This is a genomic window from Streptomyces sp. NPDC020983, assembly GCF_044333485.1.
Taxonomy (GTDB): Bacteria; Actinomycetota; Actinomycetes; order Streptomycetales; family Streptomycetaceae; genus Actinacidiphila.
Genome location: NZ_JBIRRA010000016.1, coordinates 111,593 through 165,371, shown reverse-complemented (window position 1 = coordinate 165,371; position 53,779 = coordinate 111,593). Strand labels below are relative to the sequence as shown.

General features: G+C 73.5%; 58 protein-coding genes and 1 pseudogene (2 of these 59 cut by a window edge). 34 read left to right on the top strand and 25 right to left on the bottom strand.

Annotated elements, in window-relative coordinates; genetic code table 11:
- From ACH4SE_RS30905 to ACH4SE_RS30885, 5 genes are all read right to left on the bottom strand, one after another.
- A protein-coding gene (locus ACH4SE_RS30905; RefSeq protein WP_398546825.1) for a sensor histidine kinase crosses the window boundary here: on the bottom strand, positions 1–100 show its start. Its footprint begins 1,313 nt before the window's first position; only the first 100 of its 1,413 coding nucleotides appear in the window; the start codon lies at positions 98–100; its stop codon lies beyond the left edge, outside the window.
- The gene (locus tag ACH4SE_RS30900) at positions 97–849 is read right to left on the bottom strand and encodes a response regulator transcription factor (protein WP_398546824.1); all 753 of its coding nucleotides are present in this window, start codon (positions 847–849) and stop codon (positions 97–99) included. The genes ACH4SE_RS30905 and ACH4SE_RS30900 overlap by 4 nt, the downstream gene beginning before the upstream one ends.
- Before the next feature lie 105 nt (positions 850–954).
- Positions 955–2,160, bottom strand: a complete 1,206-nt coding sequence (locus tag ACH4SE_RS30895) for a S1C family serine protease (RefSeq protein WP_398546823.1) — start codon at positions 2,158–2,160, stop codon at positions 955–957.
- A gap of 122 nt (positions 2,161–2,282) precedes the next feature.
- On the bottom strand, positions 2,283–3,305 hold the full coding sequence (locus ACH4SE_RS30890) for a LacI family DNA-binding transcriptional regulator (protein WP_398546822.1): 1,023 nt from the start codon (positions 3,303–3,305) through the stop codon (positions 2,283–2,285).
- Positions 3,306–3,348: 43 nt separating this feature from the next.
- Positions 3,349–4,107: a response regulator transcription factor gene (locus ACH4SE_RS30885; RefSeq protein ID WP_398546821.1), complete on the bottom strand. Its 759-nt coding sequence runs from the start codon at positions 4,105–4,107 to the stop codon at positions 3,349–3,351.
- A gap of 92 nt (positions 4,108–4,199) precedes the next feature.
- Here ACH4SE_RS30885 and ACH4SE_RS30880 point away from each other — a divergent pair, with 92 nt between their 5' ends.
- The 8 genes from ACH4SE_RS30880 to ACH4SE_RS30845 all read left to right on the top strand — a co-directional run bounded on the left by ACH4SE_RS30880 (position 4,200) and on the right by ACH4SE_RS30845 (position 9,799).
- The gene (locus ACH4SE_RS30880) at positions 4,200–5,027 is read left to right on the top strand and encodes an alpha/beta hydrolase family protein (RefSeq protein WP_398546820.1); all 828 of its coding nucleotides are present in this window, start codon (positions 4,200–4,202) and stop codon (positions 5,025–5,027) included.
- Between the two features lie 115 nt (positions 5,028–5,142).
- Positions 5,143–5,436 (top strand): MoaD/ThiS family protein, encoded by a 294-nt coding sequence (locus ACH4SE_RS30875; RefSeq protein WP_398546819.1) that lies wholly within the window; start codon positions 5,143–5,145, stop codon positions 5,434–5,436.
- Positions 5,433–6,911 carry a hypothetical protein gene (locus ACH4SE_RS30870; protein WP_398546818.1) on the top strand — a complete coding sequence of 493 codons (1,479 nt, stop codon included), beginning with the start codon at positions 5,433–5,435 and terminating at the stop codon, positions 6,909–6,911. The genes ACH4SE_RS30875 and ACH4SE_RS30870 overlap by 4 nt, the downstream gene beginning before the upstream one ends.
- Before the next feature lie 101 nt (positions 6,912–7,012).
- Positions 7,013–7,726 carry a DUF2993 domain-containing protein gene (locus ACH4SE_RS30865; RefSeq protein WP_398546817.1) on the top strand — a complete coding sequence of 238 codons (714 nt, stop codon included), beginning with the start codon at positions 7,013–7,015 and terminating at the stop codon, positions 7,724–7,726.
- Positions 7,727–7,891: 165 nt separating this feature from the next.
- The gene (locus tag ACH4SE_RS30860; RefSeq protein WP_355342331.1) at positions 7,892–7,972 is read left to right on the top strand and encodes a putative leader peptide; all 81 of its coding nucleotides are present in this window, start codon (positions 7,892–7,894) and stop codon (positions 7,970–7,972) included.
- A gap of 184 nt (positions 7,973–8,156) precedes the next feature.
- Positions 8,157–8,993: a sulfurtransferase gene (locus ACH4SE_RS30855; RefSeq protein WP_398546816.1), complete on the top strand. Its 837-nt coding sequence runs from the start codon at positions 8,157–8,159 to the stop codon at positions 8,991–8,993.
- Between the two features lie 62 nt (positions 8,994–9,055).
- Positions 9,056–9,346: a DUF1416 domain-containing protein gene (locus ACH4SE_RS30850; protein WP_398192027.1), complete on the top strand. Its 291-nt coding sequence runs from the start codon at positions 9,056–9,058 to the stop codon at positions 9,344–9,346.
- A gap of 120 nt (positions 9,347–9,466) precedes the next feature.
- Positions 9,467–9,799 (top strand): DUF3099 domain-containing protein, encoded by a 333-nt coding sequence (locus tag ACH4SE_RS30845; protein ID WP_398546815.1) that lies wholly within the window; start codon positions 9,467–9,469, stop codon positions 9,797–9,799.
- 19 nt (positions 9,800–9,818) lie between these two features.
- Here ACH4SE_RS30845 and ACH4SE_RS30840 read toward each other — a convergent pair whose 3' ends face one another.
- The gene (locus ACH4SE_RS30840; RefSeq protein ID WP_398546814.1) at positions 9,819–10,181 is read right to left on the bottom strand and encodes a DsrE family protein; all 363 of its coding nucleotides are present in this window, start codon (positions 10,179–10,181) and stop codon (positions 9,819–9,821) included.
- 150 nt (positions 10,182–10,331) lie between these two features.
- On the opposite strand from ACH4SE_RS30840, the gene ACH4SE_RS30835 reads away from it, so the two are divergent.
- The 6 genes from ACH4SE_RS30835 (at position 10,332) to ACH4SE_RS30810 (ending at position 15,639) form a co-directional block, all read left to right on the top strand.
- Positions 10,332–11,162 carry a hypothetical protein gene (locus ACH4SE_RS30835; RefSeq protein WP_398546813.1) on the top strand — a complete coding sequence of 277 codons (831 nt, stop codon included), beginning with the start codon at positions 10,332–10,334 and terminating at the stop codon, positions 11,160–11,162.
- Positions 11,159–12,202 carry a hypothetical protein gene (locus ACH4SE_RS30830; RefSeq protein WP_398546812.1) on the top strand — a complete coding sequence of 348 codons (1,044 nt, stop codon included), beginning with the start codon at positions 11,159–11,161 and terminating at the stop codon, positions 12,200–12,202. Before ACH4SE_RS30835 ends, ACH4SE_RS30830 begins: the two co-directional genes overlap by 4 nt.
- Positions 12,202–13,329 (top strand): hypothetical protein, encoded by a 1,128-nt coding sequence (locus ACH4SE_RS30825; RefSeq protein ID WP_398546811.1) that lies wholly within the window; start codon positions 12,202–12,204, stop codon positions 13,327–13,329. The genes ACH4SE_RS30830 and ACH4SE_RS30825 overlap by 1 nt, the downstream gene beginning before the upstream one ends.
- A gap of 221 nt (positions 13,330–13,550) precedes the next feature.
- A complete protein-coding gene (locus tag ACH4SE_RS30820; protein WP_398546810.1) occupies positions 13,551–14,114 on the top strand; it encodes an FABP family protein in 564 nt (187 codons plus the stop codon).
- A gap of 66 nt (positions 14,115–14,180) precedes the next feature.
- Positions 14,181–14,657, top strand: coding sequence for a Fur family transcriptional regulator (locus ACH4SE_RS30815; protein WP_398546809.1), 477 nt, complete (start codon positions 14,181–14,183; stop codon positions 14,655–14,657).
- A gap of 10 nt (positions 14,658–14,667) precedes the next feature.
- Entirely contained in the window at positions 14,668–15,639 is a 972-nt protein-coding gene (locus tag ACH4SE_RS30810) for a YgfZ/GcvT domain-containing protein (protein WP_398546808.1), read from the top strand.
- A 34-nt stretch (positions 15,640–15,673) separates the two neighbouring features.
- On the opposite strand, the gene dtd is transcribed toward ACH4SE_RS30810, so the two are convergent.
- Entirely contained in the window at positions 15,674–16,099 is a 426-nt protein-coding gene (dtd, locus tag ACH4SE_RS30805) for a D-aminoacyl-tRNA deacylase (RefSeq protein WP_398546807.1), read from the bottom strand.
- Between the two features lie 347 nt (positions 16,100–16,446).
- Here dtd and ACH4SE_RS30800 point away from each other — a divergent pair, with 347 nt between their 5' ends.
- From ACH4SE_RS30800 to ACH4SE_RS30785, 4 genes are all read left to right on the top strand, one after another.
- Positions 16,447–17,031, top strand: coding sequence for a hypothetical protein (locus ACH4SE_RS30800; RefSeq protein WP_398546806.1), 585 nt, complete (start codon positions 16,447–16,449; stop codon positions 17,029–17,031).
- Positions 17,032–17,208: 177 nt separating this feature from the next.
- On the top strand, positions 17,209–18,468 hold the full coding sequence (locus tag ACH4SE_RS30795; protein WP_398546805.1) for a GNAT family N-acetyltransferase: 1,260 nt from the start codon (positions 17,209–17,211) through the stop codon (positions 18,466–18,468).
- Between the two features lie 75 nt (positions 18,469–18,543).
- Positions 18,544–19,398: a dihydrodipicolinate synthase family protein gene (locus ACH4SE_RS30790; protein WP_398546804.1), complete on the top strand. Its 855-nt coding sequence runs from the start codon at positions 18,544–18,546 to the stop codon at positions 19,396–19,398.
- Between the two features lie 93 nt (positions 19,399–19,491).
- Complete coding sequence (locus ACH4SE_RS30785) at positions 19,492–20,514, top strand: aspartate-semialdehyde dehydrogenase (RefSeq protein ID WP_398546803.1); 1,023 nt, start codon at positions 19,492–19,494, stop codon at positions 20,512–20,514.
- Positions 20,515–21,416: 902 nt separating this feature from the next.
- Here ACH4SE_RS30785 and ACH4SE_RS30780 read toward each other — a convergent pair.
- From ACH4SE_RS30780 to ACH4SE_RS30770, 3 genes are all read right to left on the bottom strand, one after another.
- Entirely contained in the window at positions 21,417–22,679 is a 1,263-nt protein-coding gene (locus ACH4SE_RS30780; RefSeq protein ID WP_398546802.1) for a M14 family zinc carboxypeptidase, read from the bottom strand.
- Between the two features lie 239 nt (positions 22,680–22,918).
- Positions 22,919–24,199 (bottom strand): M14 family zinc carboxypeptidase, encoded by a 1,281-nt coding sequence (locus ACH4SE_RS30775; RefSeq protein ID WP_398546801.1) that lies wholly within the window; start codon positions 24,197–24,199, stop codon positions 22,919–22,921.
- 186 nt (positions 24,200–24,385) lie between these two features.
- Positions 24,386–25,099 (bottom strand): MBL fold metallo-hydrolase, encoded by a 714-nt coding sequence (locus ACH4SE_RS30770; protein WP_398546800.1) that lies wholly within the window; start codon positions 25,097–25,099, stop codon positions 24,386–24,388.
- A 122-nt stretch (positions 25,100–25,221) separates the two neighbouring features.
- Here ACH4SE_RS30770 and ACH4SE_RS30765 point away from each other — a divergent pair, with 122 nt between their 5' ends.
- Entirely contained in the window at positions 25,222–25,779 is a 558-nt protein-coding gene (locus tag ACH4SE_RS30765; protein WP_398546799.1) for a TetR/AcrR family transcriptional regulator, read from the top strand.
- Here ACH4SE_RS30765 and ACH4SE_RS30760 read toward each other — a convergent pair.
- Positions 25,769–26,491: a flavin reductase family protein gene (locus ACH4SE_RS30760; protein ID WP_398546798.1), complete on the bottom strand. Its 723-nt coding sequence runs from the start codon at positions 26,489–26,491 to the stop codon at positions 25,769–25,771. The genes ACH4SE_RS30765 and ACH4SE_RS30760 overlap by 11 nt on opposite strands.
- A gap of 313 nt (positions 26,492–26,804) precedes the next feature.
- Complete coding sequence (locus ACH4SE_RS30755) at positions 26,805–27,932, bottom strand: alkene reductase (protein ID WP_398546797.1); 1,128 nt, start codon at positions 27,930–27,932, stop codon at positions 26,805–26,807.
- Between the two features lie 67 nt (positions 27,933–27,999).
- On the opposite strand from ACH4SE_RS30755, the gene ACH4SE_RS30750 reads away from it, so the two are divergent.
- Positions 28,000–29,019 carry a sigma-70 family RNA polymerase sigma factor gene (locus ACH4SE_RS30750; protein WP_398546796.1) on the top strand — a complete coding sequence of 340 codons (1,020 nt, stop codon included), beginning with the start codon at positions 28,000–28,002 and terminating at the stop codon, positions 29,017–29,019.
- A gap of 15 nt (positions 29,020–29,034) precedes the next feature.
- Here ACH4SE_RS30750 and ACH4SE_RS30745 read toward each other — a convergent pair whose 3' ends face one another.
- Positions 29,035–29,829, bottom strand: a complete 795-nt coding sequence (locus ACH4SE_RS30745) for an SDR family oxidoreductase (protein ID WP_398546795.1) — start codon at positions 29,827–29,829, stop codon at positions 29,035–29,037.
- Between the two features lie 80 nt (positions 29,830–29,909).
- Here ACH4SE_RS30745 and ACH4SE_RS30740 point away from each other — a divergent pair, with 80 nt between their 5' ends.
- On the top strand, positions 29,910–30,800 hold the full coding sequence (locus ACH4SE_RS30740; protein ID WP_398546794.1) for a sigma-70 family RNA polymerase sigma factor: 891 nt from the start codon (positions 29,910–29,912) through the stop codon (positions 30,798–30,800).
- Positions 30,801–30,847: 47 nt separating this feature from the next.
- On the opposite strand, the gene ACH4SE_RS30735 is transcribed toward ACH4SE_RS30740, so the two are convergent.
- Positions 30,848–31,840 carry a DUF5937 family protein gene (locus ACH4SE_RS30735; protein ID WP_398546793.1) on the bottom strand — a complete coding sequence of 331 codons (993 nt, stop codon included), beginning with the start codon at positions 31,838–31,840 and terminating at the stop codon, positions 30,848–30,850.
- Between the two features lie 247 nt (positions 31,841–32,087).
- Here ACH4SE_RS30735 and ACH4SE_RS30730 point away from each other — a divergent pair, with 247 nt between their 5' ends.
- Together ACH4SE_RS30730 and ACH4SE_RS30725 are read left to right on the top strand one after the other, a co-directional pair.
- The gene (locus ACH4SE_RS30730) at positions 32,088–32,615 is read left to right on the top strand and encodes a tetratricopeptide repeat protein (protein WP_398546792.1); all 528 of its coding nucleotides are present in this window, start codon (positions 32,088–32,090) and stop codon (positions 32,613–32,615) included.
- A gap of 562 nt (positions 32,616–33,177) precedes the next feature.
- A complete protein-coding gene (locus ACH4SE_RS30725; RefSeq protein WP_398546791.1) occupies positions 33,178–34,092 on the top strand; it encodes a sigma-70 family RNA polymerase sigma factor in 915 nt (304 codons plus the stop codon).
- Here the strand turns inward: ACH4SE_RS30725 and ACH4SE_RS30720 are convergent.
- The gene (locus ACH4SE_RS30720) at positions 34,067–34,867 is read right to left on the bottom strand and encodes a methyltransferase domain-containing protein (protein WP_398546790.1); all 801 of its coding nucleotides are present in this window, start codon (positions 34,865–34,867) and stop codon (positions 34,067–34,069) included. The genes ACH4SE_RS30725 and ACH4SE_RS30720 overlap by 26 nt on opposite strands.
- 58 nt (positions 34,868–34,925) lie before the next feature.
- Here ACH4SE_RS30720 and ACH4SE_RS30715 point away from each other — a divergent pair, with 58 nt between their 5' ends.
- Complete coding sequence (locus tag ACH4SE_RS30715; protein ID WP_398546789.1) at positions 34,926–35,300, top strand: VOC family protein; 375 nt, start codon at positions 34,926–34,928, stop codon at positions 35,298–35,300.
- Positions 35,301–35,364: 64 nt separating this feature from the next.
- Here ACH4SE_RS30715 and ACH4SE_RS30710 read toward each other — a convergent pair whose 3' ends face one another.
- Entirely contained in the window at positions 35,365–35,805 is a 441-nt protein-coding gene (locus tag ACH4SE_RS30710) for a GNAT family N-acetyltransferase (RefSeq protein ID WP_398546788.1), read from the bottom strand.
- Between the two features lie 323 nt (positions 35,806–36,128).
- Between ACH4SE_RS30710 and ACH4SE_RS30705 the strand changes: the two genes are divergently transcribed.
- The 3 genes from ACH4SE_RS30705 (at position 36,129) to ACH4SE_RS30695 (ending at position 37,634) form a co-directional block, all read left to right on the top strand.
- Positions 36,129–36,584, top strand: coding sequence for a helix-turn-helix domain-containing protein (locus ACH4SE_RS30705; protein WP_398546787.1), 456 nt, complete (start codon positions 36,129–36,131; stop codon positions 36,582–36,584).
- Complete coding sequence (locus ACH4SE_RS30700) at positions 36,581–37,162, top strand: hypothetical protein (RefSeq protein ID WP_398546786.1); 582 nt, start codon at positions 36,581–36,583, stop codon at positions 37,160–37,162. The genes ACH4SE_RS30705 and ACH4SE_RS30700 overlap by 4 nt, the downstream gene beginning before the upstream one ends.
- A 106-nt stretch (positions 37,163–37,268) precedes the next feature.
- Positions 37,269–37,634, top strand: coding sequence for a DUF2516 family protein (locus tag ACH4SE_RS30695; RefSeq protein ID WP_398546785.1), 366 nt, complete (start codon positions 37,269–37,271; stop codon positions 37,632–37,634).
- A 19-nt stretch (positions 37,635–37,653) separates the two neighbouring features.
- Here ACH4SE_RS30695 and ACH4SE_RS30690 read toward each other — a convergent pair whose 3' ends face one another.
- Together ACH4SE_RS30690 and ACH4SE_RS30685 are read right to left on the bottom strand one after the other, a co-directional pair.
- Entirely contained in the window at positions 37,654–38,982 is a 1,329-nt protein-coding gene (locus ACH4SE_RS30690) for a SpoIIE family protein phosphatase (protein WP_398546784.1), read from the bottom strand.
- Between the two features lie 478 nt (positions 38,983–39,460).
- A complete protein-coding gene (locus tag ACH4SE_RS30685; protein ID WP_398546783.1) occupies positions 39,461–40,291 on the bottom strand; it encodes a class I SAM-dependent methyltransferase in 831 nt (276 codons plus the stop codon).
- Between the two features lie 199 nt (positions 40,292–40,490).
- Here ACH4SE_RS30685 and mshA point away from each other — a divergent pair, with 199 nt between their 5' ends.
- Both mshA and ACH4SE_RS30675 read left to right on the top strand, forming a co-directional pair.
- Positions 40,491–41,855: a D-inositol-3-phosphate glycosyltransferase gene (mshA, locus tag ACH4SE_RS30680; protein ID WP_398546782.1), complete on the top strand. Its 1,365-nt coding sequence runs from the start codon at positions 40,491–40,493 to the stop codon at positions 41,853–41,855.
- Complete coding sequence (locus tag ACH4SE_RS30675) at positions 41,848–42,399, top strand: YbjN domain-containing protein (RefSeq protein WP_398546781.1); 552 nt, start codon at positions 41,848–41,850, stop codon at positions 42,397–42,399. Before mshA ends, ACH4SE_RS30675 begins: the two co-directional genes overlap by 8 nt.
- 28 nt (positions 42,400–42,427) lie before the next feature.
- Here ACH4SE_RS30675 and ACH4SE_RS30670 read toward each other — a convergent pair whose 3' ends face one another.
- Positions 42,428–43,687: an MDR family MFS transporter gene (locus ACH4SE_RS30670; RefSeq protein WP_398546780.1), complete on the bottom strand. Its 1,260-nt coding sequence runs from the start codon at positions 43,685–43,687 to the stop codon at positions 42,428–42,430.
- A gap of 97 nt (positions 43,688–43,784) precedes the next feature.
- Between ACH4SE_RS30670 and ACH4SE_RS30665 the strand changes: the two genes are divergently transcribed.
- Complete coding sequence (locus tag ACH4SE_RS30665) at positions 43,785–44,543, top strand: phosphoglyceromutase (protein WP_398546779.1); 759 nt, start codon at positions 43,785–43,787, stop codon at positions 44,541–44,543.
- A gap of 727 nt (positions 44,544–45,270) precedes the next feature.
- Here the strand turns inward: ACH4SE_RS30665 and ACH4SE_RS30660 are convergent.
- From ACH4SE_RS30660 to ACH4SE_RS30645, 4 genes and pseudogenes are all read right to left on the bottom strand, one after another.
- A pseudogene (locus ACH4SE_RS30660) lies at positions 45,271–45,750 on the bottom strand (tyrosine-type recombinase/integrase); the annotation flags it as partial.
- Entirely contained in the window at positions 45,749–46,132 is a 384-nt protein-coding gene (locus ACH4SE_RS30655) for an ATP-binding protein (protein WP_398546855.1), read from the bottom strand. The pseudogene ACH4SE_RS30660 and the gene ACH4SE_RS30655, both read right to left, overlap by 2 nt.
- A gap of 638 nt (positions 46,133–46,770) precedes the next feature.
- On the bottom strand, positions 46,771–47,025 hold the full coding sequence (locus tag ACH4SE_RS30650; RefSeq protein ID WP_398546778.1) for a hypothetical protein: 255 nt from the start codon (positions 47,023–47,025) through the stop codon (positions 46,771–46,773).
- 112 nt (positions 47,026–47,137) lie between these two features.
- Positions 47,138–47,878 carry a GntR family transcriptional regulator gene (locus ACH4SE_RS30645; RefSeq protein ID WP_398546777.1) on the bottom strand — a complete coding sequence of 247 codons (741 nt, stop codon included), beginning with the start codon at positions 47,876–47,878 and terminating at the stop codon, positions 47,138–47,140.
- 82 nt (positions 47,879–47,960) lie between these two features.
- On the opposite strand from ACH4SE_RS30645, the gene ACH4SE_RS30640 reads away from it, so the two are divergent.
- Together ACH4SE_RS30640 and ACH4SE_RS30635 are read left to right on the top strand one after the other, a co-directional pair.
- Positions 47,961–49,052, top strand: a complete 1,092-nt coding sequence (locus ACH4SE_RS30640; RefSeq protein ID WP_398546776.1) for a DUF1152 domain-containing protein — start codon at positions 47,961–47,963, stop codon at positions 49,050–49,052.
- A complete protein-coding gene (locus ACH4SE_RS30635; protein ID WP_398546775.1) occupies positions 49,042–49,473 on the top strand; it encodes an NUDIX hydrolase in 432 nt (143 codons plus the stop codon). Before ACH4SE_RS30640 ends, ACH4SE_RS30635 begins: the two co-directional genes overlap by 11 nt.
- A gap of 369 nt (positions 49,474–49,842) precedes the next feature.
- Here ACH4SE_RS30635 and ACH4SE_RS30630 read toward each other — a convergent pair whose 3' ends face one another.
- Both ACH4SE_RS30630 and ACH4SE_RS30625 read right to left on the bottom strand, forming a co-directional pair.
- Positions 49,843–51,579 (bottom strand): ATP-dependent nuclease, encoded by a 1,737-nt coding sequence (locus tag ACH4SE_RS30630; RefSeq protein ID WP_398546774.1) that lies wholly within the window; start codon positions 51,577–51,579, stop codon positions 49,843–49,845.
- A 148-nt stretch (positions 51,580–51,727) separates the two neighbouring features.
- Positions 51,728–52,561 (bottom strand): hypothetical protein, encoded by an 834-nt coding sequence (locus tag ACH4SE_RS30625; protein WP_398546773.1) that lies wholly within the window; start codon positions 52,559–52,561, stop codon positions 51,728–51,730.
- Between ACH4SE_RS30625 and ACH4SE_RS30620 the strand changes: the two genes are divergently transcribed.
- Entirely contained in the window at positions 52,528–53,376 is an 849-nt protein-coding gene (locus ACH4SE_RS30620) for a GIY-YIG nuclease family protein (protein WP_398546772.1), read from the top strand. The two genes, ACH4SE_RS30625 and ACH4SE_RS30620, sit on opposite strands and share 34 nt — an antisense overlap.
- Before the next feature lie 382 nt (positions 53,377–53,758).
- Positions 53,759–53,779, top strand: partial view of a hypothetical protein gene (locus tag ACH4SE_RS30615; protein ID WP_398546771.1) — the 5' end (the start) only. It continues 339 nt past the right edge of the window; the window shows 21 of its 360 coding nt (coding positions 1–21); it begins with the start codon at positions 53,759–53,761; its stop codon lies off the right edge, out of view.

The following is a 53,779-nucleotide window of genomic DNA, read 5'->3' as shown; positions in this document are numbered from 1 at the left end:
GCGTGATGAACCAGCACGCGAACGCCGCCGCCGCGACCGCGACCGCCACCGCGGCGGCCGTGAGCAGGGCCAGCCGGGAGCGCAGGGCGAGCCGTCTCACGCGTGCCCGCCCTCCGGTGCGCGCAGCACGTAGCCGACCCCGCGCACGGTGTGGACCAGCCGCGGCATCCCGCCCGCCTCGGTCTTGCGGCGCAGGTACATGACGTAGACGTCCAGGGAGTTCGAGGACGGCTCGAAGTCGAAGCCCCACACGGCCTTGAGGATCTGCTCGCGGGTGAGGACCTGCCGCGGGTGCGTCAGGAACAGCTCCAGCAGGGTGTGTTCGGTGCGGGTCAGCTCGACGGGGGTGCCGCCGCGGGTGACCTCGCGGGTCGTGACGTCCATCCGCAGGTCGGCGAAGGACAGCACCTGCTCGGCGCCGCCGCCCGCGGCGGCCGCGGCCGCGTAGGAGCTGCGGCGCAGCAGGGCGCGCAGCCGGGCGAGCAGCTCGTCGAGTTCGAAGGGCTTGACGAGGTAGTCGTCGGCGCCCGCGTCGAGGCCGGTGACCCGGTCGCCGACCGTGTCGCGCGCGGTGAGCATGAGGATGGGCGTGGTCACGCCGGTCGCCCGCAGCCGCCGGGCGGTGGTCAGGCCGTCCATCCGCGGCATGAGCACGTCCAGCACGATCGCGTCCGGGTGGTACGCGTCGACGGCGTCGAGCGCCGCGAGGCCGTCGGCGGCCAGTTCGGTGTCGTAGCCCTCGAAGGCCAGGCTCCGGCGCAGCGCCTCGCGTACGGCGGGCTCGTCGTCGACGACCAGGACGCGCGCGGTGCTCTCGCCGGCGTCGGCGGAGCCGGGACCAGGGTTCATCTGCATCCTCGCGGGGTGGAGAAGGGGCCGGTTACGGGAGGCGGTGCGGGCGGGGGCCGGCCCGGTGGGGAGCCGGCGTCCCAGCCTCGCACGCCGCCGCCGGTGTCAGCTGGTGCCGTTCGTCCCGGACGTGCTGCCGGTGCCGCCCGCGCGCAGCGTCGCCAGGTCGGCCTTGACCGTGTTGACCGGGATCGCGAAGCCGAGGCCGACGCTGCCGGACGACGACGCGGAGGAGCCGCCGGAGGAGGCGTCGGAGTACATGGCCGAGTTGATCCCGATGATCTGGCCGGACATGTTGATGAGGGCGCCGCCGGAGTTGCCCGGGTTGAGCGAGGCGTCGGTCTGGATCGCCTTGTACGTGGTGGTGGAGTTGCCGGTGTCGCCGTTGTACTGGTTGCCGCCGAAGGAGAAGGGCCACCGGTCGCCGCCCTGGCCGCTGCTGCCGCCCTGGCCGAAGCCCTGGCTGTTCTGGTCCTGGCCGGTCTCGACGGGGACGGTGACCTCGCGGTTGAGCGCGGAGACGATACCGCTGGTCACGGTGTTGCTGAGGCCCTCGGGGGAGCCGATGGCGACGACCTGGTCGCCGATGGCCACCGAGGAGGAGTCGCCGAGCGTCGCGGCGGGAAGGCGGGAGGCGCCCTGGATCTTGATGAGCGCGAGGTCCTTCCCGGCGTCCGTGCCGACGACCTTCGCGGAGGCCGTCCTGCCGGAGGCGAAGGTGACGCTGATCTGCTGGGCGCCGGCGACGACGTGGTTGTTGGTGACGACCTGGCCGTCCGCGGTGATGATGACGCCGGAGCCGGTCGCCTTGCCCTGGCCGGAAGCGGCGGTGATCTCCACGACGCTGGGGTCGACGGCCTTGACGACACCGGCCACGGTGCCGTCCAGCGCGGCCGCGTTGACCGCGGCGGAGCTGGTGGCGCTGACGTGCGTGGCACCGGTCGCGGAGTCGTCGGTGGCGTGCCCGATGAAGGCGCCGACGCCGCCGCCGATCAGGCCGGCCGCGACGGCCGCGGCCGCCATGAGCGCGGCGGGCCGCCGGACGCGCCGCCGCCGGGGGGTCCCGGCGGGTTCGCCGTGGGGGGCCTGGGCCTGCGCGTACGGGTCGTACGGCGGCGGGGGCGGGAAGCCCGCGTAGCCGCCGGAGGGGTGGACGGCGCCGGACGGGGCCGGGGCGTCCGGCGCCTGCGGACCGGGCGCGGCGGCTTCGGACGGGACCGGGGCGTCCGGCGCCTGGGACTCGGAGTAGAGCGGAAGCTGCGGGTCGTACGGGTGCTGGGGGTCGCCGTTGCGGCTGCTCTCGTCGGTCATGCCTACGACTGTGCGGCTCGATTATGAGAGCGGGCTGAGCACACGCTGAGAAGCCCGACAGAACCCCGTATGCCCGATATAAAGACAAGCGCCCGGCCGATCGGGGGCCCCGCGGGCTGCCGTCAGTGGCAGCCGCAGGACTGGCGGACGACCAGCCGGGACGGGAACTGCCGCAGCCGCTCGCGCCGCGCCCCCGGCACCCGCAGCGAGTCGTCGAGCACCGCGTCCACCGCCGCGCGCGCCATGCCCTTCCGGTCGGAGGCGACCGTGGTCAGCGGCGGGTCGGCGAGCGCCGCCTCCTTGACGTCGTCGAAGCCGGCGACGGCGAGCTGCTCGGGCACCTCGATGCGCAGCTCGCGGGCGGCCCGCAGCACGCCGAGCGCCTGGTCGTCGGTGGCGCAGAAGATCGCGGGGGGCCGGTCCGGTCCGGCCAGCAGGCCGAGCGCGACCTCGTAGGCGTCGTAGCGGTTGTACGGGGCCTGGAAGAGCCGGCCCTCGGTGCTGCGCCCGGCCTCCTCCATCGCGCGCCGCCAGCCCTCGACGTGGTCGGTGACCGGGTCGCCCACCATGGGGGTGACCTCGGTGCCGCCGAGGCAGGCGACGTAGTCGTGCCCGTGCTCCAGCAGGTGCCGTACGGCGAGCTGCGCGCCGCCGATGTCGTCGGTGCGCACCGCGATGTCGTCGATCGCCTCGGGCCGCTCGTGCAGCAGCACCACCCGGGCGTCCCACGCGTCGATCTCGGTGGCCGCGTTGTCGCTGAGGCCCTGGCTGATGAGGATCAGGCCGGAGACCCGCATGCCGAGGAAGGCCCGCAGGTAGTGCGTCTCGCGCTCGTCGAGGTAGTCGGAGTTGCCGACCAGCACCATCTTGCCGCGCTCGGAGGCGGCCTGTTCGACGGCGTGCGCCATCTCCGCGAAGAACGGCTGGCGCGCGTCCGGCACGATCAGGCCGATCAGGTCGGTACGGCGGCTGGCCATCGCCTGGGCCACACGGTCCGGGCGGTAGCCGAGCTGCTTGATGGCCGCGAGCACGCGCTCGCGGGTGGCCGGGGCTACCGGCCGGGGTCCGTTGTTGATGACGTAGCTGACGACCGCGGTGGAGGTCCCCGCCAGCCTGGCCACGTCGTCGCGCGTCACCTTGGGCACGACGGGAAGTCTACGCGTGTCTATCCGTTCGTCACACGGATTGTCATACCGTCTGCTCTGCGGACGAACGGCTCCCCGGCCGGCCGGCCGGCTCGGCGGTCCCGCCGCCCTCCTCGGACCCCCGCTCCGCCTTCTCCGGGGTGACGAAGCGGTAGCCGACGTTCCGCACCGTGCCGATCAACGACTCGTGCTCGACGCCGAGTTTCGCCCGCAGCCGCCGCACGTGCACGTCCACCGTGCGGGTGCCGCCGAAGTAGTCGTAGCCCCACACCTCCTGGAGCAGCTGGGCGCGGGTGAAGACCCGGCCGGGGTGCTGGGCGAGGTACTTCAGCAGCTCGAACTCCTTGAAGGTCAGGTCCAGGACCCGGCCCTTGAGCTTGGCGCTGTACGTGGCCTCGTCGACCGACAGGTCGCCGTTGCGGATCTCCATCGGGCTGTCGTCCCCGGCGATCTGCTGGCGCCCCATGGCGAGCCGCAGCCGCGCCTCGACCTCCGCCGGGCCCGCGGTGTCGAGCAGCACGTCGTCGATGCCCCAGTCCGCCGTCACCGCGGCGAGGCCGCCCTCGGTGACGACGAGCACCAGCGGGCAGCCGGGCCCGGTGGAGCGCAGCAGCTGGCACAGGCTGCGGACCTGCGGCAGGTCGCGCCGCCCGTCGATGAGGATCACGTCGGCACCCGGGGTGTCGACGAGCGCGGGGCCCTCGGCGGGGGCGACCCGCACGTTGTGGAGCAGCAGCCCGAGAGCGGGCAGCACCTCGGTGGACGGCTGGAGCGCGTTCGTCAGCAGCAGCAGGGAACTCACACGGATCTCCCGTCGGTCGGACCGGTGCAGAAAGCACGAAAGGACCCGGGGGCGGCATTGCCCAGGTCCTCTTGCACGGAAGAATAGCGGACATGACCACCGCTGCCGAGGCCGGCGACCGGCGTTTGTGCGTTTCCGCGCTCACTTCGGGTGGCCGGCGTGCCGTTCTGTTGACGTCCGACGGCATCCCTGTCGAAGCCGAGCACCGCCCGGCGGCGGGTGGCACACGGGACCTCGCCGTCGTCGTCGCCCACGGTTTCACCGGCGCCCTGGAGCGCCCCGCGGTGCGCCGCGCGGCGGCCGTGCTGGGCGCCGCGGCGGGCGTCGTGACCTTCTCCTTCCGCGGCCACGGCGGCTCGGGCGGCCGCTCCACGGTGGGCGACCGCGAGGTCCTGGACCTGGACGCCGCCGTGGGCTGGGCCCGGCGGCTGGGCTACGCCCGGGTCGCGACGGTCGGCTTCTCGATGGGCGGCTCCGTGGTCCTGCGGCACGCCGGGGCCGGTACGGACGCCGGGCTGCGGCCGGTCGACGCGGTCGTCGCCGTCAGCTCGCCCGCCCGCTGGTACTACCGGGGTACGGCGCCGATGCGGCGGGTGCACTGGGTCATCACCCGGCCCGCGGGGCGGCTGGTGTCCCGGGTGGGCCTCGGCACCCGCATCCACACCCGGGACTGGGACCCGGTGCCGCGCTCGCCCGTCGAGTCCGTGCCGTACATCGCGCCCGTGCCGCTGCTGATCGTGCACGGCGACCGGGACGCGTACTTCCCGCTCGACCACCCGCTCTCGCTGGCCGCCGCCGCGGGCGAGGGCGGCGCCGACCTGTGGATCGAGCCCGGCTTCGGGCACGCCGAGAACGCCGCCGGGGCCGGGCTGCTCGGCCGTGTCGGCGCCTGGATCACCGCCCGCACCGCCGCCGGGTGAGCGGCCGGTGACCCCGCCGGGCGGCGCGAAGGGCCATCATGGACGGCGCCGCACCCCGCGGCAGACCGTACGAGCGACTACTGCACCACGACGCACGACGAGGGACGGAGCCCCGATGGCCGCAACCGAAACGGCCGCTCGCCCGGCAGCGGGCACGATCCGCTACTGGGCCGCCGCCAAGGCCGCCGCGGGCACGGCGGAGGAGGACTACCGCGCGGCGACCCTCGCCGACGCGCTGGACGCCGCCCGGCAGCGCCACGCGGGGCAGCCCGACTTCGCACGCGTGCTGCGCCGCTGCTCCTTCCTCGTCGACGGCAGCCCCGTCGGCACCCGCGACCACGCCGACGTACCGCTCCGGGACGGCGCGACCGTCGAGGTGCTGCCGCCCTTCGCGGGAGGCTCGGTATGAGCGACCACCGCGACGGCGGCGCGTACGGCCACGGCCCCGGCCAGGGCGACGCGCAGGGCCGCGGCCACGACGAGCAGGCGTACGGCGGCCCGGCCGCCTACCCCGCGGACGGCGCCTACGTGCCCGAGCCGCTGCCCCCGGCGCCCTCCCCGCACGCGGGCCAGGGCACCCCCTTCGGCGCCCCGCCGCCCGGCGACGACTGGTCGGCCCACGCCGGCGGCCCGGACGGAGCGGCCTACGGCGTCCCCGCGGCCGGCGACGGCTGGGGCGGCGCCCCGGCGGCCGCCCACCCCTGGAGCGTCCCGCAGCCCCCGTACGCGGAGGCCGCCCCCGGCTACGAGACCCCGCAGCCCCTTTACGACGGCGTTTACGGCACCCCGCAGCCCCCGTACGGCGACGGCGGCTACGGCACCGCGGCCCACGGCGCGGACGGCGGCGGTTACGAGACGCCCCCCGGCCAGGCCCCCGGCGCCCGCTACGAGCCGGGCCCCGGCCACACCTTCGGCCACGGCCCGCTCGGCTACGACGCCACCGGCGTGGACACCGGCGCCCCCTGGCAGCCGCAGGGAGCGCAGCAGCCCGCGCCGCACGCGTACGCCGCCCCCGCGGACACCGAGCCGCACGCGGCCGGGCACACCGCCGTCCTGCCGCCCGTCCCGGCCGCCGAGGGCGTCGCGCCCGGCGGCCGCGCGTCCCGGCGCGGCGCCCCCGTACGGCCCGACGGGCGGACGGGCTCCCCGATCATCGCGCCCGGCATCCAGCCCGCCGCCCTCACCGCGGTGCTCGGCCTGCTGCTCGCGGGCGGCGCGGCCGTCGGCAAGCCGGCGCTGGCGGTCGTCCTGGTGCTGCTCCAGGCGGTCACGGCCGCCGGGTGGTTCCGGCTCAACGGCATGTGGCCCGCCCGGCAGGGCATCGCCCTGGCCTTCCTCGGGGGCGTGACCGCCGACGCCGGCATGCTCGTCGCGGACGGCGGGCAGGCCCCCGCCGTGGTGCTGGGCACGCTCGGCGTGTGGCTGCTGCTCGTCCTCGTCCTGCAACTGCGCCACCACGGCAGCGCCGACGAGCGCCTCTCGTCGCTCACCGCGACCTCCGCCTCGACCCTGATCACCGTGCTGGCCTGCGGTTATCTGGCGACCCAGGTGTCGGACGCGGGCCACGGCCCGGTCGTGGCGGGCGCGGTGGCCGTGGCCGCCGCGGCGCTGGTGCGCGCGCTGCCGCTGCCCGGCGAGCCGGTCTCGCTCGCCGCCGCGCTGCTGGTGGCCGCGGCGACGGGCGCCCTGACCGGCCCGGCGGGCGACCTGGGCGCGGGCGGGGGCGTGCTGCTCGCGGCCGCCGCCGGGGCGTGCGCGCTGGTCGGGCTGCGGGTGGCGAGCTACGACTTCCCGTCGCGGTTCGTGCACTTCACCGCGGGGGTGGCCCTGCCGCTCACCGCCGCCGCTCCCGTCGTCTACGCTCTGGGCCGCGCGCTGACCTGACATAACGGTTCGGGTCCGGAGGGAACCGCGGCCCCCCTGCGGCCCGTCAGGCGTTGCGGGAAGTGTCAGGGGCGGGACCGAGTGGGGAGAGTGGCGGACGCATGGGTTCGTGGCGTGTGTGGCGGACGATCCTGATCATCGTGGTGATACTCGGGGGCCTGTTCTACGCCGCCGACTGGTTCGCGGTGCGCGTGGTGGAGGACCGGGCCGCGGAGAAGGCCCGTACGTCCGAGGGCCTGGAGCACAAGCCGCAGCTCACGATCGACCACTTCCCGCGGCCCTTCCTGACGCAGGTGCTGTTCGGCAAGATCAAGCACGTCTCGATCAAGGCCGAGGACGTCAACGCGGGCGGCGGCCGGCAGGAGGTGCGGATCACGACCTTCACCGCCGACCTCTACGGGGTGAAGCTCACCGACAGCTTCTCGAAGGCGACCGCCGACCGGGCCACGGGTGACGCCTTCGTCAGCTACGACGACCTGTCGAAGTCCGCCCCGGCCGGGATCAGGGTGAGCGCCGCGCCGCCGGCCGCGGACGGCACCGCGCGGGTGAAGCTGTCCACGTCGCTGCCCGGCGCGGGCGACCTCAGCGTCTTCAGCCGGATCGCGGTGAGCGGCCAGAAGATCACCCTGCACGCCGAGAGCCTGCCCAAGGAGGTCACGGCGCTGGGCCTGGAGGGCTCCGTCCGCAAGCAGATCGACTTCGACGCGAACCTGACCCACCTGCCCGCGGGGATCTCCCTCACCAAGGCGGTCGGCACCGCCACCGGGATGGACATCAAGGCCGCGGGCCGGAATGTGGAACTGGTGTCCGGCTGACAGGCCGCCGGAGCGGGTGAACCGGGCGCGAACAGGCCCGGACCACCACCGCGGAGACGGGCGGGACGCTGCGGCGCCCGCCCGTTTTCCACTATATGGACAATCTTGTCTCGTCATATGACACGCCGGTGACACTCGCGGGTCCGCTTCCCTACGATCGGGACCATGAAGCGACAGGCGGATCTCACGAAGCGGCGGGCAGTCGATCTGTGCCGCGTCGCCGCCATGCTCTGTCGCATGCCCTGAGGGGCGGCAGCTCTCCCGTACCGCGCACCCGGCCGCAAGGCTCCAGCGCTGCTGCCTGCCCCGAGCCGCCGGGCGGCGCCGCAGGGCCGCCGGCCCGGACCGCACCCCCTCGCACCGCAACCGCATCGCGCCCCGCGTAACGCGCGGCGACCGCAGCATCCGCACTGCCCCGGAGGAGAACAGCATGAGCCGCAGTGACGTCCTGGTCGACGCCGACTGGGTCGAGGCCCACATCGACGACCCCAAGGTGGTCATCGTCGAGGTGGACGAGGACACCTCGGCGTACGACAAGAACCACATCAGGAACGCCGTCCGCATCGACTGGAAGAAGGACCTCCAGGACCCGGTCCGCCGCGACTTCGTGGACCAGGCCGGCTTCGAGGCGCTGCTGTCGGCCAAGGGCATCGCCAACGACGACACGGTCGTCCTCTACGGCGGCAACAACAACTGGTTCGCTTCCTACGCCTACTGGTACTTCAAGCTCTACGGCCACGAGTCGGTCAAGCTGCTCGACGGCGGCCGCAAGAAGTGGGAGCTGGACTCCCGCGACCTCGTCGCCGCCGTGCCCGAGCGCGCCGCGACCGAGTACAAGGCCAAGGCCCAGAACACCGCGATCCGCGCCTTCCGTGACGACGTCGTCGCCGCGATCGGCACGCTGAACCTGGTCGACGTCCGCTCGCCCGACGAGTTCTCCGGCAAGCTGCTCGCCCCGGCCCACCTGCCGCAGGAGCAGTCGCAGCGCCCCGGCCACGTGCCGAGCGCCCGCAACATCCCGTGGTCGAAGAACGCCAACGACGACGGCACGTTCAAGTCCGACGAGGAGCTGCGGAAGCTCTACGAGGACGAGAACGTCGACCTGGCCAAGGACACCATCGCGTACTGCCGCATCGGCGAGCGCTCCGCGCTCACCTGGTTCGTGCTGCACGAGCTGCTCGACCAGGGCAACGTCAAGAACTACGACGGCTCGTGGACCGAGTACGGCTCGCTGGTCGGCGTGCCGATCGAGCTCGGCGCCAACTGACCCGGGTCCCGGACCCGAGCGACCCCGATCGACCCCCAGCGACAAGGCGAGGACTGAACGTTATGTGTGGAGCGAAGGCCGGCGGCCCGGAACTGGCGGGCATCGACGTGGCCAAGGAGACCATCATCCAGGGCTCCGTCACCCGTGACGGCGAGCCCGTCAGCGGTTACGTGCGCCTCCTGGACGGCGGCGGCGAGTTCACCGCCGAGGTGCCGACCTCGGCGACCGGGCAGTTCCGCTTCTTCGCGGCGCCCGGCACCTGGACGCTGCGCGCGCTCGTCCCCGGCGCGACGGTGGACCGCACGGTCGTGGCCCAGCAGGGCACGCCCTCCGAGGTGGCCATCGCCGTCTGAGACGGTGCGACCGGCACGCGGTCGCTCACGGCGGAGGGCCGCACCCCGCGCGGGGTGCGGCCCTCCGCCGTGCCCGTCCGTTCTGTTTCGGTATCCGCCCGGCGGACGTACCGTTGAGATGTGGACGCACGACGCCGTCACTGGTATTTCGCCATGATGGGCACCTGCGTGGTGCTGTTCGTCATGGCGTGGGCGGTGGTGCGCCTGTGGTCCGTCCCGGCCGCGATCGTGATGTGCCTGGTGGCCATGACCATCCCGCCCTTCGCCGCGATCGTCGCCAACAAGCGCCGCCCGGGGGAGCGGTGGTTCGACGAGCAGGACGGTGAGGACGGTGGGGGCGCCGCCGGGGACGACGGCGGACCGCCCGAACCCGATGTGCACACCGGTGACCCGCAGTCCGACGCCTGGTGGAACGAACTGGAGGGGCGGGGCCGCAAGGACCGCCGCAAATGAGCCCGGGCCGGGCTCGGGTTCAGTAGACGAGGGCCTGCACGCCGTCCGGCATGATCTCGCTGACGAAGACCTGGGCGCCCGCGATGCGGACACCCGGCAGGACGTCCTGCTCGGTGATGTCGCGGCGGGCCGCACACTGGCTGCACAGCGTGACCTGGCCGGCCCCGACGACCGCGTCGAGCAGGTCGGGAAGCGGTGCGGCGTGCGGGAGTTCGAACTCCGCGGCACGTCCCGGCAGCGCGAACCAGGCGGATTCGCCCGTCAGCCACAGCGACACCTGCACCCCGCTCGCCACCGCGACGGCCGCCACCGTGAAAGCCTGCGAGCACCGCTCGGGCGCGTCGGCCCCCGCCGTCACCTTGATCACCAGCTTGTTCGCCATCCGACCAGCGTAGGCGCTGGGTGCATGTGGCACACATCACGTCGGGCCCGTGCATATTCGGTGGGGATCCGGTGTGGCGGCTGGACATAATACGAATCCGCGTGCCATCGGTTCGCACGCGTGTGCGTTCATGAGCCTGGGGGGGCATCCATGGAGGAACTGGGCGGCGACGTGCGCCGCGACGACGGCGGAGCGGACGGGGAACCAGGCCCGTACTTCGCACCGGAACTGACCGGGAGCTCGGCCCCCGGACCCTACCAACCCGCCGCGCCGCCCTACCGGCCCATGCCCCGCCGGAAGCTGACGCTCCTGGTCGCCGCGGCCCTCGTGCTCGGCGTGCTGGCCGGCGGCGGCGCGGGCTACGCCGTGCAGAGCGGCCGCCCGGCCACGCCGCTGCCGCCGCTCGTCGCCGCGGCCCCGACCCAGCCGGCGGGCTCCGCACCCACCCCGCCCGCGCCGCGGGCCGCCGACGACCGCGACGCGGTCTACGAGGGCAATCTGCTCAAGCTGCTGCTGCCCGTCCCCGAGGGGGCCTCGCACGGCGAGCGCGGCTGGGTCACGCAGTCCGAACTGGCCGAACAGCTCGGCACCTACGAGGCCTTCGAGGAGCTCAACGAGCGCGGCTTCCGGCGGGCGGTGCAGGGCTCCTGGGACGCGGGCCGCGACGACGCGGTCCACACCGACGTCGCGCTCACCCAGTACCGCGACGACACCAGCGTCTTCACCGAGCAGGCCCTGCGCGACGCCGTCGCCGCCACGGACTTCGACCACCAGCACCGCGGCGTGCCGCTGCCCGGCACCGTCGACGGCACCGTGATGGCCTCGACCTCGCCCTACGACGAGGACGACGTCCGCGTCTACGTCGGCCAGGCCTACGCGCGGGTCGGCAACATCTTCGTCGAGGTCTACATCTCCTCGCTCTCCCCGGTGACCGCGAAAGACCTACGGTCCGTGATCACGAAGCAACTGGAGCGGCTGTGAGCGACGAGACCCCGCACCCCGCCCAGCCGGACCCGGCGACCGCGCCGGACGCGCCCGAGGTGCCCGCGCCCGCGGTCGCGGAAGGCGCCTCGACCGCGCCGGACGCGCCCGAGGTGTCCGCGCCCGCGGTCGCGGAAGGCGCCGTGCTCCCCGCGCAGCCCGCGCCCGCGGCCGTACCCCCGCCGCCGTCCGCGTACGGCTACCCGGGAGGACCCGCCACGGCGTACCCGGCGTGGGGGACACCCCCGCCGCCCGCGCCCCCGCGGAGGCGGCGGCGGACCGCGCTGCTCGTCGCCGGCGCGCTCGTGGCGGTCGCCGCGGCCGGCGGGGGCTACGCGCTCACCCGGGACGGCGACGGCGGCACGCCCGCGGCCAGGCCCACGGCGACGGCCACACCGACGCCGGGCCGCACCTACGCCGTGACGGCGGGCGGCACGCACGTCGGCGACCTCGGGCGGATGCTGCTGCCGATGCCGGAGGGCATGCGCCCAGGCCCGGACGTCGAGCAGTTCGGCAACGACACCGTCCTCGACGCCCCGCGTGCCACGTCGCTGCTCATGGGCGGCGACAGCAACTCCCGCTTCTCGGCGGCGCAGCGCCGCACACTCAAGGCGCAGATCGACGCGATGCACGTCAAGGGCGCCGCCCTGCGGACCTTCCGTACCGCGGACAACAAGCAGACGTACCAGATCGAGCTGATCCAGGTCGGCAACAAGAAGGCCGCCGCCGCCGAACCCGAGGCCTTCCGGAAGCTCGCCGAGGGCGCGGGCGGCCTCACGGCCGGGCCGGGGGTGCCCGGCTACCCGCACGCGGTGTGCGTGGAGCCCGACGCGTCCGACGGCTCGGACGACTACGGCGACTCCGATGACTACGACGACTACTACCGCTCGTCCGTCGACACGATGTTCTGCCAGGCCACGGAGGGCGATCTGATGGTGGAGTTCCAGGCGGTCGGGGAGGCCCCGCTGGACGAGGCGGAGATCCCGGCGCTGCTGCGCGGCCAGCTCGACCGCGTCAAGGCGCCGGAAGAGGGCGTCTGATGTCCGACACCATCGAGCCCCCCGCCGCGCAGCCGACGCCCGCGGCGCCTGCGGCGGAGTCGGGCTCCGCGACTGAGCGCGCACTCGGGGTGCCCGCGGCGGAGTCGGCCTCCGCGACTGAGTCGGCACTCGGGGTGCCCTCGGAGCCCGAGGCCTTTGCAGCCGGGCCGGCGCCCGAGGCCCAGCCGGTCTCTCCGCCCGCCGCGGTGGCCGAAACGCCCGCCGCCGTGGCCGGGGCGCCTGCCGCCGTACCCGTGGCCGGGGCCTCCGCCGCCGTACCCGGGCCCGTTCCGCCGGTCGCGGTGCTGCCGCCCGCGCCCGCCTACCCTCCGCCCGCGTACCCGCCGGGTGCGCAGGCCGTCGCGGCGGCTCCCCGGCGGATGGGGCCGCGGGTGCGGGTGCGGCTGCGCTGGACCGCCGTCGTGCTGGTCTTCGCCGTCTTCGGCGCCGCCACGGCCTACGCCGTGGCGCGCCCGGAGCGGACGAGGATCCCCGGCCTGCGGACGCCCGACGACGGCCGCTGGACCTACCCCGCGCTCGCGCTGCCGCAGCTGCCCGGCAGCAGGCCCCGCCCCTTCGACGCCACCGGCAACCCCGCCGCCGTGCACTACGCCGACCTGCGGGCCCTGCTCCTCCCCGAGCCGCGGGGCGCGGTGGACGACACCGCGCTCCCCGGCACGAAGGGCTGGCTGCCGCCGGCGACGTACCTGGCGACGCGCCCGGACGGCGACGGCCCGCAGCAGGAGGCCGCGCTCAAGGACGGCGGCCTGCGGCACATCGCGGCCCGCGGCTGGACCATGCCGGACGGCACCCGCGGGCAGGTGTACCTGCTCCAGTTCATCTCCCGGGCCTACGCCGGGCGCTACCTGCAGGGCCAGGGGTCGACGCCTCCCAAGGGCGTCTCCGCGGGCGAGAAGGACACGGCGCCGGGCGACCTCGCCCACCCCGAGGGGACGGCCGTGCACGCGTTCGGCGAGAAGGCCCCGTACGGCACCGAGATGACGCGGTACGCCGCCGTCGGCGCGGGGGACACCGTCGCGGTCGTGGTGCTGACGCGCAAGGGCGGCGCCGTACCGGAGCAGGCCTTCACCCAGACGGTCGTCCTCCAGGCGCAGATGCTCGGCTGAGCCCCGCCCCCGGGGGCCGCCTCGCAGGCCGGACGGCCTGCCCGCGCGGGGCCCGGGGGCCGCGCACTAGACTTGGGCGCGGCCCTGCCCGCTGCCCTCGCGAGGAGCACGTCCCGTGCACATTGAGTACTACTTCGACGCCCTGCTGGTGCTGGTGTGCGTCGCCGTCGCCGCGTTCGCGCTCTACGCGGTCAAGAAGCTCTACCAGGGCCAGCGCTGACATGATCGAGATCCCGTCCGACCTGCACCCCGACCTCGTGCCGCTGGCCTTCCTGCTCGGCCGCTGGGAGGGCGCGGGCGTCTTCGACTTCCCGGGCGCCGATAAGTGCAACTTCGGGCAGGAGGTCGTCTTCACGCACGACGGCCGGCCGTTCCTGGAATACGCCTCGCGTACCTGGGTGCTGGACGCCGAGGGGAAGAAGACGCGCCCGCTGGAGAGCGAGACGGGCTACTGGCGGATCGGCGCCGACCGCAAGGTCGACGTCACCACCACCCGCGACGAGGGCGTCGTCGAGATCTGGACCGGCGAGCTGGCCGAGGGCAAGCCGCAGATCGACCTGGTCACGGACGCCGTCGCCCGGCTGCCCTTCGCCCCCGAGTACAGCGGCGGCAAGCGGCTGTACGGCTACGTGAAGAGCGATCTGATGTGGGTCGGCGAGAAGGCCACCCCCGCCGTGCCGCTGCGCCCGTACATGTCCGCGCACCTGAAGAAGGTCGTGGACCCGCGCGAGTGGATCGGTGACCTCAAGGACCTCCCGGACGACGGGATCGCCTTCTTCAAGTAGGGGTTCCGACCCCTGCCGCCGGTCGGGACCCGGGGTGCGCGGCCGCCGCCGTCCTACACTGGGGCCGTGGTCACCACCGACTGGAAGAGCGACCTGCGCCGCCGCGGTTACCGGCTCACACCGCAGCGGCAGCTGGTGCTGGAAGCGGTCGACAGCCTGGAGCACGCCACCCCGGACGGCATCCTGTGCGAGGTGCGCAGGACCGCCTCGGGGATCAACATCTCCACCGTCTACCGCACCCTGGAGCTGCTGGAGGAGCTGGGCCTGGTCAGCCACGCCCACCTCGGGCACGGCGCGCCCACGTACCACCTCGCGGACCGGCACGACCACATGCACCTGGTGTGCCGCGACTGCGACCAGGTCACCGAGGCCGACGTCTCGCTCGCCGCGCCGCTCGGCGACGGCCTGCGCGAGCACTTCGGCTTCGAGACGGACATGAAGCACTTCGCCATCTTCGGCCGCTGCCGCGACTGCGCGGCCAGGGCGGCGGCCCGGGAGGAACCGGGCGGGGACGCGGGGGAGTCCGTGCCGGGCGGGTCGTAGTCTTGACGGCATGACGACGAAGAGCCCTTTGCTGGCGCTGCCCGGCGCCGTGGCGGCCGAAGGCCCCGACGAAGGAGTGGCCGCGCACTACGGCGACCTCTTCCGCGAGCAGCGCGTGCTGGCCGACGGCCGCGGATTCGTGGACCTCTCGCACCGCGGCGTCGTCACCGTGACCGGCGCCGACCGCCTGTCGTGGCTGCACCTGCTGCTCACCCAGCACGTCGAGCAACTGCCGCCCGGGCAGGCCACCGAGGCGCTCATCCTCTCCCCGCACGGCCACATCGAGCACGCGCTCTACCTCGTCGACGACGGGGTGACGACCTGGATGCACGTCGAGCCCGGCACCCAGGGCGACCTGCTGGCCTACCTGGAGAGCATGAAGTTCTTCTACCGGGTCGAGACCGCCGACGCCACCGGCGGCTTCGCCCTCGTCCACCTCCCGGCGGGCTCCATCGTGACGCTCCCGGACGGCTGGGCGGTGCGCGAGACGCCGTACGGGCGCGACGTGTTCGTGCCGCGTGAGGACCTGGAGGCCTTCGCCGCCCAGGCCGGACCGCCCGTGGGCGTGCTCGCGTACGAGGCGCTGCGTATCGAGGCGCACCGGCCGCGGCTCGGCCTGGAGACGGACCACCGCACCATCCCGCACGAGCTGGGCTGGCTGGAGACCGCCGTCCACCTGCACAAGGGCTGCTACCGCGGCCAGGAGACGGTGGCCCGCGTGCACAACCTCGGCCGCCCGCCGCGCCGGCTGGTCTTCCTGCACCTGGACGGCAGCGAGGTGCGCCTGCCCGGCCACGGCACCCCGCTGCGGATCGCCGGGGAGGGCGCGGAGGGCCGCGTCGTCGGCACGGTCACCTCGTCCGCGCGGCACTGGGAGCTGGGGCCGATCGCGCTCGCCGTCGTCAAGCGCAACACCCCCGAGGAGGCGACGCTCGTCGCCGGGGACACCGCCGCGACGCAGGAGACCGTCGTCGCGCCCTGAGTGCCCCTGGGCGCCCGGTCCGGGGCCCGGGCGCTCACATCTCCAGGACGACGGTGAAGGGTCCGTCGTTGGTGAGCGACACCTTCATGTCCGCGCCGAAGACACCCGTCTCGACGGTCGCGCCCAGCGCGCGCAGCTCGGCCACCACCGCGTCGACGAGCGGCTCGGCGACGGGCCCCGGCGCGGCGGCGTTCCACGTCGGGCGGCGGCCCTTGCGCGCGTCGCCGTACAGCGTGAACTGGCTGATCACCAGCAGCGGCGCGCCGATGTCCGAGCAGGACTTCTCGTCCGGCAGGACGCGCAGCGTCCACAGCTTGCGCGCGAGCTGGGCGGCCTTCTCCTTCGTGTCGTCGTGCGTCACCCCGACCAGCACGCACAGCCCGGGCCCCGTGACGGCCCCGACCGTCCGCCCGTCGACCACGACCTTCGCCTCGCTCACCCGCTGGGCCACCGCACGCATGCGGCCATTGTGGCGTGCGCGCCGGGGGGCGCCGGGCCGGGGGTGGGGCGTACGCGAGGGGGCGCGCGGCGCGCGCTCCTTGCGCCGGGGCAGCGGCTTCGCACAACTGTTGCGAGGTCCGTTCGGGTGCAGAGTCGCTGCGGGGTGTCGGGGCCAGGTGGCAGCATCGACGTCAGGATTTCCGGCCCGCGGCAGCCCGCCGCGTACCGGGAGCGCCCGCACCCCCGTGTGCTGCGTGCGGGGGACGGCACGCATGACCGCAACCGACGCCGGACAGACTCCCGGCACCGCCGAGCACACCGGCCGGCGGCGCCGCAGAAGCCCACGCCCATCAGGAAGGGCCACCCATGCTCAAGGCCGACGCCCCCGGGCCGTCCCGCCCGCCCGCACCCCGCGGCCCGCTCGCCGACACCGCCGAGCCCGACCTGGGCGCCCTCGACCTGCCCGCGCTGCGCGCGCTGCGCCGCGAAGCCCAGCGCGAGGAGGCGGACCTGTCGTACCTGCGCCGCCTGCTGCACGGGCGGATCGACATCCTGCGGGCCGAACTCCGGCGCCGCGCCCCCGTGGGGGCCCCCGGGGAGGAGCCGGGACCGGACGCACCCGTGCCCCTTCTCGACCGTCTCCCGGAGATCCTCGCGGACGGCCCGGCCCGCGTCCGCTCCTCCGCCCGCCACGTCACCCTCGGCACACCGCTCACCGCCCGCGTCCAGCGGCTCGCCGAGGAGATACTCGCCGAGGTGGAGCTCTCCGACCTCGAAGCGCGCACCGACGCCGAGCTCGACGAGGCGATGGCGCGCCTGGCGCGCCACGAGCAGGAGGTGTCCGGCCGGCGGCAGCGGCTGCAGCACACCGTCGACGGCTGCACCGCCGAGATCACCCGCCGCTACCGGGACGGCGAGGCCCGCATCGACGATCTGCTCTGCGACGACTGAGCGGGCGGTCCCCGCGGGTGGGGACAAAGCGGTCGCCGCGCACGCGGGGAGCCGCGTGCGCAACCGCCGCCGGCGGGTGGTCCGGGTACGGCGGGGACGCTCCCTTCGTGCACCGGCGGGTCCGCCGGGCGCGTTAAACGGATGCGCCCGCCCGCACCGCGTGCATACCGTGCCCCGATGGGGACACAGATTCGCACGCTGGGCGACGACGACGTCGCGGAGTGGCTGCACGCGCTGAACACCGGCTTCCACCGGGCGGCGGCCGTCCCGCCGGAAGAAATTCCGCTGCGCCGCGCCACGATGGAACTGGACCGCACGCGCGGGGCCTTCGAGAAGGACCGGTGCGTCGCGACGTTCCGGAGCATGCCGCGGGAGCTCACCGTGCCGGGCGGCGGAACGGTCGCCGCGGACGCGATCACCAACGTGTCGGTCACGGCGACGCACCGCCGGCGCGGGCTGGCCAGCGCGATGATGGCCGCCGACCTCGCGGCGGCGAAGGAGCGCGGGGACGCGGTGGCCATCCTGGTCGCCGCCGAGTACCCGATCTACGGGCGCTTCGGCTTCGGCCCGGCGACGTGGGTCACCGACTGGGAGATCGACGTACCGCGGGCGGGGCTGGACCGGCGGTACGCCGGGCCGGACGCGGCGGAGGGCGCGGTCGAGCTGGTCGGCGGTGACGAGGTCAGGGTGTTTGGGCCCGCACTGCACGAGCGGGTGCGCCGCGCGACGCCCGGCGCGATCAGCCGCACCGAGGAATGGTGGGACCGGAACACCGGCGCGGTGGTCTACCCGTCGTCCGGTTACAGCGCCCCCTTCTTCGCCGCCTACCGCGACGCGGCGACCGGCGAGGTCGACGGCCTGGTGGCGTACCGCGTCGACGACCCGCACTGGCCCAACAAGCTGCCGCACGCCGAGGTGGCGGTGGTGAGCCTGACCGCCGCCACGCCCGCCGCGGAGGCGGCCCTGTGGCGGCACGTGCTGTCCCTCGACTGGGTCAGGAAGCTCACGACGGACCACCGCCCGCCGGACGACGTGCTGCCGCTGCTGCTGGGCGACCCGCGCGCCGCACGCGTCGAGACGCACGCCGACTTCATGTGGCTGCGGGTGCTTGACGTCCCCGCGGCCCTCGGCGCCCGCGGCTACGCTCCGCTCGCCGCGGAGCTCGTGCTGGAGGTGCGGGACGCGGCGGGCCTGTCCGGCGGCACCTTCCGGCTGGAGACCGCGCCGGGTGCCGCCCCGCGCTGCACGCCCGCGCCGGGGGCGGCGCCCGATCTGGGCCTGGACGTCTCCACTCTCGGGCGGCTCTACCTCGGGGACGAGTCCGCGGTGCGGCTCGCCGCGCTGGGGCTGCTGGCCGAGCACCGCCCGGGCGCCGCCGCGACCGCGGAGGTGCTCTTCCGCACCGCGCGCCGCCCATGGTGCCCCGAGGTGTTCTGACTTCACTTCTGCTTAACGGTGACCGCCAAAATCTTTCACTGGACCTACGGTTTCGCCCCGGGTGAGACTCGGCTCATGACGACAGCCCCACCCGTGTACGTACCGCTCGTGACCCCCTTCACGGCCTCCGGCGCCGTCGCCCTCGACGCGCTGGAGGCCCTGGCCCGCGGACTGCTCGCGGACGGGGCGGCCGGTCTCCTCGCGCTCGGGACCACGGGCGAGCCGGAGAGCCTGGAGCCGGACGAGCGCGCGGCCGTCGCCGGGGTGGTCGGGCGGGTCTGCCGGGAAGCGGGCGCGTACTTCGCCCTCGGTGTCGGCTCCGGGCGCGATCTCGGGCCGTGGCCCGTCGAGCCGGACGCGCTGCTCGCGACCGTACCGGCGTTCGTCCGGCCCGGCGAGGCGGGCGTCGTCGCGCACTTCACCGCGCTCGCCGCCCGCAGCCGCCTGCCGCTGATCGTCTACCACGTGCCCTACCGCACGGGACAGCCGCTCTCCGCCCGCGCACTGCGCACCCTCGCCGCGATCCCGGGCGTGACCGGCGTGAAGTACGCGGCCGGCGGCATCGACGCCGAGACCGTCGACCTGCTCGGCGACCACCCCGCCGGATTCGCCGTCCTCGCCGGGGACGACGTCTTCGCGCCCGCGCTGCTCGCCCTCGGCGCCACCGGCGTCATCGCCGCCTCCGCCCACCTGGACACCGCCGCCTGGGTGAGCCTCGCCGCCACCGGCGACCGCGCCCTCGGCCACCGGCTCGCCGCCCGCGCCGCCGGGCTCTTCCGCGAGCCCAACCCCACCGTCATCAAGGCCGCCCTGCACGCGGAGGGCCGCATCCCCACCGCCGGTGTGAGGCCGCCGCTGCTGCCCGCGAGCCCGGAGTCGCTGGCGGCGCTGCCGCCCGCCGTGCGCCCCGCCGCACGTCTCGGCACCTGAAACCATTCGCCGCCCGCCGCCGCCTGCGGTGATACTCGAACGGCGGGCACCCCCACAGACCACGAGAGCCCACGAGAGCGAGAGTAGGCGGCCATGAGGATCGGAATCGTCGGAGCGACCGGACAGGTCGGCGGAGTCGTACGCCAGGTGCTGGCCGAGCGGAAGTTCCCGGTGGACGAGCTGCGGCTGTTCGCGTCCGCGCGGTCCGCGGGCCGCACGCTGCCCTGGAACGGCACCGAGATCACCGTCGAGGACGCCGGCACCGCCGACTACACCGGCCTGGACATCGCCATCTTCTCCGCCGGCGGCGCCACCAGCCGCGCCATCGCCGAGAAGGTCGCCGCGCAGGGCGTCGTCGTCATCGACAACTCCTCCGCCTGGCGCCACGACCCCGAGGTCCCGCTCGTCGTCTCCGAGGTCAACGCGCACGCCCTCGCCGACCGCCCCAAGGGCATCATCGCCAACCCCAACTGCACCACGATGGCCGCCATGCCGGTGCTCAAGCCGCTGCACCTGGAGGCCGGGCTCACCTCGCTGGTCGCCACGACCTACCAGGCCGTCTCCGGCTCCGGGCTCTCCGGTGTCGCCGAGCTGCACCAGCAGGCCCGCGCCGTCGTCGAGACCGCGGACAAGCTCACCTTCGACGGCGGCGCCGTCACCTTCCCCGAGCCGGCCCTCTACGCCCGGCCCATCGCCTTCAACGTCCTCCCCTTCGCCGGGAACCTCGTCGACGACGGCAGCTTCGAGACCGACGAGGAGCAGAAGCTGCGGAAGGAGTCCCGCAAGATCCTGGAGATCCCCGGCCTCAAGGTCTCCGGCACGTGCGTGCGGGTGCCGGTCTTCTCCGGCCACTCCCTCCAGCTCAACGCGCGCTTCGAGCGGCCGCTCAGCGTGGAGCGGGCGTACGAGCTGCTGGCGGGGGCGCCGGGCGTGGAGATCTCGGAGATCCCCACGCCGCTGCAGGCCGCCGGGGGTGACGTGTCGTACGTCGGCCGGATCCGTGTCGACGAGACCGTCGAGAACGGTCTCGCGCTCTTCGTCTCCGGTGACAACCTGCGCAAGGGCGCTGCGCTCAACGCGGTGCAGCTCGCGGAGCTGGTTGCTGCGGAGCTCTGAGGGTTCGCCTCCGGCGCGGTGTACTGAGGGGGCGCCGCCCCTTTGCGCCGGGCGGTTCGCCGTTCGCCCGGCGGGGGCTGGCCGCGCCGTTCCCCGCGCCCCTGAGGGGGTGCGGCTTGCGGTGGCGGTTCGCGGTTCGCTTGGTGGGGGCTGGTCGCGCCGTTCCTCGCGCCCCTGGGGGGGTGCGGCTTGCGGTGGGCGGTTCGCTGTTCCGCCGGTGGTGGGTTGCTCGCGCCGTTCCTCGCGCCCCTGAGGGGGTGCGGCTTGCGGTGGGCGGTTCGCTGTTCGCCCGGTGGGGGCTGGTCGCGCAGTTCCTCGCGCCCCTGGGTTGCCCGGCGGGGCATCGCGCTTGCGCTCGGGGGTGGGGTCGGGTGCCACTCCGGGGGTACCTCCTCGGAATGCGCGTCTGACGTCTTCCGGGGTTGGTTGGGCGGTGGGGTGCGCATTCCTGCGGGGGCACCCCCGGATCGTCCCCCTCCCGGGCCCGGTGTGGCGGCTGCCTGCCGTGGGGGTGAGGTTGTCCGGGGACTGCGGTTCGCCCCCGACGGCGGCGCACCCCCACGAGAAGGCCGTCAGCCGACGTCGTATCTGCACGGGTGGTGGGGGTGGGAACACCCCGCGCCGCCAGGCGCGGGCACCCCCGCGGCGGGCAAGCCGCCCACGCACCCCGGGCGGCCACCGCCCGAAGCAGCGCCGCCAGGCGCGGGCACCCCCGCGGCGGGGCAGCAGCCCATGCACCTCCAGGCGGGCACCGCCTGACGCGTCCCCCGCGGCGGGGCAGCCGCAAGCCCCACCCCACGCGGGCACCGCCCGAGCGCGGCGCCGCCAGGCGCGGGCACCCCCGTGGCGGGCAAGTCGCAAGCCCCACCCCGGGCGGGTACGACCGGGGTGGGGGGCCGGGGTTACGACAGGAGGAGGCGGGCCGTCGCCAGGACGGATTCGGACTGGACGTCGACCTGCGTGGGGACGGGCAGCCACCGCGTGGCGTGCGCGGTGGTGAGGTCGGCGGACCAGGCGCGGAGAAGGCGGTCCGCCTCCTCCGCGAGCGCCCCCCGCGCGGGGACGAGGCGGCGGAGGGTGCCGGCGGCCCGCAGCGGCATGCGGCGCGCGGCGATGTCGAGCGCGGCGACGTGTGCGCGGGTCAGGGGCACGGGCGGGGCCGCGTCGAGGGCTTCCCATTCCTCGGCGACCTGCGGGGCCATCGCGATGAGGCCCTCGGTGATGCGGAGGAGTTGCGGGTCGCCCGCGTACGGGCGGGCGCGGTCGAGGAGCGCGGCGGTGGTGCGGGTCTGGTCGCGCAGGCGGGCGGCCGCGGTGGCGAGGGCGCGTCCGGGGTCGGGGTGCGGGGCGGGGTCGGCGATGCCGGCGCTCGCCCACATGGGCACTTCGAAGAGCGCGGTCATACCGCCGTACGCGTGCGGCCGTATCCACGTGGAGCCGGCGACGTCCTCGGGCAGGCTGTCGAACTGGCTGCGCTCGCCGGGCGCGGGCATCGCGTAGACGCCGGGTCCGGTCGCCCGCCAGTACAGGGCGTCGTAGGTGCCGGTCTGCACGGGCACGTCGCGTTCGGCGCAGACTGTGCCGAGGGTTTCGGCGAGGCCGGGGAGTTCGCGGGTGACCTGGGCCCAGGCGCCGCCGATGTCGTTGCCGTGCAGGGAGCACTGGAGGACGGGGCGGAGCTCGTCGATGAGGGTGAGGAGCGCCTCGGATTCGGGGAGCGGGTCGTGGGCGGGGCGGATGGAGGGGGCCCATTCGGGCTGTTCGTCGGCGGGTGGCCGGTAGGCGTGCCGGAAGTGGGCGGCGGGGGTGCGGCGGACGGCGGGGCCGTCCTCGGTGCGCAGGGCGCCGTCGGGGTCGAGGCAGAGGACGAAGTGCCAGGCGGCGCCGGCTCCGGCGTGGAGGTGGGGGTCGCGGGCGACGCGTTCGGCGATGCGCATGGCGCTCGCGCCGCCGATGCGTTCGTCGGCGTGGGCGCCGGCGACGACGAGGATGTTGCGGACCCGGGGCCGGTCGTGGCCGACGGTGAGGACGTAGAGGGGGCGGCCCTCGCGGGAGCGGCCCGCGACGCGCAGCGTGCACAGTCCGGGCCGGAAGCGGACGAACGCGGAGGCCGCCGCGACGATTCCCGCGACGTCCGGGTACGCGTCGACCGTGGGTTGGCTCACGTTCCGTCGGAGGTGCGGGCGCCGGTGGTCTCCTTCGTACTCAGCCGTCGTACGACGCGTGTCGTCATGGTGGCTCCCCCTTTGCTCGTCCGCACGGTTCCTAGCGGACGGGAGTCGGTCACTCACCCCGGGTGACTCCCGCGTCCTGTCAGATTCCGGCGGACCCGGCGGGCTGTCAAGGCGCCCGGCAGCAGCGGATCGCGGTGGGTGTCCGGGGGCGGATTCCGGTTGGTGCGGTGTCACAGGAGCCGGTCCACCGTGGCGAGCACGGTGCGGGCCTGGAGTTCGACCTGCTCGTAGACGGGCACCCAGCGCGCGTCCGTTCCCATGACCAGCTCGCGGGCGCCCGCGTCGAGGCGGCGTTCGAGGCGGGCGCGCAGCCGGCCGGGCTCGGCGGCGGGGTCGGGGTCGGTGAGGGGCTGCGCGTCCAGCAGTCGGAGCAGCATTCCGGCGGCGCGCAGCGGTATGCGGCGGGCGGTGATGTCGAGGGCGGCGAGGTGCGCCATGGTGAGCGGGACGGGGGAGTCGGCGGCGAGCGCGTCGTAGTCCGCGGCGAGGGCCGCGAAGGCGCCGACGGCCTGTTCGACGCCGCGGAGCAGCAGTGCGGTGCAGCCGTCCGGGGGGCCGGGGTCGCCGAGCAGCGGCAGCGCGCGGTCCAGGCTGCCGGTGAGGGCGGTGCCGTCCTTGCGCAGCCGGGCGGCGAGGGCGTGCAGGGCGGTCGCGGGCTCGGGGTGCGGTGCCGGGTCGGAGACGCGGCGGGTCGCCCACATGGGGACCTCGACGATCGCGGTGAGGCCGCCGTGGCGGTGCGGGCGGCACCAGGTGGAGCCGTCGAGCCGCTGCCGTCCGGCGCCGGGCGGCAGCACGTAGACGCCGGGGCCCGCGCAGTCCCAGAAGAGCGCGTCGTAGGTGCCGGTCTGCACGGGCACGTCCAGCTCTGCGGCGTATTTCCCGAACGGCTCGGCCAGGCCCGGGACGTCGCCGGTGAGCTGCACCCGGCCGCCTCCGACGTCTGTGCCGTGCAGCGTGCACTGGACGAAGGGCCGCAGTTCGTCGATGAGGGCGAGCAGGGCGTACGTCTCGGGCAGCTCGTCACCGGGGGCGCGGAAGGGGGTGGCCCATTCGGGCTGATCGCGGGCGGCGGGGCGGTAGGTGTGCCGGAAGTGGACGGCCGGGGGGCGCCGGCCGGCCGGTCCGGTCTGGTTGAGCACGGTGCCGTCCGGGTCGAGGCAGAGCAGGAAGTCCCAGGTCAGGTCGAGGTCGGCGAGCCGCCGGCGATCGGTGACGGCCTGTTCGGCGAGCCACAGCGCGGTGCCGCCGCCGGCCTGTTCGTCCGCGTGCGGCCCGGCCACGACGAGCGCGTGCCGCCGTCCGTGCCCGACCGACAGCAGCCACAGCGGGCGGCCCGTCCGCGATTCCCCGGCCAGCCGCATCCGGACCAGGTCGGGGTGCCGCGCGCTCAGCAGCCTTGCCGCGGCGGCGACACCGGACACGGTCGGGTACGCGTCTGGCCCGCGCATGACGGCTCCTCCTCGGCTGCCCGCCCGCGCGCAGTGCGGCTCCGCGCGGCCCTTCCCCCCTGGGCGTCGCCCGAACCCCCGTGCGGCCCCACGGGACTGACGCCGCGCCGGCCTTCGCGCCGGGGCGCGCCCTGCTCAGACTCTGCGGCCGTCCGCCACGTGTCAAGGCCGCCCCCGGCCGTGCCGTCAGTGTCCCGCGGCCCGCACCTGGCGTACCGCTTCGGCCGTGCCGCCGTTCCAGGGGGTGCCGTGCCCGGGGAGGACCCAGGTCGCCTCCAGGCCGGCGAGCCGGTCGAGGGAGGTGAGCGCCTGCTCCGGCGCGTCCGTGAAGGGGGCGGGCTGCGGGCCGTGCTGCCCGGTGAGGACGTGCCGGGTGGTGAGGCCGTCGCCGACGAACACCGCGTCGGCGAGGGGCACGTGGACGGCGATGCTGCCCGGCGAGTGGCCGGGCATGCCCACGATCCGGGGCGTGCCGGGCAGGTCGAGCACGTCGCCGTCGGCCACCTCCGTGACCTCGGTCAGGTAGGTGGTGCGCAGGCCGCCCTTGCGGGCCGCGTACCAGAGGAAGCCCGCCGTGGCGCCGACCTTGGCGTGCCCCCACTCCGGCTTCGTCTTGACCTCGCCGCGGGCGCGGGCGGCGTCCGCGGCGTGCACGTACACGGGGACGCCGTGGTCGCGGCGGAGCCGCTCGGCGAAACCGATGTGGTCGGTGTCGCCGTGGGTGAGGACCAGGCCGCGGATGTCGTCGGGGGTGCGGCCCAGGGTGGCCAGTTCGGCGGTCAGCTCCCCCCAGTGGCCGGCCAGCCCGGCGTCCACGACGGTGACGCCCTCGTCGGTGACGACCAGGTAGACCGCCACGATGTCGTTGCCTATGCGGTGCAGGTGCTGACCGAGCTTCATGTTCGTCTCCTCGCGTGCCGTTCTTGATAGCTACGATACATAGCCATCATGGCTACTGTCCATAGCTATGATGGGGACGGCAAGCAGGGCCGCACCGGCGCGGCCCGCCGGAGGGAGTACCTGTGCCGACACCCGAACGCACCTCGCTCGACGCCATCGTCGGGGCCGCCCGCGACATCCTGGAGACCCGCGGCCTCGACGGGCTCACCATGCAGGCCGTCGCCGAACGCGTCGGCGTCCGCGCGCCCTCGCTCTACAAGCGCGTCCGCAACCGCGACGCCCTCGTCCGGCTCGTCACCGAGGCCACGCTCGCCGACCTGGAGGCCGCGCTCCAGGCCGTGCCGCCCGCCGCCGACCCCCGCGAGACCCTGGCCGCGCTGCTGCGCGCCTTCCGGGCCTTCGCCCACGCCCGGCCGGCCGCCTACCGGCTGGTCTTCGCCGACACCCCGCGGCCGGCCCGCCCCGACGTCGCCCTGCTCGCCCGCGCCGCCGCCCCCGTCCTGGAGGTCACCGCCGCCCTGGCGGGCCCCGACCACTCCCTGGAGGCCGCCCGCACCGTCACCGCCTGGGCGCACGGCTTCATCAGCATGGAGCTGGCCGACGCCTTCAACCTCGGCGGCGACGTCGACAGCTCCTTCGTCTACGGCATGACCCGCCTGGCCGACGCCTTCACCCCCTGACGGCGCCGGTCCCGGCCGAGCCCGCGAGCCGGGAACGCTCGATGTCGGGGCCGCGGTACATCCGCTCCGGGATGCGTGCGAGCGTGGACTCGCGCAGCCGCGGCCCCAGCCCGTACAGCTGCTGGAAGCTCATGATCAGCGGGCGCCAGCGGTCCGGGTCGACGTGGTCGTCCGTGCCGGGGACGCGGATCGCGTCGTGCACCAGGACGCGCTGGATCCGCACCTCGAAGACCAGGATGCCGCCGCGCTGCGCCGGATCGTCCTCGGCGAGCGGGTGCACGCCCTCCACGACGGCCTCCATCGCCACCGGGCACTGCGCCGCACGCGGCGCCGCGACCGTCTCCGAGGCCACCTCCGTCAGCCCCGCCAGCCCGAACTTGTCGCCCTCGTGCCGGTACCCGCGCTCCGCCTTGCCCACCGGCACCGGATCCCGCCCGGTGGTCAGCGCGAGCCGGTCCACCGCGTCCGCGAGCGAGTCGTCCGGCAGGTTCAGCACGCACTCCCGCTCCCGCAGCAGGTTCAGTGCCGTCTGCGACCGGGCTCCGAGCCCCAGCATCGCCCGCCACCCGAGCCAGAACGCCGACGACATCGGCGCGAGGTTCGCCGTCCCGTCCTCGTTCCGCGTCGAGAGCAGCACGACCGGCGTGCCGAAGTAGAGGATGCCGGGCTCGATGCGCCCGTGCAGGTCGGTAGGTGTGTCAGAAGTGCTCATGCGCTCCACCCTGCCGCCGCCGCGCCGCGCTTTCCGGCGGGTTTCGGACACGGCGCTCGGGACCGGACGGCGCGCCCGACGGGGGAGTGGGGAAACGCGCCGCCCGGCCGATCCGGGGGGCACGGCCCTCCGCCGGCAGCCGGAGGCCCGGGCTGTCGGCGGCGGAAGGCCATGATCGGATCGTAGGAGCGCGTGTGACGAATATGCCAGCGGCATGAGCGATGACCACTCATGCGAGTGGTTCCGGGGCACTCGTGGTCGAACGGGGGCGCGCGCCGATGTGCCGCGCGCCCTGGTGGAACGGGCAGCCGCCTCAGGTCGCCTGCGGGTAGTCCGTGTAGCCCTTCGGGCCGGGGGTGTAGTACGTGTCCTCGTCCGGCGCGCTCAGCGGCAGGCCGAGGGCGATGCGGGTGACGAGGTCGGGGTTGGCGATGAAGTGGGCGGCGAAGGACACGGCGTCGGCGTGGCCCCCGGCGAGGGCGGCGGCCGCGGTGGACGGGGTGAAGCCGAGGTTGGCGATCAGCGGGCCCCGGTAGAGGGCGCGGTAGCGGGCGAAGAAGGCGAGGTCGGGAGCGCCCGCCTCGGGGCCGCGCAGGTGCAGGTAGGCCAGCGGGGCGTCGTTGAGGGCGGCCACCAGCTCCGCGTACTCCGCGTCCGTCGACGCGTCCGCGGGGAAGCGGTCGCTGCTCGCCCAGCGCGGGGAGAGGCGGACGCCGACGCGCCGGCCGTCCCAGGCGCCGGCGACCGCCTCGACGACCTCCAGCAGGAAGCGGCGGCGGCCGGCCGGGGTGCCACCGTAGCCGTCCGTGCGGAGGTTCAGCCGCGGGTTGAGGAACTGCGGGATCAGGTACGGGCCGAGCGCGTGCACCTCCACGCCGTCGAAGCCGGCGCGCCGCGCGTTCGCCGAGGCGGCGGCGTAGTCCGCGAGCGTGCGCGCGATGTCGGACGGGGTCATCGCGCGGGGCACGGGCGCGGGCCGGAAGCCGCCCGGCGTGAAGGCGCGCTCGTGCGGGTCGACCGCCGAGGGCCCGAGCGGCGGTGCGCCGCCGAGCAGGTCCGGGTGCGAGACGGCGCCGCAGTGCCACAGCTGGAGGACGATACGGCCGCCGAGCGCGTGCACCAGCGACGTCACCCGCCGCCAGCCCGCGACCTGCTCGTCGCTGTAGACACCGGGCACGTTCGCGAAGCCGACCGCTTCCCGGCTGATCCACGTCCCCTCGGTGATGAGCAGCCCCGCCCCCGCCCGCTGGGCGTAGTACGCGGCGTGCAGCTCGGTCGGCGCGAGCCCGGGAGCTGTGGCCCGGGCGCGGGTGGCGGGCGCCATGAGCACCCGGTTCGGCAGCCGCAGCTCACCGAGGACGGCCGGCCGCAGCAGCGGGGGGACACCGTGGGCGTCCGGGACGGGGGAGGGGGCGGGGGCGGGCGCGGTGGGTGTGCGCATCGGGAGGTCACCTTCGCTGTCGGCGGTACGTCATACGGTCGACGGGGCGACGCGAGCGAAGGTGACCATGCGAGGACGCGACGGGCTGCGGGACGGGCCGGACGTACGGGGTGCCGGCGCCGGGGAGGCCGGGCGGGCTGGGCGCGGCGCCGGGGCGCAGGCGCGGGGCCCGCGGGACGAGGGCGGCGCACCCGCCCCGGCCCGGGGGCACGACGCGCTCGCCCGGCGGTTCGAGACGGAGCGGCCGCGGCTCGGTGCGCTCGCGTACCGCATGCTCGGGTCGGGCGCGGAGGCCGAGGACGCCGTGCAGGAGGCGTGGCTGCGGCTCGCGCGGGCGGACGCCGACCGGATCGCGAACCTGGGGGCGTGGCTGACCACCGTCGTGTCGCGGCTGTGCCTGGACGTGCTGCGGGCCCGCGCGGCGCGGCGCGAGGAACCGGTCGGGGAGCAGCCGCCCGATCCCGTGCTGGACGCGGCGGGGCCCGAGCAGGAGGCCGAGCTCGTCGAGTCGGTGGGGCGCGCGCTGCTGGTCGTCCTCGACACGCTCGGTCCGGACGAGCGGGTCGCTTTCGTGCTGCACGACACCTTCGCCGTGCCCTTCGACCGGATCGCCCCGGTCGTCGGGCGCAGCGCCGCGGCCGCGAAGAAGCTCGCCAGCCGCGCCCGGCAGAAGGTGCACGGCGCCGCCGTGCCCCCGGCCGCCCGGACGGCCGACCAGCGCCGCGTCGTCGAGGCCTTCCTCGCCGCGGCCCGCGGCGGCGACCTCGGCGCGCTGCTCGCGGTGCTGGCGCCCGACGTCGTTCGCCGGGCGGATCCGGAGGTGCTGCCGCCGGGCGCCGCGGCACTGCTGCGCGGGGCCCGTGCGGTCGCCGGGGAGACCGCGGTGCTGGGCCGCCGCTCCCGCCACGCCGCCCTCGTGCTCGTCGACGGGGAGGTCGGGGCGGTCGTCGCCCCGCGGGGGCGGCTGGTGCTGGCGCTGCGCTTCCAGGTCGCGGCGGGCCGCGTCACGGCGTACGAGGTCGTGGCCGCGCCCTGGCGGCTGCGGGCGCTGCGGCTGACCCTGCTCCCCGTGGCCGCGGCCCGGTGACCGGACCGCGCGGCCTCAGCGGGTGAGTTCCGCCAGGAAGTCCTCCCAGGTGCGGGTGCCGAGGTCGGCGCCCTCCAGGGTGAGGTTGACGCCGTCGCGGTAGGCGCGGCCCGCCTTGCCGGGGAGCGGGGCGGGGAGGACGAGGCGGCGCTTGCCCGTCGCCCTGAGGTAGTCCCGCAGCAGGTCGTTCAGCGGGTGCACGGCCGGGCCGGCCAGGTCGGGGGCGCGGCCCGCGGGCTCGCCCAGGGCGAGGGCGGCGACGCGCTCGGCGCAGTCCCGTACGTCGACCGTCTGCGCGCGCATGACGCCCGGCAGCGGGATCACGGGCGACTTGGCGAGCGTTTTGAACATGTTCGTCGCGAAGTCGTGGAACTGCGCGGCCCGCAGGATCGTGTACGGCAGCCCCGAGTCGAGGACGGCCTGCTCCGCCGCGATCTTGCTGCGGAAGTAGCCGAACGGGACCTCGCCCGCGCCGATGACCGACATGTACAGGAAGTGCCGCACGCTCCCGGCCGCGACCGCGGCCCGCAGCAGGTGACCGGTCGTCACCTCGTCGCCCTTGGGGGCGCCCGCGAGGTGCACGACGGTCTCGACCCCCTTCAGGGCCTCCGCCGTACCCGGGTCGCCGTCCTGCGACAGGTCGCCGGTCACGTACGTGACCCCCTCGTCGTCCGACGTGCGTGCCGACCGGGTCAGGACCCGCACGTCGCGCCCCGCCGCGCGCAGCAGCGGCAGCACGTGACCGCCGAGATTGCCGGTGCCGCCGGTCAGCAGGATCGGTGCTGCGGGGGTGTTTTCGGTGTTCGACATGTGTGGACGTCACTCCTCTTCGGTGGGCCGCCGTGCGGCAGGCTACCGTGGTGACCCGCCGCGGAAGGGGAATGTGACCGATGGACCAAAGCGCGGCCCTGGCCGAGCAGTTCGAGGCCGAGCGGCCCCGGCTGCGGGGCGTCGCCTACCGCATGCTCGGCTCCGCCGCGGAGGCCGACGACGCCGTGCAGGAGGCGTGGCTGCGGCTCAGCCGCGCGGGCGCGGAAGGCATCGACAGCCTGCCCGCCTGGCTGACCACCGTCGTCGGCCGGGTCTGCCTCAACATGCTGCGGTCGCGTGCCGCGCACCGCGAGGACCCGCTCGACGACGCGCTGCGGCACGAGCCGGCCGCCGGCGACGAGGTGCGCGACCCCGAGGAGGAGGCGGTCCTCGCCGACTCCGTCGGCCTGGCCATGATGGTGGTCCTCGGCACGCTCGCGCCGCCGGAGCGGGTCGCTTTCGTGCTGCACGACATGTTCGCCGTGCCCTTCGACGAGATCGGCGCACTGACGGAGCGCACACCGGCCGCCGCGCGGCAGCTCGCGAGCCGCGCCCGGCGCCGGGTCCGCGGCGCCGACGCCCCGCCGGCCGCGTCCGCGGGGCAGCAGCGGCTCGTCGAGGCCTTCCTCGCCGCCTCCCGCGGCGGCGACCTCGAGGGCCTCGTCGCCGTCCTCGACCCCGACGTCGTCCTCCACGCCGACCGCGCCGCCGGCCCCACCCCCGAGCCGGTCCGCATCCTCGGGCGCGACCGGGTGGCCCATGGCGCCTCCGCGGCCGCCGCGCGCGTGGCCTTCACGGAGACCGCCCTCGTCAACGGCCGTCCCGGCCTCGTCATGGCCCCCGCCGGGCGGCTGCGCCTGGTGCTCGCCTTCACCTTCGCCGACGATCCCGCGGGCGCGTCCCGGATCACGGCGATCGACGTGATCGCCGACCCGGACCGCCTCCGCGGGGTGACGATCACCGTCCCCTGAGCCGGGCGGTCCGCGCCGGGCGATGCCCGCGGGGGCGTGGTGCCGGGTCATCCCCCGGCGAGGGCGTCGCCCAGGTCCGTGCGGTGGTAGCGCACCTCGTGGCGGTGGCGGGTGGAGGCCACGAGGCCCGTCGCGCGGAGGACGGCGAGGTGTTCGGAGACCGTCGCGGGGGCGAGCCCGTGGTGGTGGGCGAGCCAGGCCGTGGAGGCGGGCTCGGCCAGGGCGGTCAGGAGGCGCGCGCGGGTGCGGCCGACGAGGCGGCCCAGGGCGGCGGTGGCTTCCGCCGACGCGCCCGGCGGCTGCCAGAGGGTGCCGACGCCGCGGGCCGGGTAGACGAGGGTGGGCTGCCAGGGCGGGTCGAGGACGATCACGACCTGGTCCCACTTGAAGGCGCTGGGCATGAGGACGAGGCCCTCGCCCGCGAGGTCGCGGTGGTCGCGCCCGCCGTGCTCGCGGGTGAGCACGCCGTCGTGCCAGCGCACCGAGGGGTGCAGCTCGGCGAAGAGCCGGTCCAGGCCCCCGGCGGCGAGCCGTCCGCTCTGGTACGTGATGTCCGCCTGGAGCAGCGCCCGCGTCCTGGCCCAGTACGGTGCGACGAGGGCCTCCCACGCGGCCCGGACGAGCGCGGCGAGGTCGCGTACGACGTCGGCGGGATCGGCGGCGAGCAGCGCCCGGCCGGTGGCGGTGCGGGCGGCGCCGGGGGTGTCGGCGAGGGAGCGGGCGATCTCGGCGCGGGCCCGGTCGGGCGGGGTCGCGGCGATACGGGCGAGGTCGGCGGCGAAGGAGTCGACGGGGGCGTCGGGCGGCGGGGCGAGGAAGTCGGGGGTGTAGCCGCGGCGCGGCTGGAGGAGGGTGAGCGGCCGCAGGTCGAGCCCCGCGAGCCGGGGCGCGGCCTCGGCGAGCCAGCGCGCGTGGTGCCCGGGCGGCTGCGGCCCGGTCGCGACGCGTACGGCGGCGAGCGTCTCGAAGGCGGGCGAGTACGCGAACCGGCAGCGCAGCAGGTCGTCGGGCCCGAAGCGGAGCGTGGTGACGGCGGGCACCTCCCTCGGTGGCGGCGGGGCGCGGGCGGCCCCGCAGGGGCCTGCCCCCGGGTCGGGCGGGATGCCCGCGGGCCCCGCGCGCGGGCGGAAGGGGCGGCCGCGGACGGTGCTCTTACCGTACCCCGCGGTCATTCGGCGACGGCCGAATGAGTGGTACGCCGTCCGGGCCCCCTCGCAGGATGGCGGACGCCGGACCCGGCAAGGGGCGACGGCGGCGCAGACACCGTGAACTGGAGCGTGACCAGCGATGAACGACTACCCCAGCAGCCCCGCCCCCGCGCCCGCCGCGGAATGGGAGCGGAGGGACGTCGAGCTGTGGGCGGCCATCGACACCTACGCGGCGGAGGAGGACTTCCGGGCGGCCGTCGGCAGACTCGTCGGCGAGCTGCCGGACGGGGACCCCACCGGGCTCTTCGAGCGGGCAGCCGCCTGGGACTCCACCGGCCACCCCGACGAGGCCGTCCCCCTCTACCGGGCCGCCCTCGAGGGCGGCGTGCCCGGCGAACGGCGGCGGCGGGCGGTCATCCAGCTCGCCAGCTCGCTGCGCAACCTCGGCCGCCCCGAGGAGGGCGCCGCCCTGCTCACGGCGGAGCGCGAGCGCACGAGCGACCACCTGGACGACGCCCTCGTGTGCGTCCTCGCCCTCTGCCTCACGGAACTGGGCCGCGCCCGCGAGGCCGTGTCCCTCACGGTCGCGGCCCTGGCGCCCCATCTGCCGCGCTACCAGCGCTCGATGGGCAACTACGCGCGCCTGCTCCTCGCGGACGGCAGCTGACGGTCCGGCTTCCGGTCGCCCATCCGGGGCCTCTGCCGCGCTGCCGACGGGTTCGATGGGCACCTGTGCGCGGCTGTATGTCGGGGGCGGGGGCTGACGGTCCCGCTTCCGGTCGCCTATCCGGGGCTTCTGCCGCGCTGCCAGCGTGCTTGATGGGCACCTGCGCGCGGCTGCTCCTCGGGGGCGGGGGCTGGCGGTCCGTCCCGGGCCGCCCAGCCGGGGCCTCTGCCGCGCTGCCGGCGTGCTTGATGGGCACCTGTGCGCGGCTGCTCCTCGGGGGCGGGGGCTGGCGGGGTCCGCGCCCCGAGCCGCCCATCCGGGGCCTCTGCCGCGCTAGCAGCGTGCTTGATGGGCGCCTGCGCGCGGGCTGCTCCACGGGGGCGGGGGCTGGCGGGGTCCGCCCCGGGCCGCCCATCCGGGGCCGCCGGTGGCCCCGCCCCCGGGTCGGCCGCCGCGGGCGGTGGCCCCGCCCGCGGCGGGCGCGCGGGGGGCCCTGTTACGTTTCCCTCCTCCCGCCCGTCGCAGAGGTGACGGCTGCCGGCGGAAGGCGAGGGATGAGGCCATGACGGGACCAGGCCCGGGGACCGACGAGCTGGCCCGGCTCTTCGAGGCGGAGCGGCCGAGGCTCACCGCGGTGGCCCACCGCGTCCTCGGCTCGCGCGCGGACGCCGAGGACGCCGTCCAGGAGGCCTGGCTGCGTCTCGCCCGCCAGCCCGACCCGCAGGGCATCGGCAACCTCGGCGCGTGGCTGACCACCGTGGTCGGCCGCGTGAGCGTGGACATGCTGCGCGCCCGCAAGGTCCGGCCCGAGGAGCCGTACGACGCGCACGTGCTGGAGATCGAGGTCACCGACGACGAGGCCGCGGCGGAGCCGGAGGCCGATGCGGTGCTCGCCGAGTCGGTCGGGGTCGCGCTGCTGGTGGTGCTGGACACCCTCGGCCCCGCGGAGCGCCTCGCGTTCGTGCTGCACGACATGTTCGCGGTGCCGTTCGACGAGGTGGGGCAGATCCTGGGCCGGTCGACGGACGCGGCGAAGATGCTCGCGAGCCGCGCCCGCCGCAAGGTGCAGGGCCCGCACGGTGCGGCGGAGGGGCGGGGGCGGCGGCGGGCGGTGGTGGACGCCTTCCTGGCGGCCGCGCGGGCCGGCGACTTCGCGGGCCTGCTGAAGCTGCTCGATCCGGAGGTGGCGTGGCGCTCCTACTCCTCCCACGGCCTCAGCGCGGCCCGGGTGGCGGCCGAGGAGCTGGCCGTCCGCGCGCAGCGCGGCGCCCGTGCGGTGGCGGCGACCCGTGCGGTGCAGGTCAACGGCGATCCCGGCCTCGTGGTGTGGGGTCCGCACGGCAGGCTGCTGGGCCTGGTCGCCTTCACGGTCACGGACGCCGGTCGTGTCACCGAGGTGCTGGCCGTACGGGACCCCGCGCGGCTGGCGGCGCTCGGCCTGCCGCCGATGCCTACGGGCGGCGCCCCCACGCCGTGATCATCGGCGAGGTGGCGAGGTCCATCGTGCCGGTCGCGACGTTCGCGAGGTGCCGGTCGATCTCCTGGTCGGTGGCGAGTCCCCCGGCGACGAGGCGGCCGCGGATCTGCCGTACGGTCGCGGCCTCCAGGGCGGTGCAGGCGGGCGAAGCGACGGGGAAGTACGCGTCGGCCTGGACGTCGTCGAGCCCGGCCTCGCGCAGGCGCCGGGGGAGCGTGCGGCCGTAGGCGAGGTCGGCGCCGCGCGCGGCCATCAGGGTGCGGAAGCCGGTGCGCAGCCGGTTCGCGAGCTGCTGCGCGGGGCCGTACTCGTCGGGGCACAGCAGCGGCTGGAGGCCCGGGTCGGCGTCCTCCAGCAGCAGCCACCCGCCGGGGCGCAGCGCGCCGGCCATGCTGCGCAGCGCCGCCGCGCGGTCGGCGACGTGGACGAGGACGAGGCGGGCGTGCACGAGGTCGAAGTCCCCGCCGGGCGCCGGGTCGGCGGCGACGTCGTGCCGCAGCACCTCGACGGGCCCGCCCGCGGCGCCCGCGGTCCACGACACGTCGATGTCGGTCGCGACGACCCTGCCCCGCGGCCCGACCCGCTCGGCGAGCCCCATCGGCACGGACGGCCCGCCCGCCCCGACCTCCCAGCAGCGCATCCCGGCCCCGATGCCGAGCCGGTCGACGTGCCGGAAGGTCACCGGGTCGAAGAGCTCCGCCAGCGCGGCGAACCGCTCGCCGGCCTCGGCCTGCCGGTTGTCCAGCAGGTACCCGTCCCCGGCGTCCTCGCTCATGCGCGGATTGTCGCAGGGATACGGTGTCCGGACGGGCCCGGACACGTACGGAGGCGCCATGACACCGCAGCTGCGGATGACCGCGATCACCCTCGACTGCCCCGACCCGCTCGCCCTCATGGCCTTCTACCAGGCGGCCACGGGCCTGCCCCCGCACCCGAAGTCGGACGCCGCGTTCGCCGGCCTCGGCGGTACGGACGGCGAACTCCTCCTCGGCTTCCAGCGCGTCGCCGGCTACCGCCCCCCGCGGTGGCCCGGCCAGGACTCCCCGCAGCAGCTGCACATCTGCTTCACCGTCACCACCGACCTCCCCGCCGCCGAGGCCCACCTGCGTTCCCTCGGCGCCGGCCTCCCCGACCACCAGCCCCACGGCGACAGGGCCCGCGTCCTCACCGACCCGGCGGGGCACCCCTTCTGCATCGTCAGGGCCTGACCACCCCTCCGGCGGCCGGGCCGTACGCCTCGTCCGGCCGCCCGCGCCCCCTGCGGGGGCTCCGTCAGCGCGGGCCGATCGTGAAGCGGAGCACGCGGGAATCGCGCTCTCGGAAGCCCAGGCGCTCGTAGAGGCGGTTGGCGGCCCTGCGGGAGGGGCGGGACGTCAGGTCGACCGTGCGGGCGCCCGCCTGTTCCGCCAGGCGCAGGGCGTGCTCGGTGAGGGCCGCGCCGACGCCCGCGCCGCGGGCGGCGCCGTCCACGACGACGTCCTCGATCCGCGCCCGCAGGCCCGTGGGCAGCGGGAACATCACCAGGGTCAGCGTTCCGACGATCTCTCCGCCGAGCCGGGCGATCAGCACGGTGTTGGCGTCGCTGCCGAGGACCCGCGCGACCCCGTCGGCGTCCAGGACGACCGCGCTGCTCGACAGTTGCGGCAGCAGCCGTGCGAGCGCCGCCACGACGTCGGCGCCCGCCTCCCGCACCACCTCGGTCTCCACGCCCATGCTCCCGACCCTAGCGCGGGCCCCGCCGGGGCGGCCTGCCGGAAGCGGCGAGGGGCGGCGAGGGGCGGCGAGGGGGCGGTCGGGCCGGACGACGGCCCCAGGCCGAGGCCGGGGACCCCGCGCGCCCGGGGCGGGCCGTGGCGGGAGGGTGGGGACCCCGCGGGCTCGGGGCGGGCCGTGGCGGGAGGCAGGGGAAGCGGGCGGCCGGCTGCCGCCGTCGGGCCCGCTGTTCCCGCGGTGTGCCCCGGCGTCGCCGGAGGAGGTGTTAGCCGCCCGCTAGCGGCTGCTTGCAAAAGTTAGCGCGAGGGTGCACTCTCGTACGTATGGCGTCACTGAGAGTCGGCAACGTCGGTGAGTATCTGCGGGAGCAGCGGCGCAGCGCGCAGCTCAGCCTGCGGCAACTGGCGGAGGCGGCCGGTGTGTCGAATCCGTACCTGAGCCAGATCGAGCGAGGGCTGCGGAAGCCTAGTGCGGAGATCCTGCAGCAGCTCGCGAAGGCGCTGCGGATCTCCGCGGAGACGCTGTACGTGCAGGCCGGGATGCTCGACGCGCGGGAGCGGGGCGAGCTGGAGGTGCCGGCGGCGATCCTCGCCGATCCGGCGATCAACGAGCGGCAGAAGCAGGTGCTGATCCAGATCTACGAGTCCTTCCGGAAGGAGAACGCCGCCGCGGGGGAGTCGCGGGCGGCTGCTGGGGGGCAGGAGGTCGGCACGGAAGAGCGAGGAGCGGCGGGTGGCCCAGGGGCCTCCGCCGCCGTACGGGAGGAAGACGGGACATGACCATCACCGACGACATCGTGAAGAGCCTGCGCAACCCGACGCCGCTGTACGCGGTGGCCGGGACCGCGGATCTCGCCGCGGAGAAGCTGCGCGAGGTGCCGGCGCTCATCGAGCGGATCCGGGAGCAGGCACCCGGGCACATCGAGCGGATCCGGGAGCAGGCACCCGCGCACATCGAGCGGATCAAGGGCACCGACCCGAAGGCCGTGCAGGAGCGGGTCGCCGCAGGTGCCAGGGACGCGCAGACGCGCCTGTCGGAGGCCTACCGCGACCTGGACCTGAAGTCCTTCCGCGAGCTGCCGGACCTCAAGAAGCTCGGCGAGTCCGTGCAGGACCTGGCCCTCCAGGGCGTCGGCCGCGCGACCGGTTACGCGGTCAGGGCGCGCGAGACGTACGACGAGCTGGCCGAGCGCGGCAAGGGCGCCGTCGCCCAGTGGCGCGGCGAGGACGGCGAGAAGGACGCCGGCGCGGACGTGCGGCAGATCGCCGACGCCACGCCCCGGAAGGACGCCCCCGCCGCCCGCAGGCCCGCGGCGAAGAAGGCCCCCGCCGCGAAGAAGGCGCAGAGCAAGGACTGACGCCGATCGGGCCGGGCACGCAGCGCGTGCCCGGCCCGTTGTCGAGGTGCGGCCGGTACCGTGGAGGGGCCGACGGCGACCGACGGACAAGGGATGGGTGGACAGCGTGCTGATCACAGGGTTCTTCGGGGTGGTCGCCCTGATCTCGTGGGCGCTCCTGATCTTCGCGGTCTTCGCGTTCGTCGACGCCGCCACCTACCGCGAGGACGCGTACCGCGCCGCGGGCAAGAACAACAAGGGCTTCTGGCTCATCATCCTGGGCCTGGCCGGCCTGGTGATGAAGTTCTTCTCGATCATCTCGTTCCTGCCGATCATCGGCCTGATCGCGGTGATCGTGTACATGGTCGACGTCCGCCCCGCCCTGCGCGAGGTCAGCGGCCGGGGCCAGGGCCGCCGCCGGGGTGCGGCGCGCCGCGGCCGGAGCGGCAGCAGCAGCGACGGGCCCTACGGCCCGTACAACGGCCGCCGCTGAGCCACCGCGGCGGGGAGGGCTACACCCCCCGGCAGTGCTCCAGCAGCACCACGGCCACGTCGTCCGTCAGCTCGCCCCCGTTGAGCTCGCGCACCTCCGTCACCGCGGCGTCGAGCAGCGCGTCGCCGTGGAGGCCGTCCGCGAGCAGCCGGGAGACCAGGCGCAGCATGCCGTCCTGCTCCAGGCGCTGCGTTCCGCCGTCGACGTGCCCCTCGATCAGGCCGTCGGTGTAGAGCATGAGCCGCCACTCGCCGTCGAGCGCCACGGGCACGCGCTGCCATTCGGCCAGTTCGTCGGGGAGCAGGCCGAGCGCGGGGCCGCCGTCCTCGTACGGGAGCAGCCGCGGGGGGCCGCCGGTGCCGGACAGCAGCGGGGCCGGGTGGCCGGCGAGGTAGAGGCCGGCGCTGCGGCCGTCCGGGGCGATGTCGAGCGTGCAGAGGGTCGCGAAGATCTCGTCGTCGGCCCGCTCGTGGACCAGCACCTGCTGGAGGGTGCGCAGCAGTGTCTCGCCGCCGAGCCCGGCGAGGGTGAGCGCGCGCCAGGCGATGCGCAGTTCGACGCCGAGGGCGGCCGCGTCGGGGCCGTGGCCGCAGACGTCGCCGATCATGGCGTGCACGACGCCGTCGGAGGTGCGGACGGTGTCGTAGAAGTCGCCGCCGAGCAGCGCGCGGCTGCGGCCGGGCCGGTAGTGGGCGGCGAAGCGCAGCCCGGCGCCCTCCAGCAGCGGGGTGGGGAGCAGGCCGCGTTCGAGGCGGCGGTTCTCCTGGGCGCGCAGCCGGGTCTCGGTGAGCTTGCGCAGCGCGAGGTCGGCGCGTTTGCGCTCGACGGCGTAGCGGACCGCGCGCGTCACCCCGGCGGCGTCGATGTCCCCGCGCGGCAGGTGGTCCTGGGCGCCGATGCGCACGGCCTCCGCGGCGGTGCCGTCGTCGGCCTCCTCGGTGAGGACGAGCACGGCGGTGCCGGGCGCGACGCGCAGCACGTGCCGGACGCCCTCCAGGACGTCGGGCAGGTCCAGCAGGATGCAGTGGACGTCGTCGGTGAGCAGCCGGCCCGCGGCGGTGAGGTTGCCGGCGCGCAGGACGCGGATCCGGGGGCCGCCGCCGTCCTGGAAGTAGGGGGCGGTGAAGGCGCCCGCCGGGTCGTCGCCGACGACCAGCAGGTTGAACGTGACGGGCGCCTCGGCGGTGTCCTTGCGCTGACGCGGCAGGCTGACCGCGGCGGGCGCGCCGGGTTCGGGTGCGCCGGTTTCGGGCACGCCGGACTCGGGGACGGCGGGGGCGGGTGCGGGGCGGCCGGCCCCGGGCTCGGCGGCCGTGGGCCGTTCGGTGCCGCGTTTGGAAGCGGACATCAAGCGACTCCTTTCCGGTCCCCTGAACGATTGACGGTCTTTCCTTTGCCTTGCTTTGCCATCCCCGGCCCCAGGAACCCTAGTGGCTGAACCGGACGTCACGGGAGGGGCAGTTGTAAACCGTCAGCGTCATATGCGGTGGCCAGGGCAGGATTTCGCCGTCGATGTGGGGATCCACACATGACGTACGTCACGCGCTTCCACTGCAACCATGCTCCGTTTCCGGCCCACCGCCGGAGCCCTTCCCGGCCGAATGGCGGCGCAATACGGGGCTTTGTGCGTCTCCGCGCAATAAGTGCCGGAAATCCGCCCCCGCGGGCTGTTTGTGCGAGCGGTGCGCTGCCCGCGGAGAGCCGGGCGCCGGGTGTACGCCCGCGGACGCCGCTGTCCGGGTTCTGCCCCTCACCGCGCCCGTCCATGCGCGCCCGTCCGCACCCGCCCGCCGCGCCGGGTCACCCGCGGGCCGCCCCCGGGGTCCTCAGCGCGGCGCCAGCGCCTCCCACGCGACCGTGACCTCGCCCTGCCGCCAGCGCGCCGGTCCGTCCGTCACGGGCCAGCCGTCCGCCCGCAGGGCGCGCACGGACGCGATCCAGCGCTGCCGCGCCCCCAGCGCCGACAACGGCGCCGCCGCGGCCCACGCCCGGTCGAAGCCGGTGAGGAACGCGTGCACCCCCTCGCCCGGCACGTTGCGGTGGATCAGCGCCTTCGGCAGCCTCTCCGCGAGGTCGGAGGGCCGGTCCAGGGAGCCCAGCCGGGTGGCGAAGGTCACCGTCCGCGGGCCCTCGGGTCCGAGCGCGACCCAGACGTGCCGCCGCCCGATCTCGTCGCACGTGCCCTCGACGAGCAGCCCGCCCGGCGCGAGCCGCCCGGCGAGCCGGGCCCACACCGCGGGCACCTCGTCCTCGGCGTACTGCCGCAGGACGTTCGCGGCGCGGATGAGCGTCGGCCGCCGCCCGTCCGGCAGCGGCACCTCGAAGCCGCCGCGCACGAAACCCAGGCCCTCGCGGGCGTACGGGAGCGCGGCGGCGACCCGTGCCGGGTCGATCTCGACGCCGACCACCTCCGCGTCCGCCCGCACCCGCCGCAGCCGCCCGAGCAGTTCGACGGCGGTCCAGGGTGCGGCCCCGTAGCCCAGGTCGACGGCGAGCGGGTCGGCGGTGCGGCGCAGCTGCGGGCCGTGGGCGGCGGCGATCCAGCGGTCCATGCGGCGCAGCCGGTTGGGGTTGGTGGTGCCGCGGGTCACGACGCCGACCGCGGCCCCCGCGCCGCTCGCCCCGCGCGCCGCCCGCGCCCGTCCCGTACCGCCCATGCCCGCGAGCGTAACCGCCCCCCGGCGGGGTAGGCGCCGCGCACGGAAAGCCCGGCCCCGGGGCGGCGGGGCGGTGGGGAGCCCGTGCGCCGCACCGTCAAGCGGATTTATCACGCTTCGGCAAAGGCGGAAATGGAATCCCTCCTTCCGGTGTTGGCCATGGTTGACCGCGGGGGTACGGCTGCCGGAAGGATGAAGGGTGACGACCCAGTACACGTCCCGGTTCGGCGGGCTGCGCAGCGCGGCCGGTGCGGCTGCCGCGGCGTACCGCCCGCACCGCAGGGGGAGCCGCCGGGTCCGCAGGATCGCCATGCTGAGCGTCCACACCTCGCCACTGCACCAGCCGGGCACGGGCGACGCCGGCGGCATGAACGTGTACATCGTCGAGCTGGCCCGCCGGCTGGCCGAGCGGGACATCGAGGTGGAGATCTTCACCCGCTCCACCACCGGTGCCCGCCGCCCGCACGTGGAGCTCGCGCCCGGCGTGCTGGTGCGGCACGTCGACGCGGGACCCTACGAGGGCCTGGCCAAGGAGGAGCTGCCCGCGCAGCTGTGCGCCTTCACGCACGGCCTGATGCGCGCGTGGGCCGGGCAGCGCCCCGGTCACTACGACCTCGTCCACTCCCACTACTGGCTGTCCGGCCACGTCGGCTGGCTCGCCGCCGAGCGCTGGGGCGTGCCGCTCGTGCACGCCATGCACACCATGGCCAAGGTCAAGAACGCCGCCCTCGCCGAGCACGACACGCCCGAACCCGTCGCCCGGGTGATCGGCGAGACCCAGGTCGTCGCGGCCGCCGACCGGCTCATAGCCAACACCGACGAGGAGGCCGGCGAGCTGGTCCGCCACTACGCCGCCCCGCCCGGCAAGGTCGCCGTCGTCCACCCCGGCGTCAACCTGGACCGCTTCCGCCCCGACCCCGGCGGCCGCGCCGCCGCCCGCGCCCGCCTCGGCCTGCCGCCCGACGCGCTCATACCCCTCTTCGCCGGCCGCATCCAGCCCCTCAAGGCCCCCGACGTGCTGGTCCGCGCGGTCGCGGTGCTGCTCGCCGAGCGGCCCGACCTGCGCGACCGGCTGCTCGTGCCGATCGTCGGCGGCCCGAGCGGCACGGGCCTGGCCAAGCCGGAGGCGCTGCACAAACTCGCCGCCCGCCTCGGCGTCTCCGACGTCGTCCGCTTCCAGCCGCCCGTGCCGCAGGAGCAGCTGGCCGACTGGTACCGGGCGGCCACCGTGCTGGTGATGCCCTCGCACAGCGAGTCCTTCGGCCTCGTCGCCATCGAGGCGCAGGCGTGCGGCACGCCCGTCGTCGCGGCCGCGGTCGGCGGGCTGCCGGTCGCCGTGGCCGACGGGCGCACCGGCTTCCTCGTCGCCGGCCACGACCCGTACGACTACGCCCGCGTGCTGCGCCGCTTCGCCGACCACCCGTCGCTCGCCGGCACCCTCGGCGCCGCGGCCGCCCGGCACGCCCGCGCCTTCGGATGGGAGGCCTCCGCGGAGGACACGGCCGAGGTGTACGCGGCAGCGCAGTGGGAGCACCGCCGTCGCCTACGATCGCCCCATGGCTGAGCCTGAGCAGGGCCGCGCCGCCGAGGGCGGCAGGCGTACGGACGACGGGCCCGCCGCCGAGGCCGCGCGGCGGGTGGTCGAGCAGGTGCTGCGCGAGTCGGAGCTGCCGTGGGAGTCACCGCGCCCCGGCACGTACGTCACGCAGCTGCCGGGCACGCGCAAGCTGTCCACCACCTGCCAGCTGATCGTGGGGCGGCACACCCTGTCGCTCAACGCCTTCGTGATCCGCCGCCCCGACGAGAACCACGAGGCCTTCCACCGCTGGCTGCTGGAGCGCAACCTCAAGCTGTACGGCGTCGCGTACGCCGTCGACCACCTCGGCGACGTCTACCTCACCGGGCGCTTCCCGCTCGCGGCCGTCACACCCGAGGAGACCGACCGGCTGCTGGGCGCTGTCGTCGAGAACGCGGACGGGTCGTTCAACACGCTGCTGGAGCTGGGTTTCGCGTCCGCGATCCGCAAGGAGTACGCGTGGCGCGTCTCCCGCGGTGAGTCGACCCGCAATCTCGACGCCTTCAGCCGCCTGACGAGCGAGGACGGGTAGGCCCTGCGCGGCTGCGCCCCGCGTGGGGCTACGCGGGCGCCTCGGCGGTCTCCGCGGTCACGTCCTCCGTGCCCGCCACCACCCGCTTCCCGGCCGCACCCGGCTTGAGCAGCACGTAGTAGCCGACCGACGCGACCGTACCGACCACCGCGCAGCCCAGCCACACCGTCGCCCGCCCGAGGTACTCGAGGGTGAGGCCGCCGACGAGCGGCCCGGCGAAGGCCGCGGCCGCCCACGCGAGCGTCGAGACGCCCTGGTAGCGGCCGCGCGCGTGCTGCGGGGCGAGCTCGGCGACCGCCGACATGGAGGCGGGCGCGTGGATGATCTCGCCCACCGTCCAGATCGCGACGGTGAGGGAGTAGAGCGCCACCGTCGTGGCGAAGACCGTGAGCCCGATGCCCCAGGACAGCACGAGGCAGCCGGTGGCCAGCAGCATCGCGTTGCTGCGGGCGCGCAGCATGCGGGTGACGGGGATCTGGAGCAGCACGATGACGACGCCGTTGATGCTCGCTATCAGGCCGAACTGCTGCGAAGTGAGCCCGTGCTCGCCCATGTCGACGGCGAGCGTGGAGTTGGCCTGCTGCATCACGGCGGCGAAGACGAAGATCAGCCCGGTGAGGATCATGAAGCGCCGGTCGCGCAGGACGTCGAAGATCGTGACCCGGGCCTCGGCCTCCCGCACCCCGCCCCGCGGGACGTCCGGCCTGGTCTCCGGCACCTTCGCGTAGACGACGACCGCGCACAGCACGGTGGTCAGCGCGTCGCCGAGGAAGAGCCACAGATAACCCTCGGCGGCGATGAAGCCGGCCGCGGCGGCCGAGACACCGAAGCCGATGTTGATCGCCCAGTAGTTGAGGGAGTACGCGCGCACCCGGTCGGCGGCCGGGACGAGGTCGGAGATCATCGCGGAGAGCGCCGGCCGCGAGGCGTTGCCGGTCAGGCCGACGAGCGTGGCCACGGCGGCGATCGCGACCGGCCCGTCCGCGAAGCCCAGCACCGCGGTCGTCACGGCGGCGCCGATCTGCGCGGCCAGCAGCGTCACGCGCCGCCCGAGCCGGTCGGCCAGCACCCCGCCCAGCACCGCCCCCACCGCGCCGCCGAGCCCGAAGAGGGCGGCCACCAGACCGGCGTACGCGGCCGAGTAGCCGCGGTCAACGGTGAGGTAGAGCGCGAGGAAGGTCACGACGAAGCCGCCGAGCCGGTTGACGAGCGTGCTCGTCCACAACCACCAGAACTGCCCCGGCAGTCCGCCCGCCGTCTCTCGTACCGCTCGGCTGATGGCCGCCACGGGTCACTCCCAGGTCTCTTGTAAGAGGCGCAATCGCTGCGCGTATCTTACGTAGCCCGGTCGCGAGGGTCGACGGCATTTCTCTTAGACTCGGGGCATGGCTGCTGCTGCGTACAAGCTGATCCTGCTCCGCCACGGCGAGAGCGAATGGAACGCGAAGAACCTGTTCACCGGCTGGGTGGACGTCAACCTCAACGACAAGGGCGAGAAGGAGGCCGTCCGCGGCGGCGAGCTGCTCAAGGACGCCGGACTGCTCCCCGACGTGGTGCACACCTCGCTCCAGAAGCGTGCCATCCGCACCGCCCAGCTCGCCCTCGAAGCGGCCGACCGCCACTGGATCCCGGTCCGGCGCAGCTGGCGCCTCAACGAGCGCCACTACGGCGCCCTCCAGGGCAAGGACAAGGCCCAGACCCTCGCCGAATTCGGCGAGGAGCAGTTCATGCTGTGGCGCCGCTCCTACGACACCCCGCCGCCCCCGCTGGAGGACGGCACCGAGTTCTCCCAGAGCGACGACCCGCGCTACGCCACCATCCCCCCGGAGCTGCGCCCGCGCACGGAGTGCCTCAAGGACGTCGTCCACCGGATGCTCCCCTACTGGTACGACGCGATCGTCCCCGACCTCCTCACCGGCCGCACCGTCCTCGTCGCCGCCCACGGCAACTCCCTGCGCGCCCTGGTCAAGCACCTCGACGGCATCTCCGACGCGGACATCGCCGCCCTCAACATCCCCACGGGCATCCCCCTCGCCTACGACCTGGACACCGACTTCCACCCGGTGACCCCCGGCGGCCGCTACCTCGACCCCGACGCCGCCGCCGCAGCGATCGAGGCGGTCAAGAACCAGGGCAAGAAGTAATCTCGCGACGCGATCATGCCCCCTACCTGCGGGTTCTCCCGCGGGACGGGGCATGACTGCGTCCTGGGCCGTGTGTGGGCCGTGGGCCCGTGGCTCTTGCCCTGGCTCGGGTTGGGGCACGGGCTCCGGCGTGGCCGCTGGCCCCAGGGGCTGGAGAAGCGGTGGTCCCAGAACCAGCCCGCCTACCGTTATGCTTTTGCGCGCTTCACCTTCTCTTCCCCTGAACTCCGTTCGGGGTGACGCGAGTTCGCAGGCCCCGGCCCGCGGCGAGCGGGTCGGTCGGAAGAGAAGGGAGGCGGTGCGATGGGTGAGAAGCCCAAGCCCCGAAGGCCGTGGACAGGCGCCGAGAGGTGGCAGGTCTGGTTAGCGGGCGCTGGCCTGATCGTGACCATCGTCACCAGCGTGGCACAGATGGTGAGGTGACCATGCTGCGCGAGAGCACGGGAGCGACCGGAAGCCGCAAATGCGGCGAGCCCGGTCTCTGGAGAGGCGACCGGGCTCGATGATGCGCAACGGGCCTGGTTCTGGTTGCCGCCGGAGCCAGGCCCACTCTTAGTGGGTGCCCACTAAGACTGTCACGTCTCCCCGGGCGCGTTCAACCGTGACCGTCAGAAAGTAGACGTGCCACCCTCAGAAACTGAGCCTGCGGCCCCAGAATCTGACGCTCGGACCGTCATTCTCTGAGGGTTCGGCCCTCAGCCTCACAGTTTGAGATGCACTGGCGGGATCACTCGCTCTCCAGCTTGGACGGACCGTAGTTGTAGATCTCAGCTACTGCTCTGCGGGTGCGCTCCTGGCTGCTCGGCATGAGGTGCGCATACACCCGCAGCGTCAGGCCCGGGTCGGAGTGGCCCAGGTACTCGGCCAGCGCCTTGACGCTCTCGCCAGCGTCCAGCAGCACGGAGGCGTAGAAGTGGCGCAGCGCGTGCATGCCGTGCTCCCGTGCAGAGGCGTACTCCGCGCCCTTCTGCCGGGCCGGGATCACCCCAGCCGCAGCAAGCGCCCGCTTCCACGTGTCCGGGTTGAACGAGCTGCGCCACACGTGCCCACCCATGGGTCCCGTGAAGACGAGCTTCCTCGTCACCAGCGGCCCACTCGCCACCTTCCACGGCAGCGTGATGTCCACCGGCGGGAACCGCTTCATGTGCGCGCGTAAGGCGTCCGCCACGGGCCCGGGCAGCGGCAGGTCCCGGAGCGTGCCGCCCTCACGCCGGCCAGGCGTTGGCCATGACGAAGGACACGACCGTCCCGCCGAAGGGGCTGGGCCCCACGTTCCAGGAATCCGTCAGCGCTTCCACGAGCCACAGGCCCCGGCCGTTCTCCGAGTCCTCGGTGTACGGAAGCGCCCGCACCTTTGCCGGAGCTCCCGGGCTGTGCACGTCGACACGGAGGTCGGTTCCCTCGCGCTGCCACTCGACGCGGACGCGCCACTCCTCCTCCGCCTCCGCGTAGCGGACCGCGTTGGTGACCAACTCCGAGATCACGCACACGCAGTCGTCCATGGAGCAAACGGGTTTGTGCGGCTCCACGAAGTGCCGGAACCAGCGCCTCGCCCGCCCGACGGATTCCGGGACGGGGTAGAGGGTCATCGCACCGTTGGGTTCGCCGGATCCGCCACCCACGGTCGGGCCGCCGATGAACCCGAAGTCGCCGAACTCTTCGATCTCATCCATCTGAACTACTCCTTACCTGTGCTGTTGCAGTCCAGGCAGCGCCGCTTGCGCGGGTTGCGGGAAACGGTCGGCTACGACGGAGAGCACCAACGCGGCACGGGAGCCGATCAGTTTCCCCCGACCCCGTCAGATCGGGCGCGTCGGTCACGCGCCTCCGCGGCGCTGCTCACGGCTCACAACCGCACTCCTCGGGTGGCCTTGGCCGCTTTGTGGATAGTGGCTTAGTCCACTTGTGGCGAGGAAAGGCCCTTTCTGCCGCGGGCAGCTTCATCTCAGGCCCGCTGGCCGACTGGGCCGGGGGCCTGCTTGCGCCTCAGGGAGACCGCCGAGCAGTTGGGGGCGTCAGTGATCTCCGCCAGGCTGGCGGGAGTGGCACGGCGCCAACAGGCTCGATCGGACTCGCCGGCACTTCGGGGGTGCCGACCCGCTGAGCGAGCGCCCGTTTCGTCGGGCCCGCCTGCTCGCGGCTCCACGTCACTGCCTCCGGTGCGCGGTGGAACGCGCGTGGACGCCTGCGCCGACTCTTCATCGCGGGTCGGATTCGACGGGGGTCGTCACAACCGCCCCTCGGCCAACCGCTCCGGTGCGGTGACCGTTTCGGAGGCGGACGACCGAGCGGCATGGGCCTCGATCGTCGCCGCGACTCGTCGCCAGGCCGTGAACACGTTCATGACCTCCGGCTCGGGCGCGTGCGCCAGGTCGAGAAGGAACCGACGGACCAGGACCGGGCTTGTCAGCACATCCTGAATGCGGGCGATCGTCCACAGACTGTGGGTGGCCGCGATGGGCGCGGCAGCGTCAGAGGGCATGGCCTGTCCTTGCGGTGTTTGCTGATGCAGTGTCAGGTGGCCTTAGCCACTAGTGGATAGTGGCATTGGCCACTCGCGTTGCGCAAGCTGTTCAGCACGGAAAGTTGCCACATCAGGTCAGCGGGTAACCCTGCTCGAAGGCCCAGCGCTCTGGCGGATACGTCGCCTCGGCGAACTCCAGGGGACGGTCCTGCAGGTCGTAGACGACGTGGTGCACGATCAGCACGGGAGAGCCCGGAGGCAGGCCGAGATCTGCGGCTTGCTCCTCCGTGGCGGCCCGGGCGCACATGCGGTCCTCGGCGTAGCTGCCCTGCCGCCCGGTCATCTGCTCCACATACATGAGCGTTCCCTCCTGGATACGCTCGGGGTCCAGGAGCCTGGGCGCCCGGCGGCCCACGTCGGCGGTGAACCACGAGGTGGACAAGGTGATCGGCCCGGTGGCGTCATTCGTCACACGACGGCGGTGAACTGCCCTGGGGCTCTTGGTCAGTTGCAGGGCCTCGGCGACATGGTCGGGTGCGTCCAGCCATCCCGCGGAGGTGATGACGGCGTACTCCCCGGGCGTGTAGATCTTCCCGGTCTGCTTCGCCCGGCCGTACAGCTCCCGTGCCCGCCGGTTGACTTCGAGGCTCCGCACGTACGTCCCGGAGCCCTGCCGCTTCTCGACCAGGCCCTGATTGCTCAGGGCTTCCAACGAGCGCGCGGCCGTGGGCCGCGAGACGTTCCAGTCCGTGGCGAGCTGCCGCTCCGAGGGCACCTCGTCGCCGGGGCGAAGGTCACCGCGCAGGATCTGATCGCGGATGTAGTGCGCGATCTGGAGGTACTTCGGCTGAGCCTCCTCGATCTGCGGCATCACGCCTCCTCTGGTCCAAGTGGCTATTACCACCAGCCACTATAGGGTGAGTGGCTCATCGCGGAAGCCATACGCTGACCGCATGACGCGGTTGATCGTGGCAGCCGGAGGAGGGGGCGACGCGGCCGCCGCCGCGATGCTGGACGCCGCTCTGCACGGCGACCGGGACCCGGCGGTGATCCTCACCTACGCGTGGGACCGCCTGATCATCGACCCCGTCCCGGGCCCCCGAGGACCGGCCAACTTCACCGGTCTGCGACAGCTCACACCACACGTCCACATCGTCCCCGCCGATGCCCAGCCGATCCCGCCGGCCGGCTCGACACTGCCCCGACTGGCCGCCGAACTGCCGCAAGCCTTCGCCCTCATCGACCCCCACCACGGGGCAGAGGGCGTAGCCCGCCAACTCGAAGAGCTGATCGCGGAGCTGTCACCGCAGTCCATCGACGTCCTGGACGTCGGCGGCGACATCCTCGCCCGCGGCGACGAGCCCACCCTCAAGAGCCCGCTCGGCGACGCCCTCACACTGGCGGCATGCGCCCGGGTCACCGCGGAAATGCGCCTGCTGGTCGCAGGGCCGGGTCTGGACGGCGAGATCCCGGCCGAGGACCTGCGCGAACGCCTCGGCTCGCGAATCCACACGCTGACAGCTGAGGAAGTCGAGCCGATCAGCTCCGTCCTGGAGTGGCACCCCTCCGAGACGACGGCGATGCTCGCGGCCGCCGCCCGAGGCGCCCGCGGCCTGTGCGAAGTCCGGGACGCAGGTCTTCTGATCCCGCTCACCGACGAGAGCCCCACCGTCCACGAAGCCGACCTGGACGAAGCCCTCCAGCGCAACGAGTTGGCCCGCCGCCTGCTGTCGACCACGAGCCTGAAGGAAGCCGAGGCCCGCAGCCGCGAAGTCTGTGGCTACTCGGAGATCGACTACGAACGCAACAAGGCCCTCTGGCTCACGGACCAGGCAACCAAGCCCTTGGACGCGGACACCGCCCTGTCCCACCTGGCCGAGTTCGAGGCAGACGCCCGCGCCCGCGGCATCACCCACACGACCTTCCGCCGCCTGACGGAAGCCCTGCGCTTCGACGGCGCCCAACGCGCAGACCTTCGAGCCCTCCTCATCACCTCTCACCCTGACCAGTACACGGCCCCCCTCTGGCGCTTCCGTGGAGCCTGAGCGCCAGCACTCGGTCAGCGTCGCCGGCGTCATCGTCGACGATCAGGGCCGCGCGCTTCTCATTCAGCGCCGGGACAACGGCCACTGGGAGCCGCCCGGCGGAGTGCTCGAAGCCGATGAATCGATCCCGGAAGCCCTCTACCGCGAAGTCCTCGAAGAAACCGGCCTCACCATCGCGCTCCCAGCCACGCTAACCGGCGTGTACAAGAACATGACGGCCCTGGTCGTCTCCCTGGTCTTCCGCTGCGAGGCGACAGGAGGAGCCCTCACCACCGGCCCGGAGACAAAGGCCCTCCGATGGGCAACCCGCGACGAGGTCAACCAACTCGCCACCGAGGCCTTCGCCATCCGCATCACAGACGCCCTCGATCAGCCACTCCAGCCAGCCATCCGGACCCACGACGGCACATACCTGCTCTGACGCACTGCACGCCTACTGAGTTACAACCTTCTTCACGGGTTCAAGGCGGCTCGCTGGCGCTCGCCGCGCGCTCCCCGGCTCACCGCCGGGGACGCCGCTCCTGTCTCCGCCCCGCTCCGTCCCCGGCTCCGCCGGTCGCGCGCCAGCAGCGAGCCGAATGACCAGGTTCAAACGGGGCCGGCTGTGGCTGGGGCGGTCGACTCCGCGGCTTTAGGCAGCCACCATGGGGCGAGCCTCGAAGATCGGGCCCACTTCGGGCTATTGCGGGCAGGTCCACAGCCTGCCCGAGTCGCCGCAAGCTTATGGGCCCCGATCTCTCGCCCCATGGCAGCTCCCGCCCAAACCCGCTCCACCGACCCGTCCGGATTCCTAACCGGCGCTACTGTCCAACTGCTTCAAGATTGTCACGATGTCCTCACATACCTCATCTGCCGTGAAGTGGGAGGCTACTTCGGCAGACGAAACATCGAATGCACGGAGGATCTCTTTCGCGCGCATGTCAAGGATGGCTGAAGGTGCTTCTGATTGTTTGAAGCTTTCCCCGATCGCAATCCCAAAATCATCGCGAAGGCGAGATACAATCCCTTCCTCGGTCTCGCCAGCAGCTTTCGACAGTGCGCGAGGGAGGATCAAGTACCCCTCGATATACCGCCGACGCCATTTCCTAACATGGAAGTTAGGAGTGGGCTTGTAACCTTTTTCTTCCAAATCTGGCCCGACAGTCTCGAATGTCTCGTCGTCGCGGTCTCGAAGACTAAAGGCCACCAAGTTCGGCACCTCGTCTGATATAGCGCGGAAAACATGCCCCCTCTCTTTATGGGGGGCAGTTGTCTGCCACGGAACCCAGCTCTCATGCCATTCGATTCCGGTGATTTCGGCAAACTTCTTTAGAATGGCGATATCCGACGAGCCTTCGATGAAGAGGAGTCGTTTTGTATTCCTGATGCGATCCAATTTCGGAGCGTAGTCGGAACCGATGCCTGCGAGAAGTCCGACTTTCTGCCGATCGTCCCTGAGGTAGCCCGATCCTTGCCTTCGGACCTGGAATATCTTCTCGTGAGCGACTGTCTTTAGGATTTCACTGGAGTGCGTTGCTAGCAGGACTTGCTTATTTTTGCGAGTAGCCAAAGACTCCAACTGTTCGACCATCTGGGATTGTAGCGTCGGGTGCAAATGAGCGTCGGGCTCATCCAGCAGCAAGACGTCAACATCGTCAGCAGTGGCTAGCGTGAAGACGCTCAGCCATTGCAAAAATCCGCTCCCTTCCACCATAAGGTCCTTTGGGTTGTACTTTGACCATCGAGTGAGTTTGTATCCCTCCACTTCGCCCTTAGAGACCTGCACATTGATATAGGAGTGGTATTCTTCGCGAAAGTCGCCGATTATGAGCTCGGCTGAGAATGTTCGGCGTAGTGCCTCTTGTAGGAGTTCCCAAGGATCGTTCTCGCGGAGGCGCTTCAAGTCGTTGTCAGAGATTTTCGATTTGCCTGCCCGGAGCCTCTCGCGCTCACGTAGGTTCGCCTGATACATATCTAGAAGAAGATTACGTAGAACGGCGCCGGCCAAGCCCTCGCCGATACGCCTACGCCGAAGAGCTCCCACGATACGTGCCTCGCGCGCTGATATCCCTGCAAAGGGAGGGAGTAGCGCCGCCGTTGGAACAGGGTCCCCAGCCTGCAAATTGCTCGAAGTAGGTTTGATGAAAAGCCTATCGTTTGCGAGAGACAGTGCAAATTCTAGATGCTTCTCTTCGTTGGTCCCGTCCCACTCGCAGCGGATCTTCAGCGTGTATCCATCCGGATCGGCTTCTCCCTTGGCCGTCTTTAGGTTTGTCCACAGGTGTTTGAGCGACGGGAGATTGATCGGAGAGAATTCGTCGTCGCCCAAGCCAAAACCTTGACGACCTTCAGCTACTGCAAGGAAGGCATCCTCGCCGCGTTCCATGAGCGATGCAATCTTGCAGAATTCCCACACGGCTAGCCCATGCAGGATTGAAGACTTCCCTGAGTTGTTTCCGCCGGCGAGAAAGGTGACATTCGATGGGCGGAAGTCGAAGGTTGCCTGATTGAACTGCTTGAACTTGACGAATTGGACTCGTTTAATCAAGGCTTGCGCTCCGCGATTCAGTATCTGGAGTCTGTTGGTGGAGGTCCGGCTTGTTAATCCAGTCTTATCTTGCCGTACCACTTTGAGGGCCGAGGGCCGTTTTGCTGTCGGTGACCGCAGTGAAGAGATTAAGAGGGGCCCGTGATAGTCACGGGCACTCCCTCAAGCGGCGGAGGAATCGCTTGAGGGAAGTCAAAAGCTCTTGAGGGTCGTCTATAACTTCGACGGGAATACGGTCAACGAAGGCAATTCCAGCGTCTCGGAGCAGGTGATCGCGGGAGGTATCAACTGCCCGCCGTGCACGGTGATTTGGTCCGTCGATCTCGATGACTCCAGCGCGCCCCCTATATGTCACAAGCAGGTCTGGTTCCCAGGTGTGGTTTGGAACGCGACCATTCGGCAGGGGGAAGATAGAGATGGTCTCCTCGGCCGGAAGATCCTTCTCCTGTAGGTGTTTCAATGCTTGGTAGACGCGCCTCTCGCCGAAGTTCGTGAATGCTAGCCCGTCCACCAAGAACTGAGGCTTTTCGGGCATCGTGCGTCGAGCCTGATTTGTTGGCCGATCTGAACTCATCATATCCCGGAGTCGTTCGCGCCAATCAGGTCCAACCTGAGGCAGAGTTTCCCGAAAACCGAGCCAATCGACGCCGTAATCGAGGCGGCCACTCACCTGGTGAAACACCGAGATTAGATGCGTCTTTACTTCATCCGTGAAAGCCGCCTGATTAACTGAGTCAATCTCCAGCCATAGGTCTTCTGTGCGCGACTCGCCGTCGTGTTCTATTCGAGTGTCACGAACTAGCATTAGCAAATTTACGTGCGCGACGTCTCCTCGCTGGAACAAAAGAGCCGCCATATGCCCCAACAGAGAGTCTGCTTTGGCGCGATCACGCTCCTCATCGGTCACCCATGGGTCGTTGATGATCTCTTCGTAGGTGCGAGGCCCCTGTGACATGGCCCCCTGCGCCTGCTCTTCTGGCACGGTCCCTCCCCGGTCCCTCCCCGCTTGGAGGCCACCTGGTCCTTGTGACAGACGATGTTAGATCGCGATGCTTGCTTGTACAGCAGTATCGACGTGCTTGGCTCGTCCCAGGTTGCTGCCCAATCCATCTGCTGCGCGATCCCTTACGATCACCCGAACGCCAGCCGCGTTCGCGATCCGATCGGACGAATCCGGTCCACAGGCTGAAGGGTCCCTCGTCGGTGCGAAGGGCTGAGACTTGGCGATCAATCGAGGTGCAAGGGGGCTTCGTGAAAGCTACGGCTGTTGTCAGTCCCGATCGGTTGTGGTCGGCGCGGGAGGTGTTGGCGCGGCCGAGCCCGGTGCCAGCGGTGGCAGGGGTGTACGGGTGGCATTTTGAGCGGGCGCCACACCCCGCTCTGGAGGCCGACCGTCTGCTCTACCTCGGGATAGCCCCGCGGTACATGGCAAACCGGGCCAGTACGCAAAGCCTGCGAAAGCGGGTGCGCAATCACTACCGCGGCAATGCGGCCGGCTCGACGCTGCGGCTCACGCTCGGGTGCTTGCTCGGGCTTGAGCTGCGCCGCGTGGGGAGCGGCAAGCGGATGACCTTCGGCAAGGCCGGCGAGGCTGAGCTGAGCGCGTGGATGGCGGAGCACGCGCGCGTGTGCTGGATCGAGAGCAGCGAACCTTGGGAGCTGGAGAAGCAACTCATCTCCCGACTCGACCTGCCGCTGAACCTGGACCAGAACAACCGCAACCCGTTCTACGGCGAACTGAAGAGGCTGCGCGCCGACGCCCGGGCCCGTGCTCGTGAGTTGCCCGTCAGCGCGTAGATCCTGGGCCGTCTGTGGGCCGTGCGAGGGTGCTCGTGGGTGCCCGGAGACGACCAATGACGATGGCGGGGGAGTGGCGGGCAGGCACGCTGAGCAGGGATGACGCAGGTGGCCGCGTTAGCCAGCGAGAACCAGGGCAAGAAGTAGGACTTCTCCGCCGACGTGCCCCCTGCCTGCGGGTCCCCGCGGGGTAGGGGGCATGCGTGCGTCCGGGGCCTCGCGCGGGCCAGCGGGGTGCTCGGCCGGGTCGTGGCGCGGCGGGCCGGGAGGGCACGGCCGGTCCGTGGCGCCCGCGCCGGCACCTCGGAGCGGGCAACCGACGCCCGCCCACCCGGACGGCACGGGGTCGACACGGTCCGGTCCGCATGAGGAGGATCAGCCCATGAGTCTCCTCGTGCACACC

Coding starts and splice junctions, on each gene's coding strand:
- ACH4SE_RS30790 (WP_398546804.1), top strand. CDS start 18,544: ATGACGACAGCCCCACCCGTGTACGTACCGCTCGTGACCCCCTTCACG.
- ACH4SE_RS30740 (WP_398546794.1), top strand. CDS start 29,910: ATGGACCAAAGCGCGGCCCTGGCCGAGCAGTTCGAGGCCGAGCGGCCC.
- ACH4SE_RS30855 (WP_398546816.1), top strand. CDS start 8,157: ATGAGCCGCAGTGACGTCCTGGTCGACGCCGACTGGGTCGAGGCCCAC.
- ACH4SE_RS30665 (WP_398546779.1), top strand. CDS start 43,785: ATGGCTGCTGCTGCGTACAAGCTGATCCTGCTCCGCCACGGCGAGAGC.
- ACH4SE_RS30825 (WP_398546811.1), top strand. CDS start 12,202: ATGTCCGACACCATCGAGCCCCCCGCCGCGCAGCCGACGCCCGCGGCG.
- ACH4SE_RS30655 (WP_398546855.1), bottom strand. CDS start 46,132: ATGACCCTCTACCCCGTCCCGGAATCCGTCGGGCGGGCGAGGCGCTGG.
- ACH4SE_RS30755 (WP_398546797.1), bottom strand. CDS start 27,932: ATGCGCACACCCACCGCGCCCGCCCCCGCCCCCTCCCCCGTCCCGGAC.
- ACH4SE_RS30725 (WP_398546791.1), top strand. CDS start 33,178: ATGACGGGACCAGGCCCGGGGACCGACGAGCTGGCCCGGCTCTTCGAG.
- ACH4SE_RS30775 (WP_398546801.1), bottom strand. CDS start 24,199: ATGCGCGGGCCAGACGCGTACCCGACCGTGTCCGGTGTCGCCGCCGCG.
- ACH4SE_RS30880 (WP_398546820.1), top strand. CDS start 4,200: ATGACCACCGCTGCCGAGGCCGGCGACCGGCGTTTGTGCGTTTCCGCG.
- ACH4SE_RS30750 (WP_398546796.1), top strand. CDS start 28,000: ATGCGAGGACGCGACGGGCTGCGGGACGGGCCGGACGTACGGGGTGCC.
- ACH4SE_RS30645 (WP_398546777.1), bottom strand. CDS start 47,878: ATGCCGCAGATCGAGGAGGCTCAGCCGAAGTACCTCCAGATCGCGCAC.
- ACH4SE_RS30850 (WP_398192027.1), top strand. CDS start 9,056: ATGTGTGGAGCGAAGGCCGGCGGCCCGGAACTGGCGGGCATCGACGTG.
- dtd (WP_398546807.1), bottom strand. CDS start 16,099: ATGCGTGCGGTGGCCCAGCGGGTGAGCGAGGCGAAGGTCGTGGTCGAC.
- ACH4SE_RS30710 (WP_398546788.1), bottom strand. CDS start 35,805: ATGGGCGTGGAGACCGAGGTGGTGCGGGAGGCGGGCGCCGACGTCGTG.
- ACH4SE_RS30745 (WP_398546795.1), bottom strand. CDS start 29,829: ATGTCGAACACCGAAAACACCCCCGCAGCACCGATCCTGCTGACCGGC.
- ACH4SE_RS30865 (WP_398546817.1), top strand. CDS start 7,013: ATGGGTTCGTGGCGTGTGTGGCGGACGATCCTGATCATCGTGGTGATA.
- ACH4SE_RS30820 (WP_398546810.1), top strand. CDS start 13,551: ATGATCGAGATCCCGTCCGACCTGCACCCCGACCTCGTGCCGCTGGCC.
- ACH4SE_RS30770 (WP_398546800.1), bottom strand. CDS start 25,099: ATGAAGCTCGGTCAGCACCTGCACCGCATAGGCAACGACATCGTGGCG.
- ACH4SE_RS30870 (WP_398546818.1), top strand. CDS start 5,433: ATGAGCGACCACCGCGACGGCGGCGCGTACGGCCACGGCCCCGGCCAG.
- ACH4SE_RS30700 (WP_398546786.1), top strand. CDS start 36,581: ATGACCATCACCGACGACATCGTGAAGAGCCTGCGCAACCCGACGCCG.
- ACH4SE_RS30795 (WP_398546805.1), top strand. CDS start 17,209: ATGGGGACACAGATTCGCACGCTGGGCGACGACGACGTCGCGGAGTGG.
- ACH4SE_RS30675 (WP_398546781.1), top strand. CDS start 41,848: ATGGCTGAGCCTGAGCAGGGCCGCGCCGCCGAGGGCGGCAGGCGTACG.
- ACH4SE_RS30840 (WP_398546814.1), bottom strand. CDS start 10,181: ATGGCGAACAAGCTGGTGATCAAGGTGACGGCGGGGGCCGACGCGCCC.
- ACH4SE_RS30760 (WP_398546798.1), bottom strand. CDS start 26,491: ATGAGCACTTCTGACACACCTACCGACCTGCACGGGCGCATCGAGCCC.
- ACH4SE_RS30715 (WP_398546789.1), top strand. CDS start 34,926: ATGACACCGCAGCTGCGGATGACCGCGATCACCCTCGACTGCCCCGAC.
- ACH4SE_RS30810 (WP_398546808.1), top strand. CDS start 14,668: ATGACGACGAAGAGCCCTTTGCTGGCGCTGCCCGGCGCCGTGGCGGCC.
- ACH4SE_RS30690 (WP_398546784.1), bottom strand. CDS start 38,982: ATGTCCGCTTCCAAACGCGGCACCGAACGGCCCACGGCCGCCGAGCCC.
- ACH4SE_RS30800 (WP_398546806.1), top strand. CDS start 16,447: ATGCTCAAGGCCGACGCCCCCGGGCCGTCCCGCCCGCCCGCACCCCGC.
- ACH4SE_RS30895 (WP_398546823.1), bottom strand. CDS start 2,160: ATGACCGACGAGAGCAGCCGCAACGGCGACCCCCAGCACCCGTACGAC.
- ACH4SE_RS30900 (WP_398546824.1), bottom strand. CDS start 849: ATGAACCCTGGTCCCGGCTCCGCCGACGCCGGCGAGAGCACCGCGCGC.
- ACH4SE_RS30705 (WP_398546787.1), top strand. CDS start 36,129: ATGGCGTCACTGAGAGTCGGCAACGTCGGTGAGTATCTGCGGGAGCAG.
- ACH4SE_RS30720 (WP_398546790.1), bottom strand. CDS start 34,867: ATGAGCGAGGACGCCGGGGACGGGTACCTGCTGGACAACCGGCAGGCC.
- ACH4SE_RS30860 (WP_355342331.1), top strand. CDS start 7,892: ATGAAGCGACAGGCGGATCTCACGAAGCGGCGGGCAGTCGATCTGTGC.
- ACH4SE_RS30640 (WP_398546776.1), top strand. CDS start 47,961: ATGACGCGGTTGATCGTGGCAGCCGGAGGAGGGGGCGACGCGGCCGCC.
- ACH4SE_RS30685 (WP_398546783.1), bottom strand. CDS start 40,291: ATGGGCGGTACGGGACGGGCGCGGGCGGCGCGCGGGGCGAGCGGCGCG.
- ACH4SE_RS30785 (WP_398546803.1), top strand. CDS start 19,492: ATGAGGATCGGAATCGTCGGAGCGACCGGACAGGTCGGCGGAGTCGTA.
- ACH4SE_RS30730 (WP_398546792.1), top strand. CDS start 32,088: ATGAACGACTACCCCAGCAGCCCCGCCCCCGCGCCCGCCGCGGAATGG.
- ACH4SE_RS30875 (WP_398546819.1), top strand. CDS start 5,143: ATGGCCGCAACCGAAACGGCCGCTCGCCCGGCAGCGGGCACGATCCGC.
- ACH4SE_RS30835 (WP_398546813.1), top strand. CDS start 10,332: ATGGAGGAACTGGGCGGCGACGTGCGCCGCGACGACGGCGGAGCGGAC.
- ACH4SE_RS30650 (WP_398546778.1), bottom strand. CDS start 47,025: ATGCCCTCTGACGCTGCCGCGCCCATCGCGGCCACCCACAGTCTGTGG.